The following is a 56,652-nucleotide window of genomic DNA, read 5'->3' as shown; positions in this document are numbered from 1 at the left end:
CCCTTGACCAGCGGGTCGCCTTCGGTCTGCTTGTATTCTTCCTTGATCTCCCGCTGGCTCATCTTCTGCTTCTCGAGCCAGCGGTGGCGCTGGTAGAGGAAGTCCGCCGCCGCCACCACCGTCATCACCGCCAGGATCGCGGCGATAAGCTGCAGGATCAGCTCGCGCGTGATGACCAGGATCGAGCCCGTCTCGCGCAGGATCATCGTGTCGATCTCGTCGCGATGCGGCCACAGAACCGCGACCATCAGGCCGCTGACCACGCAGATCTTCACCAGCCCCTTGGCGAAGTTGACCAGGCTCTCGGAGGAGAACAACCGCTTGAACCCGGCCAGCGGCGAGATCTTCGACAGCTTCGGCTTCATCCGCTCGGCAGACCAGATGAGCTGGTGCTGGACCATGTTGCCGGCAAGAGCCAGCGCCAGCAGGATGAGCAGCGGCAGGGCGAGGATGGCGCCGATGCGCAGACCCGTGCCCTGCCAAAGCTGGCGCAACCCGCCGCTGTCGACCGGGATCTGGTGCGAATTGGCGAGATAGCCCGCCAGTGCGTCCTGCAGGGCGCCGGCGGCACTCGGCGCCATGATCGCCACCACGAGCCCGGTGCCCAGCATCGCGAACCAGGTGGAGACTTCCTGGCTCTTGGCGACATCGCCTTTTTTAAGGGCGTCCTCGAGCTTCTTTTGGGTGGGGTCTTCTGTTTTTTCGGCGTCGTCGTTCTGTTCGGCCATCGCCCTACCCCGCGATGAACCGGCCGAGCGCCGTCTGGAAATGCGCCAGGTACCACATCATCATGGTGGTCAGCAGGGCGAACAGCATCAGCCCTCCGACAGCGATGTTGAGCGGCATGGCGATGAAGAAGATCTGCATCTGCGGCATCAGCTTGTTGAGCAGCCCGAGGCCGAAATAGAAAACCAGCCCGACCACCAGAAACGGGGCCGAGATCCGGATGGCGATGGCGAAGACCTCCGCCGTCATCATCGTCACCATCTCCGCCATGTCGCCGACCGGAAGCCCCCCGCCGGGAGGAAACAGGCGGAAGCTGTCATGCATCGCGGCAATAACCAGATAGTGCAGGTCGAAGGCGAAGATCAGGGTGATGCCAAGCAGGCTCAGGAACGAGCCGATCACCGCGCCCTGCTGGCCGTCCATCGTCGGATCGGTCGCCATCGCGAAGGCAAGGCCCGACTGGTTGGCGATGATCATCCCGGCGATGGAAAGCGCATAGGTGATGATGCGCGAGCTCAGGCCGATGAAGAAGCCGATGGCGAATTCCATCGCCAGCAGGTAGCCGATACGCGGCAGCGGCGAGGTGGCATCCACCGAATAAAGCGGCGTCACCAGCGGGTAGAAGGCCAGCGTCAGCAGCAGGGCCACGCCGAGACGGACCTGCGGCGAGATCGAGCCTTCCCCGAGCGCCGGCATCAGCATCAGCATCGTGCCGATCCGGGCGAAGAGCAGCATGAAGAGCAGCGCGACCTGCGGCAGGATGGTGACGTTGAAGGTCATGGTCAGCCGCCGCTGGCAATGATCATGTCGGCGATCCGTGCCGTATAGGCTTCCAGCGCCTGCCCCATGAAAGGCAGGGAAATCAGCAGCGTCACGAAGATCGCCAGGATCTTCGGCACGAAGACAAGCGTCATTTCCTGGATCTGGGTGAGTGCCTGGAACAGGGCGATGACGACGCCGACGAGCAGGCCGACGACCATCGGCGGCGCGGACACGATGATGAGGGTCCAGATGCCCTGGCGGGCAAGATCGAGTACTTCCGGCCCGGTCATTCCCGTCTTCCGATCCCCGCGCTGCGGACTTGGGGCGACAAACCGCCGCCGCCGCTCATGCTCAGATCGGCATGCGCATGATCTCCTGATAGGCGGAAATCACCCTGTCGCGCACCGAAACGAGCGTTTCCATCGCCACCTCGGTCTCGGCGACCGCCGTAACGACATCGACCACATTTGCCTTGCCCTGCGTCAGGGCCAGCGCCTGCTGGTCGGACTTCGCACCCTGTTCGACGACCGTCTCGACGGCCGACTTGACCATGTTGGCGAAGTCCGGCGTCGCCGTCGACGAAGTTTTAACCTGTTTATCCTGATTCGCGCCCGCAAGCGCGGATGTCATGCGATAGGCGCCGGCTGCGATCGATGGCGTGGACATGTGTCGGGGGCTCCCGGAATGAAAAACAGGTCAGGATTGCAAGGCTGACAGCGCCGCCGTCAGGCCCGCAGGATGTCGATGGTCTTCTGCAGCATGCGCCGTGTCGCCGAAATCAGGTTGAGGTTGGCCTCGTAGGAACGCTGCGCCTCTCGCATGTCGACCATTTCGACCAGCGTATCGACATTGGGCATGCGCACATTGCCGTTCTGGTCGGCGGCCGGATGGCCGGGCTCGTAGCGTGTCTTGAAGTCCGACTTGTCGAACTCCACGCGGCCAAGCTCGACGACCTCGGCCTTGAGTTCGCGATCAAGCGTCGCGCTGAAGGTCGGGATCTTGCGCCGGTAGGGATCCTCGTCCGGCGTGCGGCCGGTCGAGTCTGCGTTGGCGATGTTTTCCGCGATGATCCGCATGCGCCCGTTCTGGGCCTTGAGGCCCGTGGCGGCGATGAAGATCGACTTGACGAAATCCACGGTGAAACTCCCGGATCGGAGAAAAGGGACACGCCCGCACCCGGACGCGCCTGCCGCTGGCTAGGGACGACCTACCAAGCCTCAGCCGTTGCGCGAGAGCGCGGTTCGGATCAGGCCGAGGCCCTTCTGGTAGAGCGAGGCGACCGTCTGGTAGTCCATCTGGTTCTCGGTCACCTTCATCATCTGCTCCTCGAGCACGACCGAGTTGCCGTCCGGCGTGATCTCGAACCCTGTCGTCTCGTCGCGCTCGACATTGCCGGTCTCGCGCATCATCGATCCGACCAGATGACTGGTGCTGGTGCGCGACGTCTGCAGGCCGACGGAGCGCTGCGCCATGACGTCCTGGAAGGAGAAGGCCTTCAGGTCCTTGCCGGCGTAACCGGGCGTGTCGGCATTGGCGACGTTCTCCGCCAGGACGCCCTGCCGGCTCTGATGCCACTGCATCTTGGATTTCAGCGCCTGGAACAGTTGCAGGTCCGAGATCGACATAGCCGTCCTTGCCTTCGCGACTCTTGAGTAATGCTAGGCAGATACTGCCGGGCAGATGGTTAACGGGCGGTTAACGATTAACGGATCGGTAAGTTTCGGGCCCGCATTCGCGCGCCTTTCCGGCCCTCGCGCATCAACGCCTTGCAGTTTGCGGCTCCAATTCGGCATTTTTTGCCGATCCGCGTTAACCTCCCTCTTTGAGAGAATCGCGCAAAACGGCTAAACAGGTTGAAGCAAGCTTGGATTCGCGCGCACATCCTGGAACAGGGCGGGCCGCGCGAGGCCACAGATCAGGGGATTCCGGGACGGCCGCATGGTGCGCGCCCCGGAAACGAGGCGGGGATGGACAGGCAACGGGCCGCGTGGATGCGGTCCTTCCAGACCACGCTCGAAAAGGAAAAGGCCGAAGGGCATGACAAGTTGGCTGGTTGACACCTTCCAGATGGAGCCCGGCTGGGCGCGCGGTATCGGCTTCTTCATTGCCGTCGTAATTGTCCTGGCGCTGATATCGATCTTCGTCTGGGTCTTGCGGCGGATCGCCGGAACGCGCGCCCTCGGAGGCCGCTCGCGCCAGCCGCGCGTGGCCGTCATGGATGCCGCCGCCCTCGACACCCGCCGACGGCTGATCCTGATCCGCCGCGACAATGTGGAGCACCTCCTCTTGGTCGGCGGACCGAGCGACGTCGTCGTCGAGCGCAACATCGTTCGCGGCGTGCCGGTGTCGCAAGCCTATCCGCGCCAGCCGGCAGCAGCCTCGGAAACCACGGTCACAATGGCGCCGCTCGACACCGAGCCGCAGCCGGTTCCCGTGGCGCCGGCGCAGCCCGCCATGCGCGAGGCGGCACCTCCGCGACCCGCACCCCAGCAGGCGCCCGCCGCGCGGCGGCCCGCACCCCAGCCGGCACCCGCGCCCCAGGCGAACGCAGCCCCGCCGGCTCCACGGGCACCGGCTCCGCAAAGAAGCTTTGCACCGTCCCAGCCGCGCCCCGCCGACAATCCCGACAATGGTGCGTCACCGTTGAAACGGGCCGGGGCGTCCGTCGCGGCGGCAGGAGCCGCCGTCGCCGGCCTGGCGCGCGGGAGCTCGACCGCTGCGGCCGCGGAACGTACCGACGCATCGGCACCTGCACCGCGTGCGCCGACACCTTCTGCGAGTTCCGCCTTTTCCTCCACCGGCGCCGTTTCGGCACCTCCGCCGCGACGCGACCCGCCGCCGCCGATCCGGCGCAACGTGACACCCCCCTCTTCCGGACCGGCCGCCAATGCCCGCACCGCCTTTCCGCAGTTCGGCGAGAACGGCGACAAGACATCGCGCGGAGACCTGTCCGGCGTGAGCGCCGCAGCAGGCACGGGAGCAGGCGCCGCCAGCGGCGTCTCCTCGCCTGCCTCCGCGCCAACGCCCGTGGCTCCCTTGGCGACAAGCCCGGCGGCAACGCCGTCATCGTCGTCCCCGGCGTCCCCCTCGTCCGCCCCGCCGGCGGCTGAGAAACGTGCGCCGGAGCCAGGCTCTCTGGAAGATGCGTTGCTGGCCGAACTCGACCAGTCGCGCGGTGGAGCTCCCGCGCCACGGAGCGAACCGCGTGCCGATTTCGGCGCCCGCCCGACACCGCCATCCGCGCCGGCGCCTGCTCCGCAGGCCGCCCCGTCGGTCGAACCGCCGCGCGCCGAGCCGGTTGCCGGGAACACACCGGAACCCGGCGAAGACGGGGCCGGGACGCCGGAGCCGGTGAAAGCCGATGCGCCGGCGACACCGGTCGAGGAGACGCCGGCCGACAACGAGACCTCCGCCGAAGCCGCACCGGCCGAGACGCAGGCCCCTCACCCGGATCAACCCGAGAAGGCGGAAGACGATGCCTCCGCGCCCGGGAAGGCGGCCGATGGCAGCCCCGTGACCATGGATGCCATCGAGGAAGAAATGGCACGCCTTCTGAGCGAGATCAGCGGAACACGCAAATGAACCACCTGCGCCGCGGTGTCCTGTTGTCCGGCAGGATCACCGGCGCAGGACTCGCATGCCTGATGCTTCTGGGCCTTGCCAACCCGGCATTGGCCCAGGACATCTCGATCGGCTTTGGCGAGGGCACCGGCCTCACCGAGCGTGCCGTTCAGCTCGTCGCGCTGCTGACCATCCTCAGCCTGGCGCCATCGATCCTGATCATGGTGACGAGCTTCACCCGGATCGTTGTCGTGCTGTCGTTGCTGCGCTCGGCCATCGGCCTGCAGACGGCACCGCCCAACGCGGTGATGACATCGCTCGCCCTGTTCCTGACCGCCTTCATCATGGCCCCCACGTTCGAGGCGGCCTACAACGAGGCGATCCAGCCGCTGGTCGAGGGAAACATCGAGCTTACCGAGGCCTATGAGCGCGGCTCGCGCCCTTTCCATGCCTTCATGCGGGCCAACGTACGCGAGAAGGATGTGGCCCTGTTTACCGAACTGTCCGGCCAGGAGGCTCCCGAACTGCCGGAAGACCTGAGCATGCGCATCCTGGTGCCCGCCTTCATGATCAGCGAGCTGCGTCGCGCCTTCGAGATCGGCTTCCTGCTCTACCTGCCGTTCCTGATCATCGACCTGGTCATCGCCTCGGTGCTGATGTCGATGGGCATGATGATGCTGCCGCCGGTGGTGATCTCGCTGCCGTTCAAGCTGATCTTCTTCGTTCTGGTCGACGGCTGGAACCTGATCGCGGGCAGCCTCGTGCAAAGTTTCGTAAGCAGCTGACCCATACGGAACCGAAGGATCGACCCGAGACATGACGATTGCGTCCAGACTGGCCGCCGCATACCTCGCGCTTCTGGCAACACTCCCGGCCACCAGCGCCCTGCCAGAGGAACAACTCCCCATGAACGGTGCGCTGCAGGAGGCTTTCGACGCGGGAGAGCTGGATGGGCTGCACAATGTGCTCGTCACCCTCAAGGGCGAGACGCTGGCGGAGATCGCCTTTCCCGGCGCAGACGAGCGTTGGGGCCGACCGCTCGGCCTCAGGGAGCACGGGGCGGACACGCTGCATGACCTGCGCTCGGTGACCAAGTCGGTCGTCGGCCTGCTCTACGGTATCGCGCTCGGCGAGGGCAAGGTGCCGTCCGTCGATGCGCCCCTGCTGGCACAGTTTCCCGACTATCGTGACCTGCGCAGCGATCCCCTGCGCGACGGGATCACCGTCGGTCACGCCCTGTCGATGACCATGGGGACCGAGTGGAGCGAGGACCTGCCGTATAGCGATCCGCGCAACAGCGAGGTTGCCATGGAAATGGCGAAGGACCGGTACCGCTTCGTTCTCGACCGGCCCATGGTCGCCGAACCGGGCAGGAGCTGGACCTACAATGGCGGCGCCACCGCCATCGTCGCCCGGCTGATCGCGAAGGGCACCGGCATGTCGGTCGATGCCTACGCGAAAGAAAAACTCTTCGCCCCGCTTGGCATCGACACGTTCGAATGGATCCGGGGCGCCGACGGCGAACCATCCGCCGCATCGGGCCTACGGCTGAACGCCGGCGACCTTGCCCGGATCGGCCAGTTGGTGCTGGACGGCGGACGGCATGACGGAAGGCAGATCGTGCCGGCCGAATGGCTTTCCGAGGCCTTCACGCCCCGCACCAGCCTCGATGAGCTACGCTATGGCTACCAGTGGTGGCTTTCGGCCGGCGGCACGCCTCCCGATTGGGTCGCGGGCTTCGGAAACGGTGGTCAGCGCCTCACGGTCCAGGAGAGCATCGGCCTCGTCGTCGTTGTCTACGCCGGCAACTACAACAAGCCCGATGCCTGGAAGATTCCGGTAAAGGTCATCATGGATTTCGTCGCACCCGCTGTCAGGAAGAGGCACGGCAGGTAGCGCCAGGTCTCGCGTTGTACGGCCCACTTCCTTCAGGAATTGGCAACAAGGATAGAATGCTGTCGGCGCGCACGGTCGCCCGGCTAGCCTGCATCGCCCGCGACGACGGTCTGGTCCGGCTCGGCCTGTCGCTGCGCCGTGCGCTCCCTGGCGGGCTTCTCGACATGCTGCGACGGTTGCAGGTATTTGCGCTGGTATTCGGTCAGGAAAATATCCAGTGAATCCACCCGCTGCAGCGAATCCAGCACGGACATGAACTCGACGCCGCGCTGCTCAAGCGGACGGGTAACCACCTCGAAGGCCGACGCTTCCGGGCTGTCGCTCATCTTCTCGATGAACTTGGCCTTCAGGCGGCTCAGGCTGAACCCGTCATCGGCAAGCGAGTATCCGATCGCGGCACGCAGGATATCATTGCGCTCCTGATCGGCGAGCGCCACGGCATCCGACCAGCGTCCGCCGACAATGCCTTCCAGCTGTTCGCCCGCCTCGCGCCAGCTCTGTGCGGCCCAGAGCGTGTCGGCCCTGAGCCGCTCCACGTCCTCGCCCCGCATGTTGCGAACGATCTCCAGCGCCAGATCCGGCCGGCCGCTCTCCGTCAACGCCCGCGCCTCGACGATATTGCGCTGGCGCTCCAACTCGCGTGGCAGCTTCGCCTGCCTCGTTCGCGTCAACACCCGAAGCGCTTCCTCCGGCTTGCGGTCCATGAGGTAGACCACGCCGAGATCGGCCGCGATCTGGGCGCGCGCCGCGCCCTTGAGGCGATGATCGACCTGGTGGCGCAGGAGTTCGGCAGCCTGGTCGAGCAGGTCCATGTCGACCAGCCGGTTGGCCAGCCGCCTCACCATCTCGTCGCCGCGACGCCCCACCGGCGTCATCTCGCGAAAGTCGTAGAAGAGCGCGAGCGCGCGGACCGGCTCCATGCCGTCGGCTTCGCCATTGAGGAAGAGGCTGGCGAAAACCGCGCCCATCTCGTCCTGCAACACCCGGGTCGTCTCGGCACCTGCATCGGCCTGGATCGCGGACTGCATCGCCTCGAAGGCATTGCGGTACTGGCCCGACTGCACATAGAGCTGAGCAAGAAAGCGCAGCGTCTGCAGCTCGATCTCGTCGCCGCGCCAGGATGCGGCCAGTCCCGCCAGTTCCTCGATCGCCTCGTCCGTCGAAATCTCGCCGTCGCGATGGCGGATGCGCAGCCCCAGATAGGCTGCCTTCGCGGCGAGCGGCCGCTCGGTCGAGCGCTGCACGAGATCGAAGGCGGTCAGGGCCTCCCGCGAGCGCCCGGAAGCATCAGCAAGCTCGCCCCGAATGATGTCGTAGCGCGCCGCCTGGCGGGGGGTGGCAAGGCTCGGATCGATCTCGGAGAGCACGGCCGCAGCCTGTCCGTAGTCGTGCACCTCGACCATCGTTTCCGCGGCCGCGAGGTTGAACTCGATCTGGATGATCTCGGGATAGTTTCCAACCACCGCCCGCCCGCGCGACATGTTGTGGCGCGCCGCCGTCCAGTCGCGCAGCTGTGCCGAGGTGACTGTCCGCCACACCGCCGCGTCCGCGTTATCCACCAGTTCGCCCTGGTTGAGATAGCCCATCGCCTCCTTCGGACGCACGGCGAGCGCCTGTGCGGCGCCCATGAGCAGATTGAAGCTCGGATCGCGCGTCAGTGCCGGATCGTCCCCTTCGGCCAGTCGCATCAGTCCGAGCGCCTCGTGGGCAAATCCGTGAGCAAGGTAGAAGCGCGACAGCTCCATCCGCGGCACCCGGCGGTTCTCTTCCGGCGTGTTCGCGGTGCGGTACTCCATTTCCTTGATCTTCTGGAGGAAGTCCTCGGTATCGCTGCTCATCAGGTTGCCGAGATCGACATGGCCCGGCGTGGACGGATCGACAACCGGCTGCAGCACCTTGGAACCTTGCGACAGGTTGCCCTGCGACACAGCAAGTCCGCGCGGCCGCTCCAGAATGATGGCGTCGCCCTCGATCTTGACCTCGAGGTCATCGGCCTTGGGAAGGACCGCGACACCATGGGCCGACATCAATGCGTCGAACTCCGTGAAGCTCTGCGGCTTGAGCACGCCGCGCGCCGGACCGAAGCCCGTGACGACGGACACCCGATCGCCGACAAAAGGATCAGGCACGCTGCGCACCTGCGCCGGCGCCTTGAAGGGAATGGCAATCGTCGCGCCGCCATCCCCGCGAACCGCGCGCTCGAGCGTCAGCGGCCGGGACGGTTCCAGGATCGTGTCGCCGATGGTCATGATCCACGAGCTTCCGTCGACCCCGATTGTCGCAAGCGCGTCCCGGTCGAGATCGATGCGAATGGTCTGCCAGTCGCCCGACGCCGTCGACTCGACCGCCTCGATACGATCGGCGAGAACCGAACGCATGCCGCGAATATCGATCGGATCGGCCGTATCGAAGACCAGATAGATACTCTGGTAGCGCCTGAACACCGCCGAGGAAACGGGATCGGAAAACGGAAACGCGATCCGGACAGTGTCGCCGATACGCCGGGCTTCGGCGACGACGAAGCGGCGTGCCTCGTCGTCATAGCCAAGCGGCGGCGTCTCGGGCGTCGCGGTAGCAGGCTCGGGCGCGTCGGCGGGAACCTCCGCCGGCCGGGCAATCTTGCGAAGGTCGATCTCTCCCGGCAGGTCGTCCTCGGTCGGCTTTTCGGGCACCTGTGCGGCCTGCGCCTGTCCTTCGGCCGTCTGTTCGGGTTCCCGGGTCTGCGGTGCCGCAGCGGGCTCCACCGCAGGTTCTTCGGCTTCCGCCACCTGCGTCATCGCGGCGGCAGCCATCGTGCCGCCATCTCCGGCCGCAAGCGCCGCCAACATCTCGTCGGCGGTGGCATCGGGTCCGGCGGACGCCTGCATGGTTTCTTCGGCGCCGGGCTTGGACACGGGCCGCGGGGCGGCATCCGCTTCCGCAAGCGAGCGCTCCGGCCCCGCCGCCACCGACGAATCGGGTACGTCGACATCCGTCGGCGTTTGCGCCGGGCCGCTGTCGCCGGCCGCGGTCACCATCTCGCTCGCCCCCTGCGGGACTGCCGTCGTTTCCTTCAGCGCCTCATCGATCGCCGCGTTGACCGGATCGTCCGGCATGGCCCGCGGCGTGATGTCGACCACATAGGACATGCCCTCCCGGAAGGCGCGAATGTCGACGTCCGGGTTGACGCGCAACAGGAACTTGAGCCTGCCTTCATCGACAAAGGCGGTGGCATCGGCCACGCCCGGCGGCAAATGGGCCCGCAACTGGCTGAGATCCAGCGGAACGTCGTGGTTGAAGGTGAGCTTGACCATGTCGCCCTCGCGTACGAAGGCGGAATCGAAGTTCAGGTTCCAGTCGAAAGACAATCGCGTGAAGGTCGGATGATTGCCGACGCTCAGGTCCACCTGCGGCTCGATCTGTCCCTTGAGGCGCGCCTGCTCGAGCGCGCGGGCGCGGCGGATCGCTTCTTCCGCGCGGCGTGCAAGCTCGCGGACCACATCGTCGGGAAGGCCCGGCGGCAAGCCCTGCCAGTTCGGCGGCAGGAGATCGATGAAGAGCTTTTCGCCCGCCTCCATTGTGTTGACGCGAAAGTCGCGCATCAACGCGAAACGCAGGGCCGACCCGTCGGGATCGCGACGGGCGATCGAGATGAAGTCGGGCATGTCGATGGGCACGCTCTCGACGCTGGTCGAAACCTCGTCGCGAAAACGGATGCGCAACACGCCGTTGGAGGCAAGCGCGTCGTATTCCGGCAACAGCGAAAGATCCTCGAAGGTCAGCACGAGCCGTCCGTACCCATCCTGCTGGGAGGCCCGCAGGGTCGCCTTCAGCGTCTGCGCGCCGGCGAGTTGGCCAAGCACCGGCAGCAACAGCAGGACAGCCAAGCAGAGGCGCGCAAACGCAAAAATCGCCGCCACGCGTTTCGTGGCGACGTCTTGCGTCTTCTGCTTCTGCGGACCTGGCTGCCTCACGGGGCTCCCCTGAACCGTTGGATCGAACTGCAAGTCTAGCCAATCCGGCTTAACGTGATGTTTAACCGAACGGCAGAAACCGCATGTTTCCGTCAGTTACCCATGATCTTCGGCAACTCGGGCGGGCCGGCATCGGCCTGTATCGCGGCCGGCTTGCGGCCGGTCACGAGCGCCACGGTCAACCGCTCGCTCGCCTCGGGCGACATGCGGGCCATGATGTCGGCCATCTTGCGGGGCTTCATCGCTTTCGCCACCCGGATCATGATGTCGAGATCCAGCCGGTCGAAGATTCGCGCCGCGTCCTTCGCCTTCATGGACTCGTACATGATCACGAGATCCTTCAGCTCGGCCTCCTCGCGCTGCACCTGCGCATCGCGCAGCGACTTGATGCTGGCCTCGAGCGCTGCCATCTCGTCGACCTTCTTCTGCAGTCGTTCCTCCGTCGACTTCAGCAACTGCTGACGAAGGTCGAACTGCTTTTCGCGATTGTCGAGTTCGCGGCGCCGGTCGCTCAGCGACTCAAGCACCTTGCGTTCGGCAATGGAGCTCCCGAGTTCCAGTCCGCCCGGCAAGGGCGGCGGTTCCGTCGCGCCCCCGATACCGGCCGGCAGCGGAGATTCGCCCGGCGCATCCCCGGTCGCGACATCCTCGCTCCCCTGTCCGGATGCGGCCGCCTCGGCGTCGGGCGCGGGCGCAGCGTCGCCCTCCTGCCCCTTTGTGCCGTCCGCCTGCTGCGCCATCGCCACGCCCATGCCGACGCTGGTGACATGGCTGCCGCCATCCAGCGCGAAGCCGAGCAGCTTCAGCGCGAACAACGCGCTGGCTGCCAGCACAAGGGCGGGGATCAGGCGCAGGTTTGTCACGCGGCCTGCTCCGCTGCACGGCGACGGAAATGCTCCAGGCGCGCGGTGGCTTCCATTGCGGCGGAACGGATATCGCTCGCCCGCATCGTCGCCGGACGGGCCGGTTCGGCCATCTCGGGCTGAACCCGGGCGACAGGCGCCTCCGGCGCCGGACGTGACGAGGCAGCCTCGGCGATCTGCGTGATCCGCTCAAGCACGGTATTGCCCGTCCCGATCTGGGCGGCGAGTTCCTGCGACAGACGCTCGGCATCGACAAGACGCTGGCCCAGCGTGCGGTCGGCCTCGCCGGCCGTCGCCTTGAGCCCGAGAATGGCGCGCTCGGCAATTTCCGAGGCGGTGATGAGCTCCGAGATCGTCGCCCGCAGGGCTTCCTCGTCGGCGCGCAGGCGCTTCAGGCGCTTGTTGAGAACGACGCAATAGGCAATCGTCACCAGCAACAGCACGGCAACCAGGCTCTCGATCATCAGTCCAACGGGGAGCGTGCTCATGTCGGGTCCATTTCCTTCTGCATGGCGCGTTCGAACGCGGCCAGGGTCATCTTGGGCTTCTGCAAGACGCGCTCGACGCGGATCGCGATCGCGTCCTCGTCCTTGCCCATCGTTCCTTGCGTCAGCGGAATGCCGCCGCACTTGATCGAAACCGGATCGTTCGGGGATATGTCGAACAGCAGCGTTTCTCCGACCTGAAGGTCCAGAACCCGGCCGAGAGGCATGTGCGTCTCGTAGAGAACCGCGTCGACATCGACTTCCGCGGCATAGATCTCGGTCGCCAGATGCCCTTCCCAGATCGGATCGCGGCCGAACTTCTCGCCCATGAACATCTGCAGGAGCAGATCGCGGATCGGCTCGAGCGTTGCATAGGGCATCATGATTTCGATCTTGCCGCCGCGGTCTTCCATGTCGATGCGAAGCTCGACGAGGATGGCTGCGTTGGCAGGGCGCGAAATCGCGGCGAAACGCGGATTGGTTTCCAGCCGCTCCAGATTGTAGTGCACCGGCGAGAGCGGCGAGAACGCCTGCTCCATGTCGTGCATGATGATCTCGATCATCCGCCGCACGAGGTTGCTCTCGATGGTCGTGTAGGGTCGGCCCTCCACGCGCACGGCCGACATGCCCCGCCCGCCGCCGAGCAGCACGTCGATGATCGAGTAGATGAGGCTCGATTCCACCGTGCAAAGACCGAAGCCGTCCCACTCCTCGGCCTTGAAGACACCAAGGATCGCGGGCAGCGGAATCGAGTTGAGATAGTCGCCGAACCGCACCGAGGAGATACTGTCGAGCGACACCTCGACATTGTCGGAGGTGAAATTGCGAAGCGAGGTCGTCGTCAGGCGCACGAGACGATCGAAGACGATCTCGAGCATCGGCAGACGCTCGTAGGAGACCATCGCCGAATTGATCAGCGCCCGGATACCGCTCTGGTCGGCGGCGATCGTATCCTCGATATTGAAACCCAGGAGGTTGTCGATTTCCTCCTGGTTGAGGATGCGGTCGGCGCCGCGCGTGGCGTTCTCGAGTTCCGGCTCGCTATCGTCGATCATCGCCGCCCATTGGGCGGCCATGTCGTCGCCACCGGCGACGCCCTGCTCCTCAAGCGCGGCACCCCAGGCGGCAGCCAGGTCCTCGTCTTCGTCCTCGCCGTCGAGCTGCTCCGCCAGAGCCTCGCCCCACGCCTCGTCGATGTTGCCAAGTTCGTCGTCGTCGGCCATTGGATTTGCGACCCTACTGGACCAGAATTTCCTTGAAGAGCACGCCCTCGATCCGCGCCGGGTAGACTGCGGTGTTGATGCGTCGCAGCAACTCTTCCTTGAGTCGGAACAATCCGGAAGACCCTTCGAGGTCCGCCGGCCTGAGTTCGCGCAGATAAACCTGGAATGCGTCCAGGATGCGCGGCAGGAACGGCTCGATTTGTTGCACGGCCGCCTTGTCGGCGACTTCCAGCGCGATGCGGACCTTGAGGTAGGTCGCCCGACCGTCCGTCGACAGGTTCACCGTCATCTCGGGAAGGTCGTAGAACACCACCGGCTTCTGGGCCGGAGCCGGCTCGCCCTCAACCTGCTGGGACGGCGCCGAAGCATCGAAGACCCCCAGGAAATAGGCGCCGGCACCGCCGCCAACCAGCAGAAGCGCCAGACCGGCAACTCCGAAAATCACCAGCTTCTTCTTCGACCTGCCGGTCGCCTCTTCCGGGGCGCCGGCGTCGACTGCATCCGCATCCGCCGTCATCGTGGCTCACTCTCGCTGCGCTACCCTCCCGCGCGTATGATTAATTTCTAAAGCCACAATGGTTAACGACTGGTTACCGGATCGTTAACGACTTGCATTACGCGGCAATTTTTGCCGGTCGGTAAGGAATGGGGCGGCAAAGCTGCCGGGCTGCCTCCCCGGGCACTCCAAATATCTCAATTAAATCAATGAACCGCGACTTGGCACGAAGCCTGCTTCAGGGTTAACGGGCATCCGATCTGGGGAGAACGGGTGCTCGCTGGGGAGCATAGGAACGACACGTCATGGAGAATTCCCTGCTGATCGGGCTGTCGCGTCAGACGGCCCTTCGCAACCAGTTGAGCGTGGTGGCCAACAATCTGGCCAACATGAACACCACGGGTTTCAAGGCCCAGCGGTTGCTGTTCGAGGAGTACCTGATGCCCGTCGCCGAGGCTTCCAGCTTCGTTGATGGCGACCAGGACTTCTCGTATGTGGTCGACTACGGCGCGTCCTCGAACTTCGAGGCCGGTTCGATCTCGCTGACCGAAAACGCTTTCGACGTCGCCGTCGAGGGCGAAGGCTTCTTCGTGATCGACACGCCGGAAGGTGAGCGCTTCACCCGCAACGGTGCATTCCACCTGGACTCGACAGGTCAGATGGTGACCGCGGATGGTCGGCCGGTACTCGGCGAAGGCGGCCCGCTCGTCTTCACCGCCGAGGATACCGACGTGACCATCGCCGAGGACGGCACGGTCTCCACGGCGCTTGGCGTCAAGGGGCGCCTGCGCATGGTCGAATTCGAAAATCCCCAGATGCTCACCCGGATCGGCGACAACCTGTTCGCCGGCGAGAATCCGCAACCGGCCGAACGCATTCGCGTGCTGCAGGGCGCGGTCGAGAAATCCAACGTCTCCGGCGTCATCGAAGTGACCCGGATGATCGAGATCACCCGCCACTACACGGCCGTCTCGAAGATGATCAACGAAGGCGATGAATTGCTGCGCAAGGCAATCGAGCGTCTCGGATCGGTCACGGCCTGAGCGAAGCGGAAAAGGGATATTCGTCATGAAGGCACTTCACATCGCCGCCACCGGCATGCGCGCCCAGGAACTCAACGTCGAGGTCATCTCGAACAACGTCGCCAACATGCGCACCACTGGCTACAAGCGCCAGCGCGCGGATTTTCAGGACCTGCTCTACCAGAACCTGCGCCGCATGGGCACCAACTCCTCGGCCAACGGAACCGTCGTCCCGACCGGCGTGCAGATCGGTTCAGGTGTCAAGACCGCCTCGACCGCCCGCATCATGAGCCAGGGCAACCTGACCCAGACCGGCAAGGAACTGGACGTTGCGGTTCGCGGCGAAGGGTTCTTCCAGATCCAGATGCCGGACGGCGGCACGGCCTACACCCGCGACGGCTCCTTCGAGCGCGACCCCAACGGCCAGCTGGTGACCATCGACGGCTATGCGATCCTCCCGGGCATCGTCATTCCGGAAGATGCCCGCGACATCACCATCTCCACCGATGGTCAGGTCCAGGTGCTCGACGCCAACAACGCGGTACAGCAGCTCGGCCAGATCCAGACCGCCCGCTTCATCAACAAGTCCGGCCTTGAAGCCATCGGCGACAACCTGTTCCTGCCGACGGAATCGAGCGGCGCCGCCATTGTCGGCACGCCCGGCGAGGCCGGCTTCGGCGACCTGATGCAGAAGCATCTGGAAATGGCGAATGTCGAGGCCGTCGGAGAGATCTCCGACCTGATCGCCGCCCAGCGCGCCTACGAGATGAACTCGCGCATCATCAAGGCTGCCGACGAGATGTCGGCCACCACCTCGAACCTGCGCTGACGCGCCGGCTGAACGGAAGGATGCAGGCCATGCTTCGCAACTCACTCCTCGCCGCCGCCCTCCTTGCGCTGTCGGCAGCGCCGCTTGCCGCGGCCACGCTGCGTTCCGAGGTTGCGGTCACCGGCGCCGTCGTGACGATCGGCGACTTCTACCCGGAGGCCGGCCGGCACGCGGCAACGCCGCTGTTCCGGGCCCCGGACCTTGGAACCCGCGGTGCGGTTTCCGCCCATGTCATCGCCGAACGCGCCCAGGCGGCAGGCTTTGCCGAGGCCGGCACCGACGGACTGCGTCAGGTTATGGTCGAGCGTCTTGCCCTCACCATCGGCGAAGCCGAGGTCGAGGCCGCGGTTCGCGACGCGCTGCTGCTCCGCGAGACCGGCCTCGATGCCGACGCGCTGCAGGTCTCGCTGTCCGGGTTTCGCGGTCCCATCATCGCCGATGCCGGCCAGGGCAATCCGGTTTCCGTCGAGACCCTCGACTGGGATCGCGCCTCCGGCCGTGTCTCGGCCACCCTGCGCGTTCGCGCCGCCAGCCGCACCCAGTCGGTCAAGCTGACCGGGCTCGCCCAGGAGATGATCGAGGTCTACACCGCCATTCGCCCGATCGAGCGCGGCACCATCGTCGCCGAAGCCGACCTCGCTCCCGTGCGCATGCCGCGCAATCGCCTGACCCTTCGTCAGGTCGCGGATCTCGGCAACATCGTCGGCCTTGCCGCGCGCCGCTCCATCCAGGCCGGACGACCGCTGCGCGCCATCGACTTCGAGCAGCCGGTGCTGGTCAAGCGGGGCGCCAAGGTGACGCTCGTCTACCAGACCGCCGGCATGACGCTGACCACGATCGGTCAGGCCATGTCGAACGGCGCGAAGGGCGACGTCATCGACATCCTCAACCTGCAATCCCGCCGTACGGTCACCGGCATCGTGCGTGCCCATGACCAGATCGTGGTCGGCACCACCCGGACCCGCATCGCCCAGCTCCAGGAGACGAACTGATGGCTCCGCTCACGTCCCTCGTCCGGCCCGCGCTCGCCGTGTCACTCGCTCTCGCCACTGCTGCCTGCGGCAGCGCCGACCGCCTGTCCCAGGTGGGCAAGGCTCCGGCCCTATCGGCGATCCAGGACCCGACGACGACCGCCGGCTACCGCCCGGTGCAGATGCCGATGCCGACCCCTCAGTCGGTCCACTACAATTCCAACTCGCTGTGGCGGTCGGGCGCGCGCGCCTTCTTCAAGGACCAGCGCGCGGCCCGTGTCGGCGACATCCTGACCGTGATGGTGACGATCTCCGACAAGGCCGAGTTCGACAACGAGACCGAGCGGAACCGCAGCGGCTCGGAATCGAGCGGTACCGGCGGTGCCGTCGGCGCGGCAATCAACACCCTGTTCCTGCCGGGAGGCACCAGCTCCGACAACCTCGCCTCCGCGAACGGCGCGTCCACCTTCAAGGGCAGCGGCAAGGTCGATCGCGAGGAGAAACTGCAGACCAAGGTCGCGGCCGTCGTCACCCAGATCCTGCCGAACGGCAACATGGTGATCGAGGGGCGTCAGGAAGTCCGGGTCAATTTCGAGGTCCGCGAACTGATCGTCGCCGGTGTCGTTCGCCCCGAGGACATCGCCGCCAACAACACGATCGAGAGCGAGAAGATCGCTGAGGCCCGTATCGGCTACGGCGGACGCGGCCAGATCACCGACGTGCAGCAACCGCGCTACGGCGCCCAGGTACTCGACATCGTGCTGCCCTTCTGAGCCTTCCCGTTCCGCCGCCACGCTCCCCAAAAGAGGTGGCGGAACGGACACATCTCCCCAAGCCGTTCCACGCTCCCCAGGCACCAGGACGGTTGACGGGCACGGGATCCCCCCGCTCCCCAGCGGCCCCGTGCCCGTCGCATTTCTTCTCGCGGCAGGAGGATCAGGAGGTCTTTAGGCCGCGGTTTCCTGAGACGCATCGAAAGGATGTATTCCGGCTTGCAGACAGGCGGGACGTCCACCGCTGCCTGGCAGCACCGACGCCTGCTTCTTTGCAAAGACGGGATCGAGAACCATGGACCGGAAGGCGGCGAACAGACGATTGTCCAGCTTGCCCTTGAGGCCTGCCATGATCGTGATCGACTGGCGCGGTGTCATCGCCTCCTTGTAGGGGCGTTCTTCGGTCAGCGCGCTGTAGATGTCGGCGATGGTGATCATCCGGGTCAGCGGGCCAAGACCGTCCGCCCCCACGCCCCGTGGGTAGCCGCTGCCGTCGAGATATTCGTGGTGGTCGCGCACCGCGGCGATGACCTCCTTCGCCGTGCGCCCTCCCCGCACCAGCGCGGACGCGCCGCGCATGCTGTGCGTGTTGATCGCCCGCCGCTCCATCTCGGTAAGCTCTCCTGTCTTCTCCAGGACCGAAATCGGAATGAAGAGCTTGCCGACATCGTGCAGGAGAGCGGCTTCCGCGAGCATCGCGACATCGCTTTCATGCAAGGACAGATACTGGCCGAAGGAACTGGCGTGACCGGCAACGGTCAGCATGTGCCGGCAGGTGCCGCTGTGATGCAGCTGAACCGCGTCCAGCCATTCGGCGAGCCCTTCCCGCCGGGTGGCTTCACCGATCGCCCGCGCGGTGGCGACGAGAACTTCCGGCGGCAGCGGCTTGTCCGCCCGCATCGCCGCACCGAGTTCCTGGTAGAGCGCATCGCCGGTTTCGATCGCGTTGGCCACCAGGCGCGAGCGTCGCTGCAGCCCTGCCTCCAGCCCCCTGTTGAGGATCTTCTGGACAGCGGCCCGAATGTCCCGCGACGAACGGAAGCTCGGCAGGATCAGCCCGATCTTGAGCGCCTCGGCCTGGACAAGGCCGGCCCGGTCGCTGCTCGATGCGACGTAGATCGTGTCGGTTCGGCGCCGGTCTTCTCCGATTACCTCGCCCAAACGCGCCACGTCATCCGCCTGTCGCAGCTTGCTGTAGACAACGACGACACGGGCAGAGGCGACCGCCTCCGCCGTGACGGTTGCCACCGAGGCGGGGACCACGGTGAAAGCCATCGCAAGCGCTCCGGCAAACGCTGGAGGATCGCTGCCCCAATCCGTGATGATGATGATGTCGCTCATGCCGGCCAACCCGTTCGCACAGCCCGTGAAGGCCGATTTCCTCTACGTCACAAAATAGCCGGCAGCCGATTTGAGAACCGTTAATCCGATCGGACAGAAAACTTTAACAAGACCTTTCCAGCCGCCAGCTCAGGGGCCTGAAAACAAAAAAGGCCCGGACTCGTCCGGGCCAAAGTGGGAAATCCTGTCATCAATGCCCGGACGTTTGATCGCCGGGAACGACATCGTGTTCAGTCGTCGCGATAGACCTTCTCGCGGCGCTCGTGCGCTTCCTGGGCCTCGAGCGACAGCGTCGCGATCGGACGCGCCTCGAGGCGCTTGATCGAGATCGGCTCGCCGGTCTCCACGCAATAGCCGTACGAGCCATCGGCGATCCGCTCAAGCGCCGCGTCGATCTTGGCGATCAGCTTGCGCTGGCGGTCCCGGGCACGCAACTCGATCGAGCGATCTGTCTCCGATGACGCGCGATCGGCGATGTCGGGGTGATTCTGACTTTCCTCCTGAAGATTGGCGAGCGTTTCGCGGCTCTCCTTGAGAAGCTCTTCCTTCCACCGCAAAAGCTTGTTCCGGAAATACTCGCGCTGACGCTCGTTCATGAAAGTCTCGTCCTCGCTCGGACGATACTCGGCATCCAGCTCAACCGTCATATCCTACTCCGGCTCCCGTTAGGCCGCGCGGAATATAGCGGGAGAGCGGCCAATCGACAATGTCGACCACGCCAAAAATAATGCCAATTTTACGTGATGAATCTCAGTCACTTAACGCGGTTGCGAAGGAACTCGGCAAGAGTGTGGCCCGCAATCCGGGCATTTCGGCGGGCTTAATCCCCGAAGTGTCCGAGCTTTGCCAGTTCCACCCTTGCGCGCAATTCGATCTCGTCGATCACCTGCTCCAGCTGCGCGTCGCCTGTGGCTTGCCGCCGTTCCAGCATCTGCGTCAGTCTGCCGAGCCGTTCCGGCGAAACGCGCCCAGCGAGCAGGTCCGTCTTTACGTTTTCCAGCGTGTCGAGAAGATCGTGGCCACGGGCCACCGCCTTGCGGCGGCCGGTCAACGGATCGTCAACCTCCTGAAGGGCAAGCAGCGCCTGGATGCCGCCGATGCCGCTGCCGGCCGAGGCTCCGCCGGAAGCGTTTGCCGACCCGCCCGAGCCAAGCTCGAACGTGCCGCCGCTGCCATCGCTGCGCTTCTTCTGATTGCGTCCCGCAACCCCGTTGAGGGGGGCGTAGCCTGAGATTCTCATTGTCGGAAAACCGGTCCTGCTCGAGGCCATTTACACACTACACAATTTTCCGAGTTGGTAAACGAACCGTTAACAACCCGGCATTTCTTGCCGGGCCAACGGTCCCGGAACGGTGTACCCACCCCGGAGAAGTCCGGCAGAATTTCAGAAACTCCATATCTTTCAAACGCATGTGAAAACATGAACGGCTGGCGGCAAGTTGGCACGCGCCTCGCATATATCGACGCGGGATCGCGAGATCCTGACCGCAACCCGATGCATCGAGTCCTGCCAGCATGACCCTGACCGGCTTTTTCCTCTCCGCAACGCCCGCAAGCAGGCTCGTCCGCCTCGTGATGATCCTCGCCCTGCTGCTGGTCATGGCGCAGGCTGCCAGCGCGGCATCACGCATCAAGGACATTGCCGACTTCGAGGGCATCCGCGACAACCAGCTGATCGGCTACGGCCTTGTCGTCGGCCTGCGCGGCACGGGCGACAGCCTGCGCAACGCGCCCTTCACCCGGCAGAGCCTCGAGGCCATGCTTGAGCGCCTCGGCGTCAACACCCGCGGATTCAACCTGAACACCCAGAACGTCGCTGCAGTGATGGTCACCGCCAACCTGCCGGCCTTCTCGACCCAGGGCACCCGCATCGACGTCTCCGTCAGCGCGCTCGGCGATTCCGAAAGCCTGCAGGGCGGCACCCTGCTGGTCACCCCCCTGCTCGGTGCCGATGGCGAAGTCTATGCCATTGCGCAGGGTCCGCTGGCGATCGGCGGCTTCGCCGCGCAGGGCGATGCCGCCTCGGTCGTGCGCGGTGTGCCCACCTCCGCCCGCATCGCCAACGGAGCGCTGGTTGAACGCGAGATCGACTTCAAGCTCGCCTCGATGACCAGCCTGCGCCTGGCACTGCGCAACCCGGACCTGACCACCGCGCGGCGCATGGCGCTTGCCGTCAACGAGCTGATCGGCCTGCCGACGGCAGAGCCGCTCGACCCGGCGACCGTGCGGATCGACCTGCCGCGCCAGTTCAATGGCAACATTGTCGACCTTTTGACCGACATCGAGCAGCTGATCGTCGAGCCCGACCTGCCGGCGCGCATCGTCATCGACGAGAACTCCGGCATCATCGTCATGGGCCAGAACGTCAAGGTTTCCACCGTCGCCATCGCGCAGGGAAACCTGACGGTCACCGTCGCCGAGACACCCGAGATCGTGCAGCCGCTGCCTTTCGCCAACGGACAGACAGCCGTCGAGCCGCGCACCGACCTTCTCGTCGACGACGAAAGCGACAACAAGCTGGCGCTGGTGCAGCAGTCCGTCACCCTGCAGCAACTGGTCGACGGGCTGAACGCGCTCGGCATCGGTCCGCGCGACATGATCTCCATTCTCCAGGCCATCAAGGCATCCGGCGCCTTGCAGGCCGAAATCGAGGTGATGTGATGACCGGCCTCGCCATCGACACCGTTCTGGGCTCGGCCCAGGGGCGCTACACCGCCGGCCCCGGTTCAGCTCTGACGGCCGCCGGCGCCGCGGCGGGCGTCTCGCGCCAGAACGCCGAGGAATTCGAAGCCATCTTCCTCAACACCATGTTCCAGCAGATGTTCGCCGGCCTGGAAGACGGCGGAACCTGGGGCGGCGGCGAGGGCTCGGATGCCTGGAGCGGCATGCTTGTGGAGCAATACGCCGACACTATCGCCAAGGCTGGCGGCATCGGCATTGCCGACGCCGTCCAGCGCCAGTTGCTTTCCCTTCAGGAGACGCAGGGACAATGAACCTCGAAACCAAACAGCTCGCAGAGCTTGCACCCGAGTTCTTTTCCGGCACGATCGTCGACCGGGAGGCCGCCGAGGCAACCTGCGCCCGGCTGGAATCCGCCATGGGCGACCTGCTGTCGGTGATCGAGCAGGAGACCGAGCTGGTCCGGCGCGGCAAACTCGACGCGGCCGGCGAACTGCAGCCCGACAAGGCCAAGCTGGTCAGCCTCTACATGCGGGGCATGACCTTCGTGCGCGACCAGACCGTCGCGCTCGGCAATCTGGCGCCCCAGGCCGTCGACCGGCTGAAACGCCGCCATGCCGAGTTCCAGCCGGTCCTGCGCATCAATCTGGCCGTTCTGGCCACCGCGCGCGAGGTCGCCGACAACCTGCTGCGCAAGGTCGCCGAAGGCGCCGGAACCAGCCGGGCGCCCACGACATACGGCCCCGGCGGCACGGCTCCGCGCAAGGCCTCGCTCGCGGACGGCATCGCCGTCAACCGGGCACTCTGACCCCCTCCCGGGGCGCCGCTCGCAACGACTTCGGTTTATTTGCCCGACCCGCAGACCAGGTTCCGCAGATCTTGCCAGGCAGGATCCGGTTCCCCGGTCTTGCGGGTCTTTTCGTGGGCTCCCGGGAACGAATCAGGATCACATCGCATCAGTCGAAAATCCTAACGAATTCATTAACGCCGGATTTACAGATTTATGTCAGTATCTGCAGTGTGAACTGCATGTCTAGCGTCGTTCATGCCTGAACAAACTTCTATCAAGAAGAGCCGATACAAGGTTAACGGATGAAAGGCGGAAGATTTAACCAAGGCGCTTGATCCCGGATGCGTGGCCTTCAGGGGTCTTTCCGGTGGAGGGGTATGAGATGGAAGCAACTGCAATCAGGACACCGGCCTATGCGTCGCCGCCGGCGACGGTCAGGCCCTCCGAACCGACCGACCCGGCTCCGGTTCCCACCGACGTGCCGCCCGAAAAGGCCGTCCAGCCGGCCACCGAGAGCGCGGCCACTCGCCGTCCGGCCGACAACGGTTTCAACAGCGCCGAAGCCAACATCAAGCGCGAGGAATATCGCGACAAGGTGACGGATTCACTGGTGTTTCGCGCTGTCGACATCAACACCGGAGAGGTCGTCCGGCAGATCCCCGAGGAATCGCTGTTGCGCCTGCGCCGTGCGTTCGCGGAAACGACCCACAAGGACATGACCGGCCTCGGTTTCAGCCGCAGCCTGTAACCCAGCGGGACCGGCCGATGGCCGGTCTCCAGAGCGTCCGGCACTCCAGCCCACCATTTCGAATCGGCTATAGTCGCGATCCGTTCCACACCGACACGGATGGCGCATGCCCGCTCCCGATCCTGCAAATCTCGAAAAGCTGCGCAAGGCACTGCACCTGCAGCGCGACGGCAAGATTGCCCGCGCCCGCGCCATCTACGAGAAAATCCTGAAGAGCGAGCCCGACAATGCCGAGGCCGCAAATCTGCTCGGCATGTGCTTCCTCGAACAGGATTTCCCCAAGCGGGCCCTGCCCTTGTTCGAACGCGCCGTGCGGCTCGTGCCCGGCGAGGAGCGCTACCGCATCAACCTGATCGACTGCCAGGCCCGGTTCGGCGACGACATGGATCCGCTCGCCATCACGGAAGCCGGGCTGGCCGGGATGACAACGCCCTCTCCTGCCCTTCTGCATCGCCGCGCCGTCCTGTTGCGCCAGGCCGGCCGCTTTTCCGAGGCGCTTGCCGCCTATGACGCGGCCGTGCGCGCCAATCCCGAGGACGCCACGCTTCTCGTCGAGTTCGGGCAGACGCTCATCCTTGCCGGCAAACATGAGGAGGCACTGCGTGTCCTCGACTTCGTGCTTGCCGCCGACCCCGGTCATCGCCTGGCGCTTCTCAGCCGCGCCGACGCGCTGAACCAGATGTATCGCAGCCAGGAGGCACGCGACCTGCTCCTTGCCGGCTCGGCCGCCTTCGAGGTCGACCGCGACGCCGAATATCACCTGAGCCTTGCCAATTCCCATTGGGGCAGCGGCGAGCACAGCCTGGCCCTGGCCGGTGCGGACCGTGCCCTGGCACTCGACCTTGCCGGCCCGGACAGCCATCTGGTGCGCGGCAAGGCGCTCTACCATCTGGGCCGCTTCGCAGAGGCGATCGAGGCGCTGGAAAAGGTGCTGGCGCTCGATCCCGAACGCCACGAGGCGGCGATGACACTCGGCTTCGCCTGTCTTGCCAATGGCGATCTTGCCCGTGGCTGGGCATTGGCCGAGCGCCGCATGGAAGCTGGCACGAAGGGGTTGATCACCCGCAAGTTCTCCCGCCCCAAATGGCAGGGCGAACCGCTTGACGGCAAGACGCTGATGATCTGGGACGACCAGGGCATTGGCGACGTGCTGCGCTCCGCCTCCATGTTCCGTGAACTGGCCGAGCGGGCCGGGCAACTGATCGTCGAGTGTCACCCCAAGCTCATTCCGCTGCTGGCGCGCAACTTTCCGCAGATTGAGGTTCGCCCGCGCCAGCACGAAGCGGCCGTCACGCTCTTCGCGGCGGAAGCGTTCGACTATCAGTGCTCCTTCGGCACGCTGCCGATGCATCTGCGGCCCGACATCGCCTCATTCCCACGGCAACGGGCCTTCCTCTCGCCCGACCCGGTCCGCGTCGCGGAACTCCGCATGCGGCCGCCGCTCGGCAGCGACCGGCCGAAGGTCGGCCTGTCATGGACCAGCGGCAACCGCACGGGGTTGCGCGCCGGCTCTTACCTGACGCTTGCCGACCTGTTGCCGCTGCTGGCCATCGACGAGGTCGATTTCGTCCTGCTCGACTACACGGACCGCAGTGCCGAGATCGCCGAACTGCGGGAAACGGCGAACTTCACCCTGCACAGCTGGGACGATCTCGACCTGTTCGATGATCTCGAAACCGTCGCGGCACTTGCGTCATGCATGGATCTGGTGATTTCGGCCAACACGTCCGTCGCCGACATGGCAGGCGCGCTCGGCGTGCCGACCTGGCGGTTCGGACCGGTGACCGGCACGATCCTGCTTGGCGAGGAGAACCCGCCATGGTCGCCGGCAACACGGTATCTGCGCCTCGAACCGGAAAAACCGGCCCGGGAGATCGTCCCGCGCCTCGCGGGCGATCTGCGTCAATGGCTCGACACAGGGCGCTGACGGGTTCCCGCCCAGGGACTCACATCTGGATCGGATGGATATCGAGATTGCGCTCCAGCCGTTCCAGCATCAGTTCTGCAACGGCAATGTCCTGTGGCTCGTCGATCTCCACGACCTCTTCGTCGCTGGTCTCGTAGAAGCCCGTGCGGCCGGTCAGCCGGCAGCCGGTCATCCGGAAGCTTTCCGTGCGGAACAGATAGAAGTTGCCGGTTTCCCGGTAGTAGCGATCCTCGGCCGGAATCTGCTGGCGCATAAGGCGGTTGTGCGGATCGTAGAGCGGCTGCGGCTCCGGCAGGTTGCGCCAGATGTAGTTTCGGATCAGCCGCGCCGAAAAGAGCGAATCATATCCGCCCTCCACGAAATGCGCCCAGGCGCCGGCCAGCGTGTCACGGCGGCGGACGGGCGACGTCACCTGCGGAAAGAGCACCGCATCCGGCATCTCGCTCCGGCACATCCGGTCAAGCGCATGGTGGAGCGAGGCCTCTGCCGGCGACGTATCGGTGGCGAACTCGTCAGGCCGCAGCACCGGCACGCGGGCACCGAGCGCGCGCGCGGTCTCGGCGATTTCCTCGCTGTCGGTGGAGACGATCACGTCGCGGACGAAGCCTGCATTCTGTGCCGCCTCGATGGTCCAGGCGATCAGCGGCTTGCCGAAGACGGAAACGAGGTTCTTGCGCGGTATTCCCTTGGAGCCGCCGCGGGCAAGCACGATCGCGTCGCAAATCATTGTTCTTTTTCCGCAAACACCGTCACGAAGGATCCCCAGAAGGCCGGCGACACGCCCTCTTGCGGGCGCAGCATCCGCTCCCAGGCCTCGGTCGTTGCGAACCGCGTGCCGAAGAACGGATAGTCCACCGACACGATCCGGAAACCGGAAGCGCGCAACAGGCGCATCAACGAGTCATCGGTGAACAGGCTGACATGCGTCGGGTCGTGGAGCAAGCGGAAGCGCTCCCCGAAAAGCCGCGCCGCTGCGCTTGCGAAATTCGGCGTGCCGACAACAAAAAGACCGCCTGGCCTCAGCGCTTGCGCCACCGTCCGGACAAAATCAACGGGCTCGTCGATATGCTCGATGACGTGATGGGCGATGATCGCGTCGCAGGAACCTTCGGCGAAGCTTTCGCGCGTCAGCACGCCGCGTATCGTGTTCGCGCCGCTGCGTGCGGCAGCAATCTCCACCGCCTTTTCGGACGGATCGATGCCGATACGCTCGTGCGCGGCATCGATCTGCTCCAGCAACTCGCCGAGCCCGCAGCCGACATCGACCACCCGTCCCGGCGGGCGGGCGTTCACCGCCTCGGCGATATAGGCAAGATCGGCCTTGCGCAGGTCGTGCTCGGTCGAAAGATCGCGAACGCGACCGTCCGGGTCACGCTTGTCGTCCCAGTATTCATCAGGCGCGACGCGGGCCGGATAGTGCACGAAGTACTCGCCCGAACCGTAGAGCGCCAGGCATTGCTCGATGATCGATGTCACGACACCCCCTCCAGCCGAGGCGACAGCCAGCCGGCAAGGTCGTCATGATGGCATTTCAGGACATCACGCTCGCCTGCACGAATCTCGCGCAGGCGAGCAATCGTGGGAGCCGGATCGGCAAGATCGCGCGAAAGCGCACCGAAAAGTGGCGCAAGGTCCGTCTCCGCCGTCCATGCATGGCACCGCCCGGCAAGATCGAGAGCGGCGAACTGGCCCTCGATCTTGTGATGGGTGGAGATGCCGAAGACCGGCGTGCCGAAACCGATGGACGCCAGACAGGCATGGTAGCGCATGGCGATCACCGCCGCCGCGCGGCGGTAGAGATCGAAGGACGGCGCCCACCCCCCAGCGCCCTGCGCCAGACCGGCCACCACCACCCGCTCGCGCCGGATCCGGTCATCCAGGGCGTCCAGAACCGAGCCGATCGGTCCGAAATCGCTATAGATATGCGGCACGAACACACACAGAAGCGATGGGTCCTCGCCAAGGAGCTTGCCCAGGCCTGCCGCGACATCGGCAGCGAACCGGCGTGTCAGGTCGGCCCCGTCCGCGCCCGCATAGCGTTTGTCGGGCATGTCGCCGGCAAGGTTGACGGCAATGAAGCGCGCGCCCTCCGGCACGCCCGGATGGTCGAAACCGTCCGGCTCGGCAAAGAGGCCGCCATCGGGAACCACCGTCATGGCATCGGCATAGGCCGGCCCCAGGTGGTCGCGGATCAGTCCGTCCGAGCCGTCATTGCGCAAGGAGAAACGGCAGTGATCGAAGGCGAGCAGCGCGTCGAGAAAGGCACGGCTGCGCGCAACCGCCAACTGGCTGACACCGCGCGTCGCGTCGACCCCGAGCCCGTGGAAAAGCACGGGCCGACGGATCGCGGCGAAAAGCTCCGGCCCGGCCTCAAGATAGGTTCCCGAGGAGGTCGTCTCGCGCCAGAGCTGGAACAGGCTGAAACCGCCAATGACAACGAGATCCGCGGCATTGGCCTCGGCGACAAAACGCTCGTCGAAGGCCCGTCGCTGCCAGTGGATGAACTCCCGCACCTCGCAGGGCGTGTGGTCCAGGGCGAGCGGCAGATCGGCCGCACGCGTCCGGTATTCGCCGTCATGCATGGCGTTGTCGCCGAGATTGCCGACAAAGGATGCGAGATGCAGAACCTTCAAGGGGCGCATGTGAACGCCGGCACGTAGGGAATGCGAGGCGGTGGCGAGGTTCTCGGGAAGCGCGTCACGTCAGCGTCCATCTGCTCCACATGCGACAACCGCCCTCACAGCGACGCCAGCGTATCCTTCCGGCGCAGCTTTTCCATGACCGGACGCTCGCGATTGTAGATCTCGATGACGCCGTTGCCACGGGTTTTTTCGGCAAGGCGAATCCCTGCGATCATTTCCTTGGTCTGCGCCACGTCGACGGACGATGCCTGGTCCGATCCCCACATGTTGCGGTCGAGGGTGAAATGCCGCTCCACCGATACAGCCCCGAAGGCGATCGACAGGATGCTCGGCAGGATGCCTTCCTCGTGCCCGGAATAGCCGATCTTCAGCTGCGGGAACCGCTCGCGCAGCGTCGAGATGCCGGCAAGGTTGATCTCCTCCGGCAGCGCGGGATAGGTCGAGGTGCAATGGTAGAGGCAGGCGATCTCACCGCCTGCATCCTCGATCGTCTCCACCACCGCGCGCACCATCTTCAGGTCGCACATGCCCGTCGACACCAGCAGCGGCACGCCGCTGCGCGCCGCATGGACAATGAGGTCGCGATCGGTGACCGAGGCCGAGGCCATCTTCAGATAGGGGACGTCGAGCGCAACGAGGAAGTCCACCGACGCCTCGTCCCAGGGCGAGGCGTACCAGGTGATGCCGATTTCCGCGCACAGCGCGGCGATCCGCTCATAGTCCCTGCGCCCGAACTCCAGCCCGCGCTTGAGATCGCCGTTGGTCTCGCCAAACGGCGACTTGCGCGGCCGCTCCAGCTCCTCGGCCGAATAGACCACATCTACGGTCCGTTTCTGGAACTTGACCGCATCGCAGCCGGCACGATGCGCCGCCTGGATCATCTCCAGCGCCAGATCGATGCTGCCATTGTGGTTGATGCCGATTTCGGCAACGACCGTGCACTTGTCAAAGGTGAAGAGGCTCATCTCGCGATCTTTTCGGCTCGCGGCGGACGCAGGCTCCGAAAGGTCGGTGCGGCGCGTTCGCGGGTTTCGCTGCTCATTTCGCACGACATTAACGCCGCCACGGGACGGCTGTCGGCGTCCGTTCTCCGGCAGGCGGTGTTTCGAGCATGCACCAGTATCCCCGTTTCCATGTGATTCGGCGAGGCTTTTTCGCTTCGTGGCCGTCGCTGCGCAAGCCATCCGGGGCCAGTAACACCCCGTTAACCCTAACCCTCGTTAACCCTTTGTTTTTACGACTGATTCGGATTTGCGACCGTACCTTGGCCCGGCAACGAGGATGCGTTGCGTTACTTGTTACCAGAAAGGTACACCACCATGAGCGTTACTCTCTCCGCTGGCGTTCGCCAGAACCTCCTGTCGCTGCAGCAGACTGCCGACATGATGTCCCAGACCCAGAACCGTCTTGCCACCGGCAAGAAGGTCACCTCGGCTCTGGACAATCCGACGAACTTCTTCACCTCGAAGAGCCTGAATTCCCGCGCCAACGAGCTGTCGAGCCTTCTGGACGGCATCTCCAACGCGACCAAGACCCTCGAGGCCGCCGACAACGGTATCAAGGCAATCACCAAGCTGGTGGAAAGTGCCCAGTCGACCGCCCGTCAGGCCCTGCAGGATGGCGGCGCCGGCGCCGGTACCGTGATCGAGTCGTCTTCTTCGATCTCGACCAACGGCCTGACCCCGGAAGCAGGCGAGTCCATCCAGGACCAGGCCAAGCGCCAGACCCTGTCGAACCTCGGCTTCGCCAATGGCGACACCATCGAGCTGCAGGCAACCGACACCGCAACCGGTTCGGTTTCCACGATCTCGATCACCGTCGGCACGACGCAGAAGGTTGACGGCACCGGCGCGGTTGCCACCGTCCAGGATGCGGTGGACGTGATCAACGCCTCGGGCGTTGCCACGGCTGAAGTGTCTGACGCCGGCAAGCTGAAGCTCTCCGGCTCCGACACGGACACGCTGAACCTGACCGTTACGGACACGGGCGGCGACGCCTCCACCGCGACGACCCAGGCGACCTCGCTGGCCGCTTCGCTCGGCTTCGGCACCAACTCCAACGTTGACCTGTCCGATCCGGCCGATGGCGACTATGTCGACGCCGGCGAGACGGCGGTCACCTTCACCGACGGCGCTACCGCCGGTGCTGCCGACAGCCTGTCGATCACCACCCAGGCCAATCCGGCCGCAAACTCGTCCTCGCGCCAGAAGCTGGTGTCGCAGTTCAACGAGATTCTGGGCCAGATCGACAAGCTCGCCGCCGATGCCTCGTTCAACGGCACCAACCTGATCAACTCCTCCTCCTCCAAGCTCACCGTCGCCTTCAACGAGAAGCGCGATGCGGGCTCCAAGTCGGAGCTGTCGATCAGCGGCAAGGACCTGACCTCGTCGGGCCTGAGCCTCACCAACGTGTCGAGCCTCAGCGATGCCGAGGCGAATGCGACGCTCGACTCGCTCAGCGCCGCTCTCGGCACCCTGCGCGAGACGTCCTCGACCTTCGGTTCGAACCTCAACACGGTCACGATCCGCAAGGACTTCACCAAGGACCTGATCAACACCCTGCAGACGGGCGCCGACAACCTGGTGCTCGCCGACACCAACGAGGAAGGCGCCAACCTTCTCGCCCTGCAGACCCGTCAGTCGCTGTCGACCACGGCCCTGTCGCTGTCCTCGCAGGCCGACCAGGCGGTGCTGCGTCTCCTCTAAGGACGCAAAACGCAAACGACGCGAAAGCGTTACGGAAAAGGCGGCGGGTTTCGACTCGCCGCCTTTTCTGCATCCCTTGCGATATGGTTAACAAACCCATTGGCAACGCACGCAAAATCGGAATTCGTGCAAGACCCGATTAACCTTAATTTAGCCTTTCGGCCCCTACTGTGACTGCGAGCCTCAGGACGAGGCCCAATGCGTAACTTGGGCAGCCAGAAAGGATTTCCGAATGTCCGATATCACTCTCTCCGCCGGTGTGCGTCAGAACCTCCTGACCCTGCAGAGCACCGCAGACATGATGGCCACCACCCAGAACCGTCTTGCCACCGGCAAGAAGGTCAACTCGGCCCTCGACAACCCGACCAACTTCTTCACCTCGCAGTCGCTCGGCGCCCGCGCCAACGACCTGAACAACCTGCTCGACGGCATCGGCAACGCGATCAAGACGATCGAAGCCGCCGACAACGGCATCACCGCCATCACCAAGCTGGTGGAGAGCGCCCAGTCGACCGCCCGTCAGGCCCTGCAGGACGGCTCGGCCGGCTCCGGCACCATCGTCGAGTCGTCCTCCTCCATCTCGACCAACGGCCTGACCCCGATCTCGGGCGAATCCATCCAGGACCAGGCCAAGCGCCAGACCCTGTCGAACCTCGGCTTCGCCAATGGCGACACGATCACCCTGCAGACGACCGACACCGCCACCGGTTCGGTCTCCAGCATCTCGATTGATGTCGGCACGACGCAGAAGACCGACGGCACCGGCCCGGTCGCGACCGTCCAGGACGTCCTCGACGTGATCAATGCCTCGGGCGTTGCCACCGCCGAGGTCACCGATGCCGGCAAGCTGAAGGTCACCGGATCGGATTCCGAGACCATCAACCTGTCGATCGTCGACACGGGCGGCGACGCCTCCACCGCGACGACCCAGGCGACCTCGCTGGCCGCTTCGCTCGGCTTCGGCACCAACTCCAACGTTGACCTGTCCGATCCGGCCGATGGCGACTATGTCGACGCCGGCGAGACGGCGGTCACCTTCACCGACGGCGCCACCGCCGGTGCGGCCGACACCCTGTCGATCACCACCCAGGCCAATCCGGCCGCGAACTCCTCCACCCGCCAGAAGCTGGTGTCGCAGTTCAACGACATCCTGGGCCAGATCGACAAACTCGCCGCCGATGCCTCCTTCAACGGCATCAACCTGATCAACTCCTCCTCCTCCAAGCTCACCGTCGCCTTCAACGAGAAGCGCGATGCGGCAACGAAGTCGGAGCTGAAGATCGGCGGCGAGGACCTGACCTCCTCGGGCCTCAACATCAGCCAGGTCTCGAGCCTCAGCGACACCGAGGCCAACACCTCGCTCGATGAGCTCTCCGAGGCGCTGATCACCCTGCGCGAGGCCGGCTCCAAGTTCGGTTCGAGCCTCTCGACCGTGCAGATCCGCAAGGACTACACCAAGGCGGCGATCAACACCCTGCAGACGGGCGCCGACAACCTGGTGCTCGCCGACACCAACGAGGAAGGCGCCAACCTCCTCGCCCTGCAGACCCGCCAGCAGCTGTCGACGACGGCCCTGTCGCTGTCCTCGCAGGCCGACCAGGCGGTGCTGCGTCTGTTCTGATCCAACCGGATTGGACACGCGAAGAACAGAAAACGGCGGGGCCCTCCCCGCCGTTTTTTTTCACGCGCCGCCGAAACGTTATTTTTCTTAATCTTTGCCCGCCAATTGCAATTATGGTTAACCGCTCGTTAGTGTTTTTGTCGCAATCCTTAACGCGATCTCAGAATGAGACTCGCCCGCGACGGGGCGACGCGAAAGGATTTTGCAATGTCCGATATCACTCTTTCCGCTGGTGTCCGTCAGAACCTCCTGACCCTGCAGAACACCGCAGACATGATGGCCACCACCCAGAACCGTCTTGCCACCGGCAAGAAGGTCAACTCGGCCCTCGACAACCCGACCAACTTCTTCACCTCGCAGTCGCTCGGCGCCCGCGCCAACGATCTCGGCGCACTGCTTGACGGTATCGGCAACGCGATCAAGACGATCGAGGCCGCCGACAACGGCATCACCGCCATCACCAAGCTGGTGGAAAGTGCCCAGTCGACCGCCCGTCAGGCGCTGCAGGACGGCTCGGCCGGCTCCGGCACCATCGTCGAGAGCTCCTCGTCGATCTCCACCAACGGTCTGACCCCGATCTCGGGCGAATCCATCCAGGACCAGGCCAAGCGCCAGACCCTGTCGAACCTCGGCTTCGCCAATGGCGACACGATCACCCTGCAGACGACCAACACGGGTACGGGCTCGGTATCGAGCATCGCAATCAACATCGGCACGACGCAGAAGACCGACGGCACCGGCCCGGTCGCGACCGTCCAGGACGTGCTCGACGTGATCAATGCCTCGGGCATTGCCACCGCCGAGGTCACCGATGCCGGCAAGCTGAAGATCACCGGATCGGACGCCGAGACGGTTGACCTCTCGATCGTCGACACGGGCGGCGACGCCTCCACCGCGACGACCCAGGCGACCTCGCTGGCCGCTTCGCTCGGCTTCGGCACCAATTCCAATATCGACCTGTCCGACCCGGCCGACGGCGACTATGTCGACGCCGGCGAGACGGCGGTTACCTTCACCGACGGCGCCACCGCCGGTGCGGCCGACACCCTGTCGATCGTCGCACAGGCCAATCCGGCCGCGAACTCCTCCACCCGCCAGAAGCTGGTGTCGCAGTTCAACGACATCCTGGGCCAGATCGACAAGCTCGCTGCCGATGCCTCCTTCAACGGCATCAACCTGATCAACTCCTCCTCCTCCAAGCTCACCGTCGCCTTCAACGAGAAGCGCGATGCGGCCACGAAGTCGGAGCTGAAGATCGGTGGCGAGGACCTGACCTCCTCGGGCCTCAGCATCACCAGTGTGACCAGCCTCAGCGACACCGAGGCCAACACCGCCCTGGACGAGCTCTCCGAGGCGCTGATCACCCTGCGCGAGGCCGGTTCCAAGTTCGGTTCGAGCCTCTCGACCGTGCAGATCCGCAAGGACTTCACCAAGGCGTCGATCAACACCCTGCAGACGGGTGCCGACAACCTGGTGCTCGCCGACACCAACGAGGAAGGCGCCAACCTTCTCGCCCTGCAGACCCGCCAGCAGCTGTCGACGACGGCCCTGTCGCTGTCCTCGCAGGCCGACCAGGCGGTGCTGCGTCTGTTCTAAGGACACACGCAAACGCCTTTCACGTTCATATGAGGGCGGCGAGAACACTCGCCGCCCTTTTTCACTCAAGCCGGGTGAGAGGCTTTCTCTCTGAAAAGACACACCATTTCGAAGTCGCAAGCCTGCGCTTTAACCATTCATCAGGGATAAATAAGGCACATTGCCGAGAAGCCTCAGGATGAGGCTGACCCGCCCGGCGGGATCAGGCAAAAGGATTTTGCAATGTCCGATATCACTCTCTCCGCCGGTGTGCGTCAGAACCTCCTGACCCTGCAGGGCACCGCAGACATGATGGCCACCACCCAGAACCGTCTTGCCACCGGCAAGAAGGTCAACTCGGCCCTCGACAACCCGACCAACTTCTTCACCTCGCAGTCGCTCGGCGCCCGCGCCAACGACCTGAACAACCTGCTCGACGGCATCGGCAACGCGATCAAGACGATCGAGGCCGCCGACAACGGCATCACCGCCATCACCAAGCTGGTGGAAAGTGCCCAGTCGACCGCCCGTCAGGCGCTGCAGGACGGCTCGGCCGGCTCCGGCACCATCGTCGAGAGCTCCTCGTCGATCTCCACCAACGGCCTGACCCCGATCTCGGGCGAATCCATCCAGGACCAGGCCAAGCGCCAGACCCTCGCCAACCTCGGCTTCCAGAACGGTGATCTGATCGAACTGTCAGCGCACGACACCGCAACCGGCGCGCTCTCCGGCATTGGGATCACCATCGGCACGACGCAGAAGACCGACGGCACCGGCCCGGTCGCGACCGTCCAGGACGTCCTCGACGTGATCAACGCCTCGGGCGTTGCCACCGCCGAGGTCACCGATGCCGGCAAGCTGAAGATCACCGCTTCGGATTCCGAAAGCATCTACCTGAACATCTTCGACACGGGCGGCGACGCCTCCACCGCGACGACCCAGGCGACTTCGCTGGCCGCTTCGCTCGGCTTCGGCACCAACTCCAACGTTGACCTGTCCGATCCGGCCGACGGCGACTATGTCGACGCCGGCGAGACGTCGGTCTCCTTCACCGACGGCGCCACCGCCGGCGACATGGACTCGCTGGTCATCGCCGCACAGGCCAATCCGGCAGCGAACTCCTCCACCCGCCAGAAGCTGGTGTCGCAGTTCAACGACATCCTGGGCCAGATCGACAAGCTCGCCGCCGATGCCTCGTTCAACGGCATCAACCTGATCAACTCCTCCTCCTCCAAGCTCACCGTCGCCTTCAACGAGAAGCGCGATGCGGCAACGAAGTCGGAGCTGAAGATCGGTGGCGAGGACCTGACCTCCTCGGGCCTCAACATCAGCCAGGTCTCGAGCCTCAGCGACACCGAGGCCAACACCTCGCTCGATGAGCTCTCCGAGGCGCTGATCACCCTGCGCGAGGCCGGCTCCAAGTTCGGTTCGAGCCTCTCGACCGTGCAGATCCGCAAGGACTACACCAAGGCGGCGATCAACACCCTGCAGACGGGCGCCGACAACCTGGTGCTCGCCGACACCAACGAGGAAGGCGCCAACCTTCTCGCCCTGCAGACCCGCCAGCAGCTGTCGACGACGGCCCTGTCGCTGTCCTCGCAGGCCGACCAGGCGGTGCTGCGTCTGTTCTAGTGGAAATACTAGGCAAATATTTCCGGGCGACGAGAAAACTCGTCGCCCTTTCTATTTCGAGAGCACTTACTTGTTGCTTGAATCATAAGCCTATGAGAGTATTCAACCATGGCACTGAAGATCGAACTGCGCCCGAAGGAACGATTTATCGTCGGATCCACCGTAATAACAAACGGTGACCACCGCACGCATATCTTCATTGAGGGCAGTGAACCGATCCTTCGCGAAAAAGACATCTACACAGCGGAAACGGCAAACACACCCGCGAAGCGGATTTATCTGGCAGTCCAGCTCATGTACCTCAATCAGGACATAGAGCGTCACCGGAAGATCTACTTCGAGCTTGTCAATGACTTCATTCAGGCTGCGCCCAGCACCATCGGCCGTGTGGACGCCGTCAACAATGAGATCTTAACCGGTTCTCTCTACGCTGCCTTGAGACGGGCGAGGGAACTGGTCGAGTATGAACGGGAACTGATCGAACATGCACAATCTGGCCAACGCAGCATATCAGCAGACGACGCAATCGACCGTGAACCCGAGGGAGCTGGAGGCGACCTTGCTGCTCAAGGCGGCGGCGCGGCTTCAGGCGGTCAAGGATGACTGGGGCGGAGACAGCCCGGTGACACTGGACGAGGCGTTGTCCTACAATCGCCGACTGTGGACGATCCTGGCCACGTCAGTGACAAGCAACGACAATCCGCTTCCGCTCGAGATCAAGCAGAACCTCGGTTCGCTGGGGGCCTTCATCCTCAAGCACACGCTTGATGTGATGACCAACCCGAGCCCGGACCGTCTGACGACGCTGATCCAGATCAACCGCAACATCGCCCAGGGCCTGCGCGGCACCTGAAGGCGAAAGGCGGGCCGGGGCCCTGTCCCCCATCGCAACAGCGCTTGAAACGCCGGCCCTCGCGCCGGCGTTTCGCGTTTCGGACACACGAAACAATGGCGGCGGCTGACAGGCAGGCACGAAAAACCCGGCGGGAGCGGATCCGGCCGGGTCTTGTCAGACAGCGGGAGAGAGCAAACGGGCAAGACGCTCACGCGCCGGTGTCGCTTGTCGGGGCTACAGATAGTTCGACAGGGACAGTTGCAGCGTCATGCTGGTGGCCTGGTAGCTCACTTCCAGGTTGGTCCGCAGCGTCAGAAGCCGGACGGCGACCTCTTCCTTGTCGATGCCCTCGATCTCGTCGACAAAGGCCTTCAGCGACCCCTCCTCCACCCTGTGCCGGGTTTCCGCGTCCTTGAGCGTGCGCTGCGCCGCGGCGAACTCCATGTGGTTCTGGCGAATGCCGGATGCTTCCGCGCCGGCCGGCGTCAGTCCTCCATAGGAACGCTGCGCCATCTGCTCATAGAATGCCTGGTTGTCCGGACTGTTGCTGGAGAAGTCCGAGGCGGCGAAGGCGGCAAGCGACTGGACGACAAGGCGGTAGCCGTCCTCGTTCGCGCGTGCGCCGTAGTTGATCTTCAGGTTCTCGTCGATCGCGGCACTGGTGTCCTGGCGCGGATTGCCCGGCGAGTTGTCGCCGGTGTACCAGGCGACCGTGTCCGGCGTTCCGTCGCGCAGGGTGGTCGCGGTGGTGAAGTCGCCGGCATTCGGCACCACCCGCGCTTGCGGCAGATAGCCCGGCGGCACCGGCGACTTCGGCGCGGTGTCGAAGAAGGCTTCCGAGGCGCGCGTCGTCGAGGCCGCCTTCAACTCCGTGTTCGCTGCCTTCTGCAGGGCGCTGTCGAGAGCGGTCTTGAAATAGGCGGCCGTGTCGGCCGGCGTCGCACCGCGCGAGAAGGTGAACTCCGGATCGTCCTGCCCACCATCGACGCCCAGCGTTATCTCGCTCTGGGACCCGTCCGGCAGTGTCAGGAAGACGCGGATCGCCTCACCAGGCTGCGGCTGTCCGGTGAAGTCGACATCCATCGACGGCGGCGGCCCCGCATTCTGCGTGACGTTCACGTTGCTTAGGCCCGACGACGCATTGTCGATCTTAAAACCGAACGGATGGGTACCGTCCTCGGCAAGCGTCACCTGGGTACCGACCTGAGCGGTCGTCATGCGGCCGTTCCCCAGCGCGCCGAGATCCGCCTGATTATATTCTCCGATGACGGTTTTCAGGCCCGCATAGTTGCCGTCCCCGGCGAGAATGTAATCAAGGCTTTGAACCGGCAGCGTGTCGGCGGTCTTTCCCGAGAACAGATAGCGCCCGCCGACATCCGTGTTGAGATGCGACATGAACTCGCGAAGCGAAATCTCCGCCGCGGTCTGGGACGAGGTGCGGCCATTGCTGAACAGTTCGAAATTGTTCTGGTCGGTGGTGGCCTTCGCCTCGATGCGGATTTCCTCGAGCCGCTCGCTGGTCTTGTCGATCGTGTCGAGCCGCAGGCCGGCGATCTGGATCGTCTGCTTGTAGACGCCGACCTCGGAGAGCTGCTGCTTGAGCTGCAGGTCGAGGACGCGCGACGAGCCGAGGCCGCCATAGGTCTCCGACTTGAGGCCGGTGCCCAGCTGCCGCTGAAGATCGTCCATCTGCGAGCGCATGCTGGTCAGGTAGTTGACCAGGCGCGGCGAGTTGAGGCTGCCATAGGGATTGATGGACATCGCGTCTCACTAGCTCCGCATCAGGATATCGTACAATTCGCGCACCACCTGCATGACCCGGGCGTTGGCCGCATAGGCGTTCTGCAACGTGACGAGCTGCGCCAGCTCCTGGTCCACGTCGACCTTCGAGGCGTTGTCGAGACGCGTCTTCAGGTTGGACGTCACCACCTCCTGGCCGGCCAGCGTCGCTTTCGCCTGGGCGGCACGGCCGCTCTGGTGCGAGACCGAAGCCGTCACGAAGTCGTTGATCGAGCCCTTGTAGACCGCGTTCGGGCCGCCGATCCTGGTGCCCGGAGAAAAGGCGACCTTGGTGTTGGTCAGCTTGTCGAGGGCAGCCTGCGGCCGCGTCGGATCGCCATTGGCGATGCCCGGTGCATATTCCACCAGCAGCGAGGGATCGTTGAGCAGCGCCTCGGAGACCCGTATCCGCGAAGCGAAGCCCGTGGTGTTCGGCCGGCCGTCGGCCATGCCCGTGAACGGGCTGCCATCGTCATCGACGAACAGCGCGAAGGCATCGCCATGGGTGGACGGATCGGTGATCGTCTCGTTCGCCGACATGCTCTCGATACGCGTGGCGGCGGGCGCCGTGCTTTCCAGCCTCAGGGTCGAGCCGCCCGGATTGGCAGCCGTGAAGACGCCCGCACCGATGCGCGGATCCCCGTCGAGCGCGGTCTGGATGTTCGCCGCGATCGTCCCGTAATTGCCGCTGGAGAAATCGACGGCAAGGAAGATGTCGTTGGAATCATTCGTCGCCGTGAGCGCCGGTGGCTCGGGACCGTCGCTGCGATAGATGGTGACCGACTTGGTGCGGCCGGTCGCCATGTCCTTCACGTCGAAGGTCAGGCTGTCGCCGGGCTGCATGTTCGCCAGATCGAGCTCGTAGCCCGTCTGGGTGCCGGCGGCCGGATAAGGCGTGCCGTCCTGAACATGCGTGGAAAACGCGCGCGCGACAGACGCGGCAAGCTCGTCGAGCTGCGTCTGCGCATCCGTCAGCGTCTGGTCGCGCATGGTGACGAGGCCGGCGAGCGATCCCGTGCGCAGCGTGCGCGTCGCCAGCAGGTCGATCTGGCTGCCTTCCGAGTTCTCGAGCACGAGCGTGCCGACATCCCGGTCGGCAGGATTGATCGAATAGAGAGAGTTGGCGTTGATGTTGCCGCGCACATCGAACTTCAGCTTCATCACGTCGACATCATAGAGCAGCGTGCCGCCGCCCATGTGGACGCGCACCCCACCCTGTTCCGTCGGCTTCACCGTGATGTCGATATAGCCCGACAGCTCCTCCAGGATCATGTCGCGCTGATCCATCAGTCCGACAGGCATGTCGCCGTCCTGCGAATTGGCGACCACCTCGCGGTCGAGCGCCTGCAGGTCCGTCAGAAGTTCGTTGACCCGGTTGACCTGATCGGAAATCTGGTACTCGACCTCCTGCCGCATGTCCTGGATTTCCTGGGACATGGCGTTGATCTTGCCGACCATCGCCTCGGCAGTCCGCAAGGCCTCGAGCCGGTTGGAGTAGTCCTCCGGCCCGGACACCAGGTTCGACATGGACGAGATGAAGGAATTGACCTGGTTGGGCAGCGAGCCCGAATCCTGGATCGTTCCGAACAGCGTGTCGAGCCGGGCTGTGTATTGCTGGGAGACGGAGGCGAAATTGTTCTGCGCCAGAGACGTGCGGTACTGCGTCTGCACGGCAAGGTCGAGATAGCGGCGCATGCTGTCGGCATCGAGGCCGGTAACCCGGCCGTTGCCGTCGTAGCTGACCGACGCGGTCAGGGATTTTCGCGTGTAGCCGACGGTGTCCGCATTGGCGATATTGCCCGCGGTCACGTCCAGCTGACGCTGGTTGTAACCGAGCCCGATCAGTGCGGTGTTGAGAACGCTTCCCAGTCCCATGGACTTACCCGGCTTCCGCGTCGACGTGAAAGGACGACCGGCCGGCGAAACGCCGGCCGGTCAGTTCGCGACCCGCATCAGCGGATCATGTTGATCGCTTCCTGAAGCATTTCATCGCTCGAGCTGACGATCCTCGTGTTGGCCGAGTAGGCCTGCTGGGTCACGATCAGCTTGGAGAACTCGTCGGCGATATCCGTATTCGATGCCTCGAGCCGCTTGCCGACGATGTTGCCCTGCGCGCCGGAGATCGGCTCGCCGGATTCAGGCGTCACCTCGAAGGCACCGCCGTTGACACGTTCCAGCCACGCCTCGCCCGAGAAGGAGACCAGCGAGATCTCGTAAAGCTCGCGGGTACGGCCGTTCGAGTAGGAGGCAACGAGACGACCGGCCTCGGAGACCGAAATGCCGGCGAGATCGCCCGCCGGGTAGCCGTTCTGGGTCAGCTTGGAGATCTTGGCGCTGCCGTTGGCATCGGCGAACTGGGTCAGCGCGTCGGTGCCGAAGTCGAGCGTCACGTCGCCGACCGTCTGCCCGTCGACGGTGAGGGCGGTGAGCGCCATGGAGTCGGTCGCCGGCAGCGTCATGCGGCCATCGGTGCCGAACTGGGCGTCGGACACCTTGCTCCATTTCGCGCCTGCACCGGTCGCCGTGGAGTCGGAGAGATAGTAGAGCGACCACGTGTCGGGCTGGGAGCCGTCATCCTCGAAGGTCTTGGCCCAGCGCATCTGCACGTTCACCGGCGTGCCGCTCGAGTTGTAGACCGTGATCGCCTCGCCGGCGATCGAGCTGTTGAGGAAAGTCACCTCGTCATCCGAGGAGATCACATCGGCGCCGACGGTCTGGCCGACGGCTGCAGCGTCCGGCGCCGCACCGGTCGAAGCCTTGGTCAGCGCCGCGTCGAGCAGGTCCGTGCCACCGGCCAGCTTGGCGCTGGTCTGCGGCGTCGTCGGCAGGTTGCCTTCATACTGGATGCGGTCGGTCACGACGGCGGGAATGACGGAGCTGTCGATCGTCATGATCGAGGGCACCGAACCGGCGACGTTCTTGGTGACCGGATCGATCGGCTGGCCCATCAGGTAGTAGCCGGCGCCATTGACCAGGCGACCTTCCTTGTCGACCTCGAAATCGCCGCGTCGGGTGTAAAGGTCGTTGCCGGTGAAGATCGAACGGCCGTCAACCTCGCCGGCGCGGCCCTGCACGACGAAGTAGCCGCTGCCGTTGATGGCCATGTAGGTATCGACCTGGCTTTGCTGCAGGTCGCCCTGGATGCCGTTCGTCGCCCGCGAACTGGCCGACACGGTGCCGGCAAGCTGGCTCGGCTGCGAACCGCGGCCGCCACCGACGAGATCCGAGAAGGACGTGTCGAGCCGCTTGTAGCCAACGGTCGCCGAGTTGGCGATGTTGCCTGAGATGTTCTCCAGCGCATAGGCCTGCGCGGAAAGGCCGGACACGGCCGCGTTCAATGCACCAAAAACACCCATGTGAACCTCCAGACGGATCGGATGGCATGACGGCGCCATAGCGGACACCGGTCTCGCGGTTGTTGTTGGCAAGCAACGTGCCAGTTTCACGAAACGCCCCAAGTCTTTGAAATCGCTTGATCCAAAAAGGATGGCGCGCCGGCAACCGGCGACGTGGCGGCAGCTTTGTCCCCCTTGTCCCGGCAACAAATGCCGGGCCGGAGCCCGCGCCGGGCAGGTCTTGCGCATGCCTTGCCTGCCTCATACTGTGCAGCGCAAGAAAGTCTTGATGCGGGGATTTCAATGCGTTTTGAGGGTACGTCCGGATATGTCGCCACAGAGGATTTGCGGATCGCGGTCAACGCGGCTGTCGCCTTGCAGCGCCCGCTCCTCGTCAAGGGCGAACCGGGTACGGGCAAGACGGTTCTTGCCCAGGAAATCGCCGGCGCTCTCGATGCCGAGCTGATCGAATGGCACATCAAGTCGACGACCAAGGCCCAGCAGGGGCTCTATGAATACGACGCGGTCTCGCGCCTGCGCGACAGCCAGCTCGGCGACGACCGGGTGCACGACATCTCCAACTACATCCGCAAGGGCAAGCTCTGGGAGGCCTTCTCGGCCGACCGTCGCCCCGTCCTTCTCATCGACGAGATCGACAAGGCGGATATCGAGTTTCCCAACGATCTCCTGCAGGAACTCGACCGCATGGAGTTCCATGTCTACGAGACGGGCGAGATGGTGAGCGCGCGACAGCGCCCGGTGGTGATCATCACTTCCAACAACGAGAAGGAGCTGCCCGACGCCTTCCTGCGCCGCTGCTTCTTCCACTACATCACCTTTCCCGATGCCGACACGATGACCGACATTGTCGAGGTTCACTTCCCCGGCCTGAAGGCGGAACTGCTGCGCGAGGCGCTCAAGATCTTCTACGATGTGCGCGATACGCCCGGACTTAAGAAGAAGCCCTCCACCTCGGAACTCCTCGACTGGATCAAGCTGCTCCTCAACGAGGACATCGACCCCGCCGACCTGCGCGAACGCGACGCCCGCAAGCTCATCCCGCCATTGCACGGCGCGCTTTTGAAGAACGAGCAGGACGTCCACCTGTTCGAGCGCCTCGCCTTTCTCAACCGGCGCGAGGGGCGCTAGCGGCGATGCGGACAAAGGAAGCGGACAAAAGCAGAGGGCGTCTTGCGTGTTCGCACCTGCTTGTCCGGTTCCCCCGTGCGGCCGTTCTGGCCCTTGTCCTTTCCGCCACGGCATCCGTGCCACCGGCCCTGTCCCAGCAGCGATCGACGGAATCCGGCTGGAAGGTGGTCACCCGCGGCATGCGCCATTTCACCGGCCTGACCTGCCCTGACCAGGTGGCAAGCCTCAATCGCATCCGGGTTCTCACAGGCTCGGCCGACCGCATCGCCGGTTGCATCTACCAGAACCCGGCCGGCATCTCGGCCATCGTGCGCAGCCACCCCTCCGGCAATGGCGCGGTCGCGGCGCGCACCTTCCGGGAGCGCTACGCCGCAGCCGGCTTTCCCCTTCTGGAGACAACCGGCGCGGCGGCTGCCGCGATCTCCTTTCTGACCGGAGAGAGCAAGGACGCAAGCCGCTGCGAGAGCCTCTGGCGGTTTCGCACGAGCAACACCGATTACACGTTGTGGATCGCCTACACGCTGCCCGGCCAGGCCGAGGCAATCGGTCCCCTGGTCACCTCCTTTGCCGAACTGCTCGCCGAAAAAGCACCCTGACACCCATCGCCCTGTCGTGAGCGGAAAGCCCGGTCAACCTTTCCCCAGCGTCTGCGGGCAGGCCGCAATCGGGTCGTCTTGCGGCGCACCGGCTTCGATCATCGACGCCCGCAGGTCGAAGTCCCTTGTCAGCGGCACGAACCCGTCGAGCTCGCTCGCTGCAAGATAAGTCGACACTTTGACCGCCCCCTCGGGCACGGGTCCCAACCGGCAGCCTGTGACGCTCACGCTGAGACGCCCCTCCACCCCCGGTGTCTTGTCTTGCGAACGGTCGCGGATTGCCTTCTGCACGGCCCGCATCCGTTCCACATCGCGCGGGGCAACCCGGAAGACCCGAATGACGCTGCCGCGTCGACGTTCGCTCCCAAGGGATGCCAGGTCCTCGTCCGCCACGCTATGCCGAAAAACAATCTGCTCACTCATGATGAGCGCTCCGGACGCCTTGCTGCGCTGTTCGATGTGCATGACGGCACCTTCGGATGGCACCTTGATCCAGTCGGGATGCCGCACCGCGATACGCAGACGGGCCGGATCGGTCGTCTCCAGATCGAAGCTGCGCAATCCGATCAGGCTGGCAAGCGGAACCTGCCCGCAGGAGGCCGCCAGCGAGGCGGCGACGAGAATGATCGCCAGGAGGGCGACCTTGTGGACGTTCAGGGGAAGAAGGTGATGTTTGCGCATGGGAACTCCGATACCGAAAAGGATCAATCGCTTTCCCGATTGACGTGCATTTTTTATTGTGTAACATTAAATTTGTAAACTGAATTATGAAGGAATTATCGAATGACGTTTCACCCCGCACTTCGTACCGGGCACAATCCCCGTCTTGCCCGGATCGCCGGGGTCAGCCGCGCCCTGTCATGGTTGACGCTGTTCCTCATGATTGCCGGCCCGGCCGCGATCGCCGGCCTCCTCCTGTTCGACCCGTCGAACCTCGATCGGATGCTGATCGAGGGCCTGTCGACATCCGGCAAGGCAAGCTTGACCCCCGTCACCCGTGTCCTGGCGATCCTGCTTGCCCTGGTTCCCGTCGGCCTCGTGCTCGCCGCCCTCTTCTTCCTGCGCCGGTTGTTCCAGGGTTTCGCCCGGGGCGCCGCCCTTGCTCCCGAAAGCGGACAAAGGCTGAAGTGGATCGGCATCATTCTCGCCGCATTCGCACCAATGACGATCGTGATCGGCACCCTCGGCAGCATCGTCGTGTCCTGGGCCAATGCTCCCGGCGAGCGGGAAGTCTCCATCGGCCTGCATACCGACAACATAACTGTCCTTGTTTTCGGTATGCTGCTTGTCGTTCTTGGCTGGATTCTCGAGGAAGCCGCCATTGTTGCGGATGAAAACCGCCAGTTCGTGTGAGGTCGCCAACATGCCGATCGTGATCAATCTCGACGTCATGCTGGCGCGCCGGAAAATGCGCTCGCGTGAACTCGCCGAACGCATCGGCATCACCGAGCAGAACGTCTCCCTGCTGAAGTCCGGCAAGGTCAAGGGCGTACGCTTCGACACGCTGGAGCGCATCTGCGAGGTGCTGGACTGCCAGCCCGGCGACATCCTCGAATTTCGCGAAGCCGACAAGACAACCTGACGAACATCCGTCCCGGCACACCAAACTTCCCCCGGACGCGGGCGCTCGCATGTGATTAAACTCGGGCATCGCAACCGCGTTCGGGGAACCCGTCTGACATGCTGCGCCTGCTATTGCTGAGACACGCCAAGTCCGACTGGGGCCAGCCCGGCCTGTCGGACTTCCAGCGCCCCCTGAACGACCGCGGCCGGCAGGCCGCCCCCGAGGTCGGCGCGCATATGGCCCGGCACGGGCTCAATCCCGATCGCATCCTGTGCTCAACGGCCCAGCGCACCCGCGAGACGCTGGCCCTGATCCTGCCCTCCCTGCAGGGCGAGATCGACATCCGGCTGACCCGCAAACTCTACGACGAGTCCGATTACGACTATCTGGCGACGATCCGTACGGCCGGCGAGGGCAGCCGCACCCTTCTCGTTGTCGGCCACAACCCGGCGACACAGGAGACCGCGCTTGACCTGATCGGCGGCGGCAATCCCGCCCTGAAGACAGCCATCTCCGAAAAATATCCGACAGCCGCGCTGACCGTCATAGACTTCGACACCAAGCGCTGGTCGGCCATCGAGCCGGGCGCCGGCCGCGTCGTTGCCTTCTGCCTGCCGCGCCTGCTGGCCGGCGCGACCTCGCTTTCGGCAGTGCCCACCGCAGCCAATGACGGCGCCCCCAAGCCGGAGGCATGAGACGCGCGCCGGTACGCCCGCGCTTGCAAGCCCCCGCTCCTCTCCCCACATGGGCGTGCGGAGACAAGACGTGACGCAAAGAAGCCTGCTGACCCGCCTCACGGACGAGGTGCGCCATTCCCTGGACAATCTCGCGGAGACCGCCGGGTCGCTCGGCACGCCGACCTTGCGCATCGGCGTGACCGGCCTGTCACGGGCAGGCAAGACAGTCTTCATCACCGCGCTCGTCCACAATCTGGTCCATGGCGGCCGGCTGCCGCTGCTGGAGGCCGCCGCCGGCGGTCGCCTCGCCCGCGCCTATCTGGAACCCCAGCCCGACGACAATGTCCCGCGTTTCGACGTCGAGGCGCATGTCGACACGCTGCTGAAGGAGCGCATCTGGCCGCAATCGACGCGGCAGGTTTCCGAATTGCGGCTCACGATCGAGTTCGAATCCGCCCATTTCCTGTCGCGCACGCTGGGACGCGGCAAGCTGCATCTCGACATTGTCGATTATCCGGGCGAATGGCTGCTCGACCTGCCCTTGCTGGACAAGGACTTCCGCAGCTTTTCCGCCGAGGCGCTCACCCGTGCCCGCGAGAGCGGCCGCGCGGAGATTTCCGCCGACTATCTCGCGGCACTCGCCGAGACCGGGCCGCAGGCCGAGGCGGACGAGCAGGACGCTCGCCGGCTTGCCGGCCTCTACACCACCTACCTGCGCGCCTGCCGCGAGGACGAACGCGCGCTTTCCATGCTGCCGCCGGGCCGCTTCCTGATGCCGGGCGACCTGGAAGGTTCGCCCGCCCTCACCTTCGCCCCGCTCGACCTTGGCGGCCATGACGGCCCGCTCCGGCCCGGCTCTCTCGGGGCGATGATGGAGCGGCGCTACGAGGCCTACAAGAAACATATCGTGCGCCCCTTCTTTCACGACCACTTCGCCCGTCTCGACCGGCAGATCGTGCTGGTCGACGCGCTCAATGCGCTCAACGCCGGCGCCGGGGCGCTGGCCGATCTGGAAATCGCGCTGGCCGAGATCCTGGCAGCATTCCGGCCCGGCAAGGTCTCGCGGTTGTTCTCCATCTTCACCCGCCGGATCGACCGCATCCTCTTTGCCGCCACCAAGGCCGATCACCTCAACCGGTCGGACCACGACCGGCTGGAGGCGATCCTGCGCCGGCTTGTCGCGCGCGCCATCGAGCGGGCCGAATACAGCGGCGCCGACGTGGAGGTGCTGGCGCTTGCCGCCATTCGCGCAACGCGCGAGGCAAGCCTTTCGCATGGCGGAGAGACGATGCCGGCGATCCTCGGCACCCCTCTTTCCGGTGAAAGGGTCAACGGCGAGACCTATGACGGCAAGACCGAGATCGCGCTCTTTCCAGGAGATCTGCCGGACGACCCTGCGGCCATCTTCGATGCGAAAGCTCCAGCCGGCGGCGTTCGCTTCGTTCGTTTCCGGCCGCCGGAGTTGCAGGTGACGGCGGAGGGGGTCAAGCTCTCCCTGCCGCATATCCGGCTCGACCGCGCCCTGCAATTCCTGATCGGAGACCGGCTCGCATGACCAGTTCCGGCGACACGCCGCGCTCGCCGCGCAAGCCCGCCGCGTTCCGGCTGGACGATGCGCGCGTGCGCATGGACCCCGACGACGAGGGCGCCGCCGGCACGTCCGAAGCACGCATCGTACCGCAGCGCGAGACCCGGGGGGCGCCGCTGCCGCCTGCCGTGGAAACGCGCAAGGGCCCGCGCTGGGGCCGCTGGCTGTCCATCGGCCTTGGCGGCCTCGTCTCCCTTGCCGTCGGCCTGTCGGTGGATGCGCTGATCCGGGACCTCTTCGCCCGCACCGACTGGCTCGGCTGGCTGGGCCTGGCGCTTGCCGCCATTGCCGCGATCGCCGCCATCGGTCTTGTCCTGCGCGAGATCGTCGGCATCTTCCGGCTGAAGCGCATCGAGAGCCTGCGCGCGACCCTTGCCGATGCCGCCGCCCGCGACGATGGCGAGACGGGACGCGCCGGCATTCGCGACCTGATCGCGCTCTATGGCGAGCGGCCCGACACAGCACACGGCCGCGCGGCGCTGGCCGGCCACGTGCGCGAGGTGATCGACGGGCGCGATCTGGTGCTGCTTGCCGAGCGCGACCTGCTGAAGGCGCTGGACGCGCGCGCCGTGCGCATCGTCAAGGAGAGCGTCAAGCGCGTCTCCGTCGTCACCGCCGTCTCGCCGCGCGCCGCTCTCGACCTTGCAGTGGTCCTGATCGAGAACCTGCGCATCATGCGCCGCCTGTCGGCGCTCTATGGCGGCAGGCCGGGCCTGATCGGCTTCCTGCGTCTCGCCCGCCATGTCGGGGCGCATCTGGCGATGACGGGAGGCATGGCTGCCGGTGACAGCCTCGTCTCGCAACTGCTAGGCCATGGGCTGGCCGCCCGCCTTTCCGCCCGGCTCGGCGAAGGCGTCATCAACGGACTTCTGACCGCACGCGTGGGTATCGCCGCGATCGAGGTCTGCCGCCCGGCCCCCTTCATTGATCGTGGCGGCCCCAGCGTCTCCGATGTCATGGGGGAACTGTTCAAGTCGGATCCAGAGACCAAGGCGCTTCTCGACACTGCGTCGGGCAAGGCGCCGGAAACGCCGCGCAAATAGGGCCTTCGGGCCGGTTGCTGGCATGAACTTCATTCATCCTTCTTCGAGTTAGGCGTATTGCGCGAATCGAAATCATGCTAGGCCCATGAATGAAGTATCGATTCAGGCATTTCTCTGAAAAACCGGCCCATGCAAGCATCTATTCGTGACAGGATCTTGAGCGTCGCGTTCGGATTTGCGGTTTTCCTGACCTGCCTCTTGGTCATGAAGGTCGCGCATCACCTCGACATGCGCAGCCGGCTGAAGGCCGTCATCGATCTCGTGCACGCGCGCGGCCATGTGATCACCTCGCAGGCCGACGAGATCTTCGCCCAGCTCGATTCCCGCCGCTTCGACGCCTGCACGCCGGAACTGCAGCAGGAGGCGCGGAACCTTCTCTTCCGCTTCAACCATGTCCACGAGATACTCTTCTTCCGCGATCGCGGGCCAACCCCCATCTGTTCGGCCACTCTGGGGCTGCTCGACGAGACGCACGCCTTCCCTGCGCACGACATCCAGTCACTGTTCGATCCCGACCGCTCCTATTGGCTGGGTTTCTCCGACCCCCGCCTGCCGGAAACCAGTGTCGACTTCTTCGTGCGCAGCCATGACGTCGGTATCGTCCTTGATCAACGGATCCTGTCGAACACGACGACCTCATTCGACTGGGAAGCCTTCACCCGTCCGCCCGGCACCGACTATGCGGTGCACCTCTTCGGCAGCGAAGGCATCTACGAGCAGTCGAGGCAAAGCATCCAGCATCCGTTGAGCCCCTATACCTATGTCGAAGGCTGCACCGAAGGCGTCTGGCGCTTCTGCGTCGTCGCCCGCGACGACATGCCCGCCGAAATCATGCAGAATCCGCTGACATCGGCAGCCGGCATCCTTGCCTATCTCGGGTTCGGTTTTCTCGGGTACCGGTGGCGGCTGCGCCGCTTCGAGAAGCGCTCAACGCTTACAGGCCGGATACGCACCGCCATTCGCCGCAATTTTCGCGATTTTCACTGCGTTTACCAACCCGTGATCGACATGCGCAGTGGCGACCCGGTGGGCTGCGAGGTGCTCGCTCGCTTCTGCGATGAATATGGCCCCCTTCCTCCCTCCGCCTTCATTCCCGAAATCGAGCGAACGGGCTCGACCTGGTTCTTCACCGAGGCGGTCCTGGGCAAGGCGATCACGGACCTTGCTTCGTTGGAGGGCCGTCTGGAGGGTTTCCACCTGTCAGCCAACTTCTTCCGGCAGGACCTGCATGCCCGCAACCTCGACCGCCTTGAGGCATCCGCGGCGCTACGCGTCCTGGGCGACAAGCCCTATGTGCTGATCTGCGAGATACTGGAGAACGGCCTCGAAACCGGGATCGACATGAGCCAGGCCATCGCCCATCTGCGCGCACGGGGTTTCGAGATCGCCATCGACGATTTCGGCACTGGCGTCGCCAACCTGTCGAGCGTCCGCAAGCTGTCGCCGCACTACATCAAGATCGACCGCCAGTTTGTCGGCGAGGTCGATGCGTCGGAGGACTCCCTGCGCGCCTCCCTGGTACCGAACATTCTGGCGATCGCCCGCCAGGTCGGGTCCATCTGCGTTGCCGAAGGCGTCGAGACGGCTGAACAGGCCGCCTCGCTCGGCGGCATCGGGATCCGCTACGCGCAAGGCTATCATTTCGCCCGGCCAATGCCGGTTGCGGAGCTCGCGGCCTTCCTGCCCGCGCAGGCGACGTGCTCCCGGCCGGCCCAGACCACCGCCTGACGCGACGCGTGCCTTTCGCGACTGCCGTATCACGGAGCTTCCCCGGGCTTTACGCTAGGTGAAGCACTTCTCAAGAGCACCTTTATAGTGTATTTTAACTACGCACTCGTTTTGAGTGTTTTTAGGTGTTCTGATGCGCCGCCGGCGTGGCGGGACGCCGCAAGCGATTGTGCAATGGGTTTTTGACGAAGACATCTCAGGGGGAACGATATCATGGCAACCTGCAACGCCGGTCACGGCTGCTCGATCACCTGCAGCAACGGCTGCGCCGCGATCTACAACAAGGACACCGGCGAGTGCACCAAATGGTGCGAGCCGAGTGCCAGGGAGGTCGACGGTTCGGCCTTCGAAGGAAAGTTCAGCATCGAAATCAACGATATGTCCGTCGGCTCTCTCGCCGGGGTGATCGGCGAGACCCGTCTGGGCGTGAATTTCAAGACATTCCATGGCGCGGGCGGACGCGTGTCGCTGAAGCTCGAGGACACCGATCTGGCCGGCGCGGGGGGCCGAACCGCCTTCGGCAAAGTCATCCGCGCCGTCTCGACATCCGCCGGTGGCAGCCCTAATCTCCTGCCATGTTCGTGACCTTTCTCGCCAATCTGCGCAGCGCCGGCGTGCCGGTTTCCCTGCGCGAGTACCTGACGCTGCTTGAGGCGCTGAAGGCCGATCTTGCCGGCAAGCAGGTCGAGGATTTCTACTTTCTCGCCCGCACCTGCCTGGTCAAGAACGAGACCAATCTCGACAAGTTCGACCGTGTGTTCGGCCAGACCTTCAACGGGCTTGAGCTCGGCGGTTCCGGCACCGAGGCCCGGGACCTTCCGGAGGACTGGCTGAGAAAGCTCGCCGAAAAGCACCTCACGGAAGAGGAAAAGGCGCAGATCGAGGCGCTCGGCGGCTTCGACAAGCTGATGGAGACGCTGCGCGAGCGGCTCAAGGAACAGAAGGGCCGCCACCAGGGCGGCTCGAAATGGATCGGCACGGCCGGCACCTCGCCCTTTGGGGCCTATGGCTACAATCCGGAAGGAATCCGCATCGGCCAGGACGAAAGCCGCCACCGGCGCGCCGTCAAGGTCTGGGACAAGCGTACCTTCCGCGATCTCGACGACACGGTGGAACTTGGCACCCGCAACATCAAGGTGGCCTTGAAGCGCCTGCGCCGCTTTGCTCGCCAGGGCGCGGCCGAGGAACTCGATCTGGACCACACGATCCGCGCCACCGCGCATCGCGGCCTGCTCGACATCCATATGCGACCGGAACGCCGCAATGCGGTGAAGGTGCTGCTCTTTTTCGATATCGGCGGCTCGATGGACGACCACATCCGCGTCTGCGAGGAGCTGTTTTCGGCCGCCCGTACCGAGTTCAAGGTCATGGAGTATTTCTACTTCCACAACTGCCCCTACGAATTCCTTTGGAAGAACAACGCAAGGCGCCATTCCGAGCGGCTGCCGACATGGGACGTGCTGCACAAATACGGGCCCGACTACAAGCTGATCTTCGTTGGCGACGCCTCGATGAGCCCTTACGAAATCGCCTATGCCGGCGGCTCGGTCGAGCACTGGAACGAGGAGGCCGGTTCCGTCTGGATGAAACGCCTCACCGACCACTACTCGAGAAGCGTCTGGCTGAACCCGGTCGCCGAACGGCACTGGACCTATACCAACTCCATCCGGATGATCCGCGAGCTGATGGATGGCCGCCATTACGCCCTGACGCTGGAAGGGCTTGAGGCAGCGATGAAGGAACTGGCGCGCTAGGGTCAGGGCCGAAGTCGCTAGCGACTGGCCAGCGCATGGCGAAGATAGTTCTCGCCCAGCAGTCCCCTCACATCCGTCCGTGTGAAGCCCGCCGCCACAAGGGCGGCGACGAGATCACCGAGCTGTTCCGGCTGAAAGAAGCTCCATGGCGGTTCGGGATAGCCGCGTGGCCAGCGCTCCCGCGCCGCGTGATAGAAGCCGTAGTCGCTGCCCTCCAGGTACATGAAATCGAGACCGAGCCCGATGCGTTCGGCCGACCCGGCGATCTCCGCCACATGCGCCGCATGACGGGCCATCTCGCGCGGGATCGCCTCCCCTTGTGCGCCCAGAAAGAACCCGACGCCGTTGATGCCGATATAGGACCCGGCCTCCGCCGCCGCGCGGATCTGCTCGTCGCTGATGTTGCGTTCATGCTCAAAAAGCGCCCGGGCATTCGAATGGGAAAAGAGCGGCGGCGTCGGCAGGCCCGCTTCCAGCACGTCGAAAGTGGTGCGAACCCCGCAATGGCTGAGGTCGACGCGCATTCCGGTCCGGACCATCCGCCGAACGAGATCGCGGCCGGCCGCCGACGGTCCCGCATTGCGCGGCTCGTGGCATCCGTCGGCGAAGATGTTGGCCTCGTTATAGGCGAGGATCGAGCGTTGGACGCCCGCGGCGAAAAAGGCCTCGACGAGTTCGGGGCAGCGGGAGAACGGTGTTGCCGACTGGAAATGGAAGGATGCGGAGAACACCTCGTCCGCTTGCGCCGCCAGGATCGCCGCCCGATCATGGGCGACAACGACACCCGCTGTCGCCAGTTCGCCCGACAGGTGGCCGAGATTGGCCAGTGCGTCGGTTTCCGTGTCGCGCCCGCTCGACAGGGTGAAGGAGGCATGCGTGAAACCGGCCGCGCGAAAGCGCCCGACCTGCGTTGCAAGGTCTGCTCCCGCCGGCAGGAACCCTCGCGACCAGGGCCAAAGCCCGTCGCAGACCGGCGCTCCCGCGAGCCAGGGAAACCGCTCCGAGAGTGGCACTGGCCTTCCCTCGCTCACAGGAGCCATGCCTTTCGCACCCGCTCGCGCAGGCCGCGCAACCGGGATACCGGTTCGTTGGCGTAGACGAAACGCAGGTAGCGTCCGGCGCTGTCCTCCGCGCCCCAGCCGGTCATCGGCGTCGCGGCAACGGCCCCGTCGCGGAAAAGGCGCGCGGAAGCGTCTGCCGGATCCATGCCGAGGGCCCTCGTGTCGATCAGCAGCGACCAGCCCCCGTCCGCAATGACCACCGGCAGGCCGGACAGTTCGTCGACAATCGTGTCCCGTCGCGCCTGCCATTCGGTGGTTGCCGCGGCAACCCCGTCATCCTCCGCCGCAAGCGCGGCGGCTGCCCCCGGCATGCCGATGCCGACCTGACACACGACGTTGGTCAGGCTGACGAGACCGATATCCTTCATGATCGGCTCCGGCCCGACGATCCAGCCGACCCGCCAACCGATCATCCGGTACTCCTTTGAAACGGAGCCGACCGTGATCACCCGTTCCGCGACAGTGCCGAAAGAGGCCGGATGCATGACCGGCTCGCCGGTGAAGAGGATACGCTCCATCGCCGCATCGTGGATGATCCAGGCCTCCGCCCGCTCGGCCGCCGCCGTGATCTCCGCCCATTCCTCGCGCGTGTGCACGATGCCGCTCGGCATCGAGGGGCTCATGGTCAGGATCGCCCGGGTCCTGTCGTTGACCGCAGCGTGCAGCGCCTCCAGATCCAGCCGCCAGCGCCTGTCCACCACCTGGAGCGGCACCAGACGCGGTACCCCGCCGGCAAGCCGGATGCGGTTGAGAAGACCGGCATAGGCCGGGTCCGTGATGACCACCTCGTCGCCCGGCTCCAGCACCGCCAGAAGAACGTTGAGCACGCCGGACAGCCCCCCGGCCGAGACGATGCACTCGGTTTCCGGATCGTAGTCGCGTCCCGCGGTCGCCGAGACCCTCGCTGCCGCCGCCGCTCGCAGGTCGTGAATGCCCAGGAACGGCAGATAGCTGTTGGCGTCGTCCCGGCGAACGGCCGCCAGCGTTGCCTCGATGGCGGCCTGTGGTGGCGGAATGTCGGTGTCGAGATTTTCCAACCGGAGCATTTCAGCGACCCCGGCGGCATCCGCCGCATTGCCCATCCTGTCGACGCCAATACCGGGAATGTGTGCAAGTCGAGAGACAGTCATACAAAACTCCATCTTGGATCCAAGATACGAGTATGTGATGCTATATCCTGTCTTGTCTGTCAATCAGGTGCCTGCTAGGCCTTTCCTCCATGACGACCGGCGACACACGAAAAGGCGATCGGACCGAACTTCTGGTGAGGGAGATCCGCCAGGCGATCATCGCCGGCGAACTGAAACCCGGCAGCACCCTGCGCCAGGAAGAGCTGGCCAGGGCCTACAGCACCAGCCGGATGCCGATCCGCGAGGCCCTGCGCGTGCTTGCCGGCGAAGGCCTTGTGCAGCTGGCGCCCAATCGCGGCGCCGTCGTCGCCCCCATCGACGCGAACGAATTGCGGGAGAATTTCGAGATGCGCGAGGCGGCCGAGCTGCTCGCCATGCGTCTGGCGCTGCCGCATCTCTCCAACGCGCATATCGACAAGGCGGCGGCGCTGCAGGACCGGATCGCGAGCGCCGGCCTTGCCGAATTCGGCCGCCTCAACAAGGCGTTCCACATCACGCTCTACGCGCCTTGCGAAAGGCCTCGTCTGCTGGCCCATATCTCGAGCCTGCACGACGTCGCGGATCGCTACATGCGCTTCACCCTTGCCCGGCTGGACTACCTCGTGAAATCGTCGGACGAGCATCGTGCCATTCTCGATGCCTGCTATCGCCGCGACACGGAAGCCGCCTTGCAGCTGACATCCCTGCACATCCTGGAGGCCGGCAAGACGCTGGAGCACTACTTGCTGGAGAAAGCCTCTTCCTGAAAACGCAAGAAGGAGAGACCGGTTTGCCGATTGCACTTCTCCAGACTGATTCTCTCCCGATTCGGTAACGTGAAATGGAAATAGCCGTCATTATTTCCATCAAGGGTTGTATTCTTGAATAATTTCGCCGATCTCAAGCTCATGATACTTATCACGATTATGAACATAAGCATAAATGACGTTGATGAATTAATCAGAAAGAAAGGATGAATAGGTAATTTCACCACATCACATTCTAAGGATGGTGGCGCCTATGATCTCCCTGAAAATCTCGAGTAAGATCCCGCTTCTGGTCGTGATCTCGGTTGCCGCCGCCACCATTGTCACAGGTGTGGTGGGCTACCAGTCCTCCCGCAGCCATCTGCGCGCCGCCTCGCTCGAGGCCATGCGTGCGACGGTCGACTCGCGCCGCGCGGAGATCAGCGGCTATCTCCGGTCGATCGAGGAGGACCTGCAACTCGCCGCGAGCAATCCTTTTGTCCGGACGGCCCTGGCAAGTTTCCAGTCGACCTATGACGAGGCCGGCAATGACGGCAAGTCGAGTCCGGCCCTGAGAAATGCCTATATCACCGGCAATCCGAACCCCTTGGGCGAGAAGCACAAGCTCGACGCAGCCGGCGACGGCAGTGCCTACAGCAAGGTTCATGGCGCGAACCATCCCTGGTTCCGCGACTATCTCGAACAGCGTGGCTACTACGACATCTTCCTTGTCGATGCCGCCGGCAACATCGTCTACTCGGTCTTCAAGGAGAACGATTTCGCCACCAACCTTGCGAGCGGTGAGTGGCAGTCGACCGACATCGCTACAGTCTTTCGCAAGGTGAAGGAAAGCACGAAACCGGGCAGCTTCGCCTTCTCCGACTTTGCCCCTTACGCGCCGTCCAGCAATGCTCCGGCAAGCTTTATCGGCACACCGGTTGTCGGAGCGTCCGGCAGCTTCGCGGGCGCGCTCATATTCCAGATGCCCATCGACCGCATCAACGAGATCATGACCCGCTCGACGGGTCTTGGCGAGACCGGCGAAACCTACATCGTCGGCACCGATTTCCTGATGCGCTCCGAGAGCCGGTTCCGCAAGCCGGGCGAGGCGAGCACGATCCTTGCCCGCCGCTCCGACACCAGCTCCGTTCGCGCGGCGCTCACCGGCAAGACCGATGTCGCAAGCTCGACCGATTATCGCGGCGAACCCGTGCTCGCGGCTTTTGCGCCGCTCACCTTCGAGGGCGTCAACTGGGCCCTTCTCGCGGAGATCGACGAGGCGGAGGTGCAGCGTCCGATCGACCAGATGGGCATGCAGTTCCTGATGATCGGCGGCGCGGTCGTCCTTCTGATGGGCCTTGCCGGCTTTTTCTTCGCCCGCACCATTTCCACGCCCATCGGACGGATGAGCAATGTCATGCGCGTCCTGGCCGACGGCAATCTCGAGATGGAGGTGCCCTATACCGGCCGCCGCGACGAGATCGGCGACATGGCCGGCGCCGTCCAGGTGTTCAGGGACAACGCCCTTGAGGTGCGTCGTCTCGAGGCGGCCCAGGCCGAGAACCAGGCCCAGGCCGACAGGCAGGCCCGTGTCGCCCGCGAAAAACTCGCTTCCGAGTTCGAAGCCGCGATCGGCGGGATCGTCGAGACCGTCGCCTCGGCGGCGACCGAGATGCTGGCATCGGCCCGCAGCCTTTCGGCCAATGCCTCGGGCACGTCGGAACGCTCGACGGTCGTCGCCTCGGCGGCGGAAGAGGCTTCCGCCAATGTCCAGGCCGTGTCGGGCGCCGCGGAGGAACTCTCCAGCTCGATCGCCGAGATCAACCGCCAGGTGACGGACTCCCAGGAAATTTCCCTCGTCGCGGTCGACAATATTTCGTCGACCAACGAGAAGGTCGGGGAACTGTCGTCGGCGGCCGAGCGCATCGGCCAGGTGGTCGCGCTGATCACCGACATTGCCGAGCAAACCAACCTTCTGGCGCTCAACGCCACCATCGAGGCGGCACGAGCCGGAGAAGCGGGGCGCGGCTTCGCCGTCGTCGCGGCCGAGGTCAAGGAACTTGCCTCCCAGACGGCGCGTGCGACCGAGGACATCGGCCAGCAGGTGCGCGGCATCCAGACCTCGACCCGCGACACGGTCACCGCGATCAGCTCCATTGGCGAAACAATCGAACGGATCCGCGCCGTCTCGACCTCGATTTCCTCCTCGGTCACGCAGCAGGGCGCGGCAACCCACGAAATCGCCCGCAACATCGAGCAGGTCGCTGCCGGCATGAGCGACGTCACCGGCAACATCACCGGCGTCAACGCCGCCGCGATGGAAACCGGCAGCGCCAGTGAGCAGCTCCTGGCCTCCGCCGGCGAACTCTCCGGCCAGGCCGAGCGGTTGCGCGGCGAAGTCGACCGCTTCCTGCTGCAGGTGCGCAGCGCCTGAGCACCGCGGCTTGCGAACACGGACCCTCCGGCGC

General features: G+C 64.7%; 54 protein-coding genes (1 of these 54 only partly in view). 30 read left to right on the top strand and 24 right to left on the bottom strand.

What is annotated here, in order from left to right:
- The 6 genes from flhB to flgB form a co-directional block, all read right to left on the bottom strand.
- Positions 1–728 carry the 5' portion of a flagellar biosynthesis protein FlhB gene (gene flhB, locus RBB46_RS15180; protein ID WP_306029859.1) on the bottom strand. Its footprint begins 349 nt before the window's first position, so 728 of the gene's 1,077 nt are visible here — the first part of the coding sequence; it begins with the start codon at positions 726–728; its stop codon lies beyond the left edge, outside the window.
- Positions 729–732: 4 nt separating this feature from the next.
- Entirely contained in the window at positions 733–1,506 is a 774-nt protein-coding gene (fliR, locus tag RBB46_RS15175) for a flagellar biosynthetic protein FliR (protein WP_306029858.1), read from the bottom strand.
- A gap of 2 nt (positions 1,507–1,508) precedes the next feature.
- Positions 1,509–1,778 carry a flagellar biosynthesis protein FliQ gene (gene fliQ / locus RBB46_RS15170; RefSeq protein WP_306029857.1) on the bottom strand — a complete coding sequence of 90 codons (270 nt, stop codon included), beginning with the start codon at positions 1,776–1,778 and terminating at the stop codon, positions 1,509–1,511.
- Positions 1,779–1,839: 61 nt separating this feature from the next.
- On the bottom strand, positions 1,840–2,154 hold the full coding sequence (fliE, locus tag RBB46_RS15165; RefSeq protein WP_306029856.1) for a flagellar hook-basal body complex protein FliE: 315 nt from the start codon (positions 2,152–2,154) through the stop codon (positions 1,840–1,842).
- A 59-nt stretch (positions 2,155–2,213) separates the two neighbouring features.
- Complete coding sequence (gene flgC / locus RBB46_RS15160; RefSeq protein WP_306029855.1) at positions 2,214–2,624, bottom strand: flagellar basal body rod protein FlgC; 411 nt, start codon at positions 2,622–2,624, stop codon at positions 2,214–2,216.
- A gap of 81 nt (positions 2,625–2,705) precedes the next feature.
- Positions 2,706–3,113: a flagellar basal body rod protein FlgB gene (gene flgB, locus RBB46_RS15155; RefSeq protein ID WP_306029854.1), complete on the bottom strand. Its 408-nt coding sequence runs from the start codon at positions 3,111–3,113 to the stop codon at positions 2,706–2,708.
- 412 nt (positions 3,114–3,525) lie between these two features.
- Here flgB and RBB46_RS15150 point away from each other — a divergent pair, with 412 nt between their 5' ends.
- From RBB46_RS15150 to RBB46_RS15140, 3 genes are all read left to right on the top strand, one after another.
- Complete coding sequence (locus tag RBB46_RS15150) at positions 3,526–5,070, top strand: flagellar biosynthetic protein FliO (protein WP_306029853.1); 1,545 nt, start codon at positions 3,526–3,528, stop codon at positions 5,068–5,070.
- A 62-nt stretch (positions 5,071–5,132) separates the two neighbouring features.
- On the top strand, positions 5,133–5,834 hold the full coding sequence (fliP, locus tag RBB46_RS15145; protein ID WP_306029906.1) for a flagellar type III secretion system pore protein FliP: 702 nt from the start codon (positions 5,133–5,135) through the stop codon (positions 5,832–5,834).
- Positions 5,835–5,865: 31 nt separating this feature from the next.
- A complete protein-coding gene (locus tag RBB46_RS15140) occupies positions 5,866–6,945 on the top strand; it encodes a serine hydrolase (RefSeq protein ID WP_306029852.1) in 1,080 nt (359 codons plus the stop codon).
- Between the two features lie 83 nt (positions 6,946–7,028).
- Here RBB46_RS15140 and RBB46_RS15135 read toward each other — a convergent pair whose 3' ends face one another.
- The 5 genes from RBB46_RS15135 to RBB46_RS15115 all read right to left on the bottom strand — a co-directional run bounded on the left by RBB46_RS15135 (position 7,029) and on the right by RBB46_RS15115 (position 13,986).
- Complete coding sequence (locus RBB46_RS15135) at positions 7,029–10,811, bottom strand: hypothetical protein (protein ID WP_306029851.1); 3,783 nt, start codon at positions 10,809–10,811, stop codon at positions 7,029–7,031.
- 179 nt (positions 10,812–10,990) lie between these two features.
- A complete protein-coding gene (locus tag RBB46_RS15130) occupies positions 10,991–11,761 on the bottom strand; it encodes a MotE family protein (protein WP_306029850.1) in 771 nt (256 codons plus the stop codon).
- A complete protein-coding gene (locus RBB46_RS15125) occupies positions 11,758–12,249 on the bottom strand; it encodes a DUF6468 domain-containing protein (protein ID WP_306029849.1) in 492 nt (163 codons plus the stop codon). The genes RBB46_RS15130 and RBB46_RS15125 overlap by 4 nt, the downstream gene beginning before the upstream one ends.
- Entirely contained in the window at positions 12,246–13,469 is a 1,224-nt protein-coding gene (fliM, locus tag RBB46_RS15120) for a flagellar motor switch protein FliM (protein ID WP_306029848.1), read from the bottom strand. Before fliM ends, RBB46_RS15125 begins: the two co-directional genes overlap by 4 nt.
- A gap of 13 nt (positions 13,470–13,482) precedes the next feature.
- A complete protein-coding gene (locus RBB46_RS15115) occupies positions 13,483–13,986 on the bottom strand; it encodes a flagellar basal body-associated FliL family protein (RefSeq protein ID WP_306029847.1) in 504 nt (167 codons plus the stop codon).
- A gap of 284 nt (positions 13,987–14,270) precedes the next feature.
- Here RBB46_RS15115 and flgF point away from each other — a divergent pair, with 284 nt between their 5' ends.
- From flgF to flgH, 4 genes are read left to right on the top strand one after another with little or no spacing between them, the layout of a single operon-like run.
- Positions 14,271–15,008: a flagellar basal-body rod protein FlgF gene (gene flgF / locus RBB46_RS15110; RefSeq protein WP_306029846.1), complete on the top strand. Its 738-nt coding sequence runs from the start codon at positions 14,271–14,273 to the stop codon at positions 15,006–15,008.
- A gap of 25 nt (positions 15,009–15,033) precedes the next feature.
- Positions 15,034–15,816 carry a flagellar basal-body rod protein FlgG gene (gene flgG, locus RBB46_RS15105; protein ID WP_306029845.1) on the top strand — a complete coding sequence of 261 codons (783 nt, stop codon included), beginning with the start codon at positions 15,034–15,036 and terminating at the stop codon, positions 15,814–15,816.
- 29 nt (positions 15,817–15,845) lie between these two features.
- Positions 15,846–16,808 carry a flagellar basal body P-ring formation chaperone FlgA gene (gene flgA / locus RBB46_RS15100; protein ID WP_306029844.1) on the top strand — a complete coding sequence of 321 codons (963 nt, stop codon included), beginning with the start codon at positions 15,846–15,848 and terminating at the stop codon, positions 16,806–16,808.
- Complete coding sequence (flgH, locus tag RBB46_RS15095) at positions 16,808–17,560, top strand: flagellar basal body L-ring protein FlgH (RefSeq protein WP_306029843.1); 753 nt, start codon at positions 16,808–16,810, stop codon at positions 17,558–17,560. The genes flgA and flgH overlap by 1 nt, the downstream gene beginning before the upstream one ends.
- Positions 17,561–17,734: 174 nt before the next feature.
- Here flgH and RBB46_RS15090 read toward each other — a convergent pair whose 3' ends face one another.
- The 3 genes from RBB46_RS15090 to RBB46_RS15080 all read right to left on the bottom strand — a co-directional run bounded on the left by RBB46_RS15090 (position 17,735) and on the right by RBB46_RS15080 (position 20,141).
- The gene (locus RBB46_RS15090; RefSeq protein WP_306029842.1) at positions 17,735–18,901 is read right to left on the bottom strand and encodes an HD-GYP domain-containing protein; all 1,167 of its coding nucleotides are present in this window, start codon (positions 18,899–18,901) and stop codon (positions 17,735–17,737) included.
- 230 nt (positions 18,902–19,131) lie between these two features.
- Complete coding sequence (gene dksA / locus RBB46_RS15085) at positions 19,132–19,548, bottom strand: RNA polymerase-binding protein DksA (RefSeq protein ID WP_186388519.1); 417 nt, start codon at positions 19,546–19,548, stop codon at positions 19,132–19,134.
- 173 nt (positions 19,549–19,721) lie between these two features.
- Positions 19,722–20,141 (bottom strand): flagellar assembly protein FliX, encoded by a 420-nt coding sequence (locus RBB46_RS15080; RefSeq protein ID WP_306029841.1) that lies wholly within the window; start codon positions 20,139–20,141, stop codon positions 19,722–19,724.
- Between the two features lie 335 nt (positions 20,142–20,476).
- Here RBB46_RS15080 and RBB46_RS15075 point away from each other — a divergent pair, with 335 nt between their 5' ends.
- From RBB46_RS15075 to RBB46_RS15055, 5 genes are all read left to right on the top strand, one after another.
- Positions 20,477–21,562, top strand: coding sequence for a flagellar basal body P-ring protein FlgI (locus tag RBB46_RS15075; protein ID WP_306029905.1), 1,086 nt, complete (start codon positions 20,477–20,479; stop codon positions 21,560–21,562).
- Positions 21,562–21,894, top strand: coding sequence for a rod-binding protein (locus tag RBB46_RS15070; RefSeq protein ID WP_306029840.1), 333 nt, complete (start codon positions 21,562–21,564; stop codon positions 21,892–21,894). Before RBB46_RS15075 ends, RBB46_RS15070 begins: the two co-directional genes overlap by 1 nt.
- A complete protein-coding gene (locus tag RBB46_RS15065; RefSeq protein ID WP_306029839.1) occupies positions 21,891–22,388 on the top strand; it encodes a flagellar protein FlgN in 498 nt (165 codons plus the stop codon). The genes RBB46_RS15070 and RBB46_RS15065 overlap by 4 nt, the downstream gene beginning before the upstream one ends.
- 364 nt (positions 22,389–22,752) lie before the next feature.
- Positions 22,753–23,118 carry a flagellar protein FlaG gene (locus tag RBB46_RS15060; protein WP_306029838.1) on the top strand — a complete coding sequence of 122 codons (366 nt, stop codon included), beginning with the start codon at positions 22,753–22,755 and terminating at the stop codon, positions 23,116–23,118.
- A 106-nt stretch (positions 23,119–23,224) separates the two neighbouring features.
- Entirely contained in the window at positions 23,225–25,045 is a 1,821-nt protein-coding gene (locus RBB46_RS15055) for a tetratricopeptide repeat protein (RefSeq protein ID WP_306029837.1), read from the top strand.
- A gap of 19 nt (positions 25,046–25,064) precedes the next feature.
- On the opposite strand, the gene RBB46_RS15050 is transcribed toward RBB46_RS15055, so the two are convergent.
- From RBB46_RS15050 to RBB46_RS15035, 4 genes are all read right to left on the bottom strand, one after another.
- A complete protein-coding gene (locus tag RBB46_RS15050; protein WP_306029836.1) occupies positions 25,065–25,772 on the bottom strand; it encodes an acylneuraminate cytidylyltransferase family protein in 708 nt (235 codons plus the stop codon).
- A complete protein-coding gene (locus RBB46_RS15045) occupies positions 25,769–26,521 on the bottom strand; it encodes a bifunctional 2-polyprenyl-6-hydroxyphenol methylase/3-demethylubiquinol 3-O-methyltransferase UbiG (RefSeq protein WP_306029835.1) in 753 nt (250 codons plus the stop codon). Before RBB46_RS15045 ends, RBB46_RS15050 begins: the two co-directional genes overlap by 4 nt.
- Positions 26,518–27,687 carry a polysaccharide pyruvyl transferase family protein gene (locus RBB46_RS15040; protein WP_306029834.1) on the bottom strand — a complete coding sequence of 390 codons (1,170 nt, stop codon included), beginning with the start codon at positions 27,685–27,687 and terminating at the stop codon, positions 26,518–26,520. The genes RBB46_RS15045 and RBB46_RS15040 overlap by 4 nt, the downstream gene beginning before the upstream one ends.
- A 95-nt stretch (positions 27,688–27,782) precedes the next feature.
- Entirely contained in the window at positions 27,783–28,652 is an 870-nt protein-coding gene (locus RBB46_RS15035; RefSeq protein WP_306029833.1) for an N-acetylneuraminate synthase family protein, read from the bottom strand.
- A 354-nt stretch (positions 28,653–29,006) separates the two neighbouring features.
- Between RBB46_RS15035 and RBB46_RS15030 the strand changes: the two genes are divergently transcribed.
- The 6 genes from RBB46_RS15030 to flaF all read left to right on the top strand — a co-directional run bounded on the left by RBB46_RS15030 (position 29,007) and on the right by flaF (position 36,073).
- Positions 29,007–30,392: a flagellin gene (locus tag RBB46_RS15030; protein WP_306029832.1), complete on the top strand. Its 1,386-nt coding sequence runs from the start codon at positions 29,007–29,009 to the stop codon at positions 30,390–30,392.
- A gap of 232 nt (positions 30,393–30,624) precedes the next feature.
- Positions 30,625–32,013: a flagellin gene (locus RBB46_RS15025; RefSeq protein WP_306029831.1), complete on the top strand. Its 1,389-nt coding sequence runs from the start codon at positions 30,625–30,627 to the stop codon at positions 32,011–32,013.
- A gap of 207 nt (positions 32,014–32,220) precedes the next feature.
- The gene (locus RBB46_RS15020) at positions 32,221–33,609 is read left to right on the top strand and encodes a flagellin (RefSeq protein ID WP_306029830.1); all 1,389 of its coding nucleotides are present in this window, start codon (positions 32,221–32,223) and stop codon (positions 33,607–33,609) included.
- 222 nt (positions 33,610–33,831) lie between these two features.
- Positions 33,832–35,220 carry a flagellin gene (locus tag RBB46_RS15015; RefSeq protein ID WP_306029829.1) on the top strand — a complete coding sequence of 463 codons (1,389 nt, stop codon included), beginning with the start codon at positions 33,832–33,834 and terminating at the stop codon, positions 35,218–35,220.
- Between the two features lie 108 nt (positions 35,221–35,328).
- On the top strand, positions 35,329–35,823 hold the full coding sequence (gene flbT, locus RBB46_RS15010) for a flagellar biosynthesis repressor FlbT (protein WP_306029828.1): 495 nt from the start codon (positions 35,329–35,331) through the stop codon (positions 35,821–35,823).
- The gene (gene flaF / locus RBB46_RS15005; protein ID WP_306029827.1) at positions 35,705–36,073 is read left to right on the top strand and encodes a flagellar biosynthesis regulator FlaF; all 369 of its coding nucleotides are present in this window, start codon (positions 35,705–35,707) and stop codon (positions 36,071–36,073) included. Before flbT ends, flaF begins: the two co-directional genes overlap by 119 nt.
- 216 nt (positions 36,074–36,289) lie before the next feature.
- On the opposite strand, the gene RBB46_RS15000 is transcribed toward flaF, so the two are convergent.
- From RBB46_RS15000 to RBB46_RS14990, 3 genes are all read right to left on the bottom strand, one after another.
- A complete protein-coding gene (locus RBB46_RS15000) occupies positions 36,290–37,816 on the bottom strand; it encodes a flagellar protein (RefSeq protein ID WP_306029826.1) in 1,527 nt (508 codons plus the stop codon).
- A gap of 9 nt (positions 37,817–37,825) precedes the next feature.
- Positions 37,826–39,709, bottom strand: a complete 1,884-nt coding sequence (gene flgK, locus RBB46_RS14995; RefSeq protein ID WP_306029825.1) for a flagellar hook-associated protein FlgK — start codon at positions 39,707–39,709, stop codon at positions 37,826–37,828.
- Between the two features lie 77 nt (positions 39,710–39,786).
- Positions 39,787–41,190 carry a flagellar hook protein FlgE gene (locus RBB46_RS14990; protein WP_306029824.1) on the bottom strand — a complete coding sequence of 468 codons (1,404 nt, stop codon included), beginning with the start codon at positions 41,188–41,190 and terminating at the stop codon, positions 39,787–39,789.
- 282 nt (positions 41,191–41,472) lie between these two features.
- On the opposite strand from RBB46_RS14990, the gene RBB46_RS14985 reads away from it, so the two are divergent.
- Positions 41,473–42,318: a MoxR family ATPase gene (locus RBB46_RS14985; RefSeq protein WP_306029823.1), complete on the top strand. Its 846-nt coding sequence runs from the start codon at positions 41,473–41,475 to the stop codon at positions 42,316–42,318.
- Between the two features lie 179 nt (positions 42,319–42,497).
- Positions 42,498–42,914 carry a hypothetical protein gene (locus RBB46_RS14980; RefSeq protein WP_306029822.1) on the top strand — a complete coding sequence of 139 codons (417 nt, stop codon included), beginning with the start codon at positions 42,498–42,500 and terminating at the stop codon, positions 42,912–42,914.
- Positions 42,915–42,947: 33 nt separating this feature from the next.
- Here the strand turns inward: RBB46_RS14980 and RBB46_RS14975 are convergent, their stop codons facing one another.
- Positions 42,948–43,595, bottom strand: coding sequence for a hypothetical protein (locus tag RBB46_RS14975; RefSeq protein ID WP_306029821.1), 648 nt, complete (start codon positions 43,593–43,595; stop codon positions 42,948–42,950).
- Positions 43,596–43,697: 102 nt separating this feature from the next.
- Between RBB46_RS14975 and RBB46_RS14970 the strand changes: the two genes are divergently transcribed.
- The 8 genes from RBB46_RS14970 to RBB46_RS14935 all read left to right on the top strand — a co-directional run bounded on the left by RBB46_RS14970 (position 43,698) and on the right by RBB46_RS14935 (position 51,268).
- Positions 43,698–44,267 (top strand): DUF2975 domain-containing protein, encoded by a 570-nt coding sequence (locus RBB46_RS14970; RefSeq protein ID WP_306029820.1) that lies wholly within the window; start codon positions 43,698–43,700, stop codon positions 44,265–44,267.
- Positions 44,268–44,277: 10 nt separating this feature from the next.
- Positions 44,278–44,496, top strand: a complete 219-nt coding sequence (locus RBB46_RS14965) for a helix-turn-helix transcriptional regulator (protein WP_306029819.1) — start codon at positions 44,278–44,280, stop codon at positions 44,494–44,496.
- Positions 44,497–44,594: 98 nt separating this feature from the next.
- On the top strand, positions 44,595–45,173 hold the full coding sequence (locus RBB46_RS14960; protein ID WP_306029818.1) for a histidine phosphatase family protein: 579 nt from the start codon (positions 44,595–44,597) through the stop codon (positions 45,171–45,173).
- 70 nt (positions 45,174–45,243) lie between these two features.
- Entirely contained in the window at positions 45,244–46,710 is a 1,467-nt protein-coding gene (locus RBB46_RS14955; protein WP_306029817.1) for a YcjX family protein, read from the top strand.
- Positions 46,707–47,786, top strand: a complete 1,080-nt coding sequence (locus RBB46_RS14950) for a YcjF family protein (RefSeq protein WP_306029816.1) — start codon at positions 46,707–46,709, stop codon at positions 47,784–47,786. Before RBB46_RS14955 ends, RBB46_RS14950 begins: the two co-directional genes overlap by 4 nt.
- 156 nt (positions 47,787–47,942) lie before the next feature.
- Positions 47,943–49,514 (top strand): cyclic diguanylate phosphodiesterase, encoded by a 1,572-nt coding sequence (locus tag RBB46_RS14945; protein WP_306029815.1) that lies wholly within the window; start codon positions 47,943–47,945, stop codon positions 49,512–49,514.
- A 213-nt stretch (positions 49,515–49,727) separates the two neighbouring features.
- Complete coding sequence (locus RBB46_RS14940; protein WP_306029814.1) at positions 49,728–50,099, top strand: hypothetical protein; 372 nt, start codon at positions 49,728–49,730, stop codon at positions 50,097–50,099.
- Positions 50,090–51,268 carry a VWA domain-containing protein gene (locus RBB46_RS14935; protein ID WP_306029813.1) on the top strand — a complete coding sequence of 393 codons (1,179 nt, stop codon included), beginning with the start codon at positions 50,090–50,092 and terminating at the stop codon, positions 51,266–51,268. Before RBB46_RS14940 ends, RBB46_RS14935 begins: the two co-directional genes overlap by 10 nt.
- A 17-nt stretch (positions 51,269–51,285) precedes the next feature.
- On the opposite strand, the gene RBB46_RS14930 is transcribed toward RBB46_RS14935, so the two are convergent.
- Both RBB46_RS14930 and RBB46_RS14925 read right to left on the bottom strand, forming a co-directional pair.
- Positions 51,286–52,281: a dipeptidase gene (locus RBB46_RS14930; RefSeq protein ID WP_306029812.1), complete on the bottom strand. Its 996-nt coding sequence runs from the start codon at positions 52,279–52,281 to the stop codon at positions 51,286–51,288.
- A 14-nt stretch (positions 52,282–52,295) separates the two neighbouring features.
- Complete coding sequence (locus RBB46_RS14925) at positions 52,296–53,459, bottom strand: pyridoxal phosphate-dependent aminotransferase (protein WP_306029811.1); 1,164 nt, start codon at positions 53,457–53,459, stop codon at positions 52,296–52,298.
- Positions 53,460–53,548: 89 nt separating this feature from the next.
- Here RBB46_RS14925 and RBB46_RS14920 point away from each other — a divergent pair, with 89 nt between their 5' ends.
- Together RBB46_RS14920 and RBB46_RS14915 are read left to right on the top strand one after the other, a co-directional pair.
- Positions 53,549–54,205: a GntR family transcriptional regulator gene (locus RBB46_RS14920; protein ID WP_306029810.1), complete on the top strand. Its 657-nt coding sequence runs from the start codon at positions 53,549–53,551 to the stop codon at positions 54,203–54,205.
- Positions 54,206–54,458: 253 nt separating this feature from the next.
- Entirely contained in the window at positions 54,459–56,618 is a 2,160-nt protein-coding gene (locus RBB46_RS14915) for a methyl-accepting chemotaxis protein (protein WP_306029809.1), read from the top strand.
- Positions 56,619–56,652: the final 34 nt, after the last annotated feature.

The organism is Stappia sp. MMSF_3263, assembly GCF_030733745.1.
In the GTDB taxonomy this organism is placed as follows: Bacteria; Pseudomonadota; Alphaproteobacteria; order Rhizobiales; family Stappiaceae; genus Stappia.
This window is presented reverse-complemented; position numbering and strand designations above follow the sequence as displayed.

Coding starts and splice junctions, on each gene's coding strand:
- fliR (WP_306029858.1), bottom strand. CDS start 1,506: ATGACCTTCAACGTCACCATCCTGCCGCAGGTCGCGCTGCTCTTCATG.
- fliQ (WP_306029857.1), bottom strand. CDS start 1,778: ATGACCGGGCCGGAAGTACTCGATCTTGCCCGCCAGGGCATCTGGACC.
- fliE (WP_306029856.1), bottom strand. CDS start 2,154: ATGTCCACGCCATCGATCGCAGCCGGCGCCTATCGCATGACATCCGCG.
- flgB (WP_306029854.1), bottom strand. CDS start 3,113: ATGTCGATCTCGGACCTGCAACTGTTCCAGGCGCTGAAATCCAAGATG.
- RBB46_RS15150 (WP_306029853.1), top strand. CDS start 3,526: ATGACAAGTTGGCTGGTTGACACCTTCCAGATGGAGCCCGGCTGGGCG.
- fliP (WP_306029906.1), top strand. CDS start 5,133: ATGCTTCTGGGCCTTGCCAACCCGGCATTGGCCCAGGACATCTCGATC.
- RBB46_RS15140 (WP_306029852.1), top strand. CDS start 5,866: ATGACGATTGCGTCCAGACTGGCCGCCGCATACCTCGCGCTTCTGGCA.
- RBB46_RS15125 (WP_306029849.1), bottom strand. CDS start 12,249: ATGAGCACGCTCCCCGTTGGACTGATGATCGAGAGCCTGGTTGCCGTG.
- fliM (WP_306029848.1), bottom strand. CDS start 13,469: ATGGCCGACGACGACGAACTTGGCAACATCGACGAGGCGTGGGGCGAG.
- RBB46_RS15115 (WP_306029847.1), bottom strand. CDS start 13,986: ATGACGGCGGATGCGGATGCAGTCGACGCCGGCGCCCCGGAAGAGGCG.
- flgF (WP_306029846.1), top strand. CDS start 14,271: ATGGAGAATTCCCTGCTGATCGGGCTGTCGCGTCAGACGGCCCTTCGC.
- flgG (WP_306029845.1), top strand. CDS start 15,034: ATGAAGGCACTTCACATCGCCGCCACCGGCATGCGCGCCCAGGAACTC.
- flgA (WP_306029844.1), top strand. CDS start 15,846: ATGCTTCGCAACTCACTCCTCGCCGCCGCCCTCCTTGCGCTGTCGGCA.
- flgH (WP_306029843.1), top strand. CDS start 16,808: ATGGCTCCGCTCACGTCCCTCGTCCGGCCCGCGCTCGCCGTGTCACTC.
- RBB46_RS15090 (WP_306029842.1), bottom strand. CDS start 18,901: ATGAGCGACATCATCATCATCACGGATTGGGGCAGCGATCCTCCAGCG.
- dksA (WP_186388519.1), bottom strand. CDS start 19,548: ATGACGGTTGAGCTGGATGCCGAGTATCGTCCGAGCGAGGACGAGACT.
- RBB46_RS15080 (WP_306029841.1), bottom strand. CDS start 20,141: ATGAGAATCTCAGGCTACGCCCCCCTCAACGGGGTTGCGGGACGCAAT.
- RBB46_RS15075 (WP_306029905.1), top strand. CDS start 20,477: ATGATCCTCGCCCTGCTGCTGGTCATGGCGCAGGCTGCCAGCGCGGCA.
- RBB46_RS15070 (WP_306029840.1), top strand. CDS start 21,562: ATGACCGGCCTCGCCATCGACACCGTTCTGGGCTCGGCCCAGGGGCGC.
- RBB46_RS15065 (WP_306029839.1), top strand. CDS start 21,891: ATGAACCTCGAAACCAAACAGCTCGCAGAGCTTGCACCCGAGTTCTTT.
- RBB46_RS15060 (WP_306029838.1), top strand. CDS start 22,753: ATGGAAGCAACTGCAATCAGGACACCGGCCTATGCGTCGCCGCCGGCG.
- RBB46_RS15055 (WP_306029837.1), top strand. CDS start 23,225: ATGCCCGCTCCCGATCCTGCAAATCTCGAAAAGCTGCGCAAGGCACTG.
- RBB46_RS15050 (WP_306029836.1), bottom strand. CDS start 25,772: ATGATTTGCGACGCGATCGTGCTTGCCCGCGGCGGCTCCAAGGGAATA.
- RBB46_RS15040 (WP_306029834.1), bottom strand. CDS start 27,687: ATGCGCCCCTTGAAGGTTCTGCATCTCGCATCCTTTGTCGGCAATCTC.
- RBB46_RS15035 (WP_306029833.1), bottom strand. CDS start 28,652: ATGAGCCTCTTCACCTTTGACAAGTGCACGGTCGTTGCCGAAATCGGC.
- RBB46_RS15030 (WP_306029832.1), top strand. CDS start 29,007: ATGAGCGTTACTCTCTCCGCTGGCGTTCGCCAGAACCTCCTGTCGCTG.
- RBB46_RS15025 (WP_306029831.1), top strand. CDS start 30,625: ATGTCCGATATCACTCTCTCCGCCGGTGTGCGTCAGAACCTCCTGACC.
- RBB46_RS15020 (WP_306029830.1), top strand. CDS start 32,221: ATGTCCGATATCACTCTTTCCGCTGGTGTCCGTCAGAACCTCCTGACC.
- RBB46_RS15015 (WP_306029829.1), top strand. CDS start 33,832: ATGTCCGATATCACTCTCTCCGCCGGTGTGCGTCAGAACCTCCTGACC.
- flbT (WP_306029828.1), top strand. CDS start 35,329: ATGGCACTGAAGATCGAACTGCGCCCGAAGGAACGATTTATCGTCGGA.
- flaF (WP_306029827.1), top strand. CDS start 35,705: ATGCACAATCTGGCCAACGCAGCATATCAGCAGACGACGCAATCGACC.
- RBB46_RS15000 (WP_306029826.1), bottom strand. CDS start 37,816: ATGTCCATCAATCCCTATGGCAGCCTCAACTCGCCGCGCCTGGTCAAC.
- flgK (WP_306029825.1), bottom strand. CDS start 39,709: ATGGGACTGGGAAGCGTTCTCAACACCGCACTGATCGGGCTCGGTTAC.
- RBB46_RS14990 (WP_306029824.1), bottom strand. CDS start 41,190: ATGGGTGTTTTTGGTGCATTGAACGCGGCCGTGTCCGGCCTTTCCGCG.
- RBB46_RS14985 (WP_306029823.1), top strand. CDS start 41,473: ATGCGTTTTGAGGGTACGTCCGGATATGTCGCCACAGAGGATTTGCGG.
- RBB46_RS14980 (WP_306029822.1), top strand. CDS start 42,498: ATGCGCCATTTCACCGGCCTGACCTGCCCTGACCAGGTGGCAAGCCTC.
- RBB46_RS14975 (WP_306029821.1), bottom strand. CDS start 43,595: ATGCGCAAACATCACCTTCTTCCCCTGAACGTCCACAAGGTCGCCCTC.
- RBB46_RS14970 (WP_306029820.1), top strand. CDS start 43,698: ATGACGTTTCACCCCGCACTTCGTACCGGGCACAATCCCCGTCTTGCC.
- RBB46_RS14965 (WP_306029819.1), top strand. CDS start 44,278: ATGCCGATCGTGATCAATCTCGACGTCATGCTGGCGCGCCGGAAAATG.
- RBB46_RS14960 (WP_306029818.1), top strand. CDS start 44,595: ATGCTGCGCCTGCTATTGCTGAGACACGCCAAGTCCGACTGGGGCCAG.
- RBB46_RS14950 (WP_306029816.1), top strand. CDS start 46,707: ATGACCAGTTCCGGCGACACGCCGCGCTCGCCGCGCAAGCCCGCCGCG.
- RBB46_RS14940 (WP_306029814.1), top strand. CDS start 49,728: ATGGCAACCTGCAACGCCGGTCACGGCTGCTCGATCACCTGCAGCAAC.
- RBB46_RS14935 (WP_306029813.1), top strand. CDS start 50,090: ATGTTCGTGACCTTTCTCGCCAATCTGCGCAGCGCCGGCGTGCCGGTT.
- RBB46_RS14925 (WP_306029811.1), bottom strand. CDS start 53,459: ATGACTGTCTCTCGACTTGCACACATTCCCGGTATTGGCGTCGACAGG.
- RBB46_RS14920 (WP_306029810.1), top strand. CDS start 53,549: ATGACGACCGGCGACACACGAAAAGGCGATCGGACCGAACTTCTGGTG.
- RBB46_RS14915 (WP_306029809.1), top strand. CDS start 54,459: ATGATCTCCCTGAAAATCTCGAGTAAGATCCCGCTTCTGGTCGTGATC.